Consider the following 57671-nt stretch of genomic DNA (forward strand, 5'->3'; position numbering starts at 1 on the left):
TTACTAATTTAGAAAATCAAATCAAAGCACAACAACAAAATGTAGCATTTTCTACTTACGATGAACAAGTGGCTGAAAATAATTTAGCTAAAGTAACTGACTTAAATCCAAAACATTACACACCTGAAACTTATGCTAAATTAACTGAAGAAGTGGCTAAACTTAAAGAAAAAATTAAACAAGGACAAGCTACACCGGCTGATTTTGTGGGAATAAATACTCAATTTACTGCAAATTATCAACAACTTCAAAAATCAGAGACCGGAATTGCTTATGACGCACTTCAAGAGCAATTAAAAGCAGCACAACAATTTGTCTTTGATAACGGTGATAAATTCCCGGATCAAGTCAAACAAGTTCAACAACAAATAGCACAACTTCAAGATGTTTTAAATAATAAAGACGCAGACATACAACAACTTCAAAACGCAACTAAACAAATTAAAACATCAACCGACAATGCAGTATCTCAAAAACAACAAGCATTAAATAACTTTAAACAATTAATTCAAAATCAAATCGCAAATAAAAATGATATTTATACACCCGAAAGTTATCAAGCATACTCAGATGCGATAAATAAAGCAAAGGTTAAATTAAATGCATCTGATACTTTAACTAATGAAGAGATTTTAGACTTACAAAATCAAATTCAACTTGCACAAAATCAATTAACTATCGCAAGCGATAAAGTAGAAGCTGCTAAAAGCAATGTTGAACCATTAGTAACACAGTTAGAATCACCAGAAATACAAAAACAATACCAAGAATTATTAAAAGCAGCTACAACTCCCGAAAAATTAGCTAAAGCAATTAATGATATTAATACCGCTATTAAGGATCAAAAAGTTGAGAAAGAAACTTTAAAAGATCAAGTTCAAAGAGATATTGATTCGATTAAAGATCCCGAGAAAAAAGCAGAATTACAAAAAGAATTTGATACGCTAAAAACATCAAATGCAACCAATGATAAATTCTCAGAATTCAGATCTCAAACATTAGCAGAATCACTTAAATCAATATTTAAATCACAACAATCAACAAATAATGCTGATGCTACTAAAGATAAACCTGAAAATCCAGAATCAAAACCTACAAATCCTACAAACCAACAACCTTCAAAATCAAAAAATACTGCAATTATTGTTATCTCAGTATTAATTGCTCTTGCGGTAATTGGTGGATTAATTGGTGCTTGATTTGCTGCTCGTTCAATCAAAAAGAAGAAAGCTAATAAATAAGTTACCAAATAAAAAGACATAGTAGATGCTATGTCTTTTTATTTAATTATTTAATTAAAGGTGTATATTTATTTCTCGATAAATTTATGTAAATATCGTGCCAGTCCAGATTCATTACATGGATATTCAGTTATTTCATCGGCTATTTCTTTTAATTCTGAAACTGAATTAGCCATTGCAACTAATTTACCAACTTTACCTTTTGCTGACGCGTCATTCATCGAATCACCAATATGCATTGCGTCAGTAGGATTAATACCTCAAAGTTGGCATAGTCTAACTTCTTCATCACCTTTAGAAATACCGATATTAGTTATCTCAATGATGTTATTGCTTCCACTTAATGAGACATTTAATTTTCCATCAAATTTTTCAGATCATTCATTAGCTAATTTTAAAATTTTCTTTTTTGATAAACTTCAAATTAAAGCTTTTAAAGGTTCAAAATTTGGATCATACTGTGAAAACTTTTTAGCAGTTTTCTTACCAAAACCCATAATTAAACGATAAAAACGATTTTTAGTATATGCATAATCTCTTGGATTTGAATTATAAACCACAAAACATTTATTACGCTTAATTTCAGTAAATAATTCATTTGCAATTTCTGCAGGTATTTTAGCAGAATGTGCTACTTCGCCGTTTATAACAGTTTGTGCACCATTTCAAGCAATATATGTATTAGACCCTAAAGATTGAACTATTTTTAAGGTTTTAGGATTTACACCACGACCGGTAGAAACAACTACAGGAATTGTTTTTTGAACCTTTTGAACTATATCTTTAGTGTATTCAGTTATTTCTTTTTGTCAAAATTTTTCGCCTGGACCATCAATCGTGGTGCCATCTAAGTCAATAAAAATTATTTTTGGTTTTTGCATTGATTTATTATACAAAATTTTTATGTTTTATGTTTTATAAAACATAAACACATACTTTTTTTCACAATTAAATACAAATTTGAATTAACTTAAAGATAATTTTTCTAAATCTTTAAAAGTGTTAAAATAGATTTATAAATTTTGAGTTTATTAGATTAATATTCAATTGCTTGATAACTGAATTTATTTGATTAACATTATGTTAGGATCTTATATATATATGTATATTTTCCACATTTGAACATTAAACAATGAGTCCTTTTATTTAACTCGTCAATCTAATTTTAACTCCATAAAAAAATAACTCCAAATAAAAAAATAAAAAAATTTAAAAAAGTTTTTAAAAAGTTAAAAAAATAACTTTAAGAATTTAAAAATAAAAAAAGAATAAAAAAATAAAAGTAGACTCGTAATTATGGGTTGTTATAATTATCTTGCTATCATTTATCATTGGATGGTAGCGCTAACTTTGAAAATTCATCCGAATATTACAAATTTTTAAAAACTCCAATCGTTTTATTATTTTTATTTTAGTAAGTAAGTGATTCGTACTTAAAGGTTTTACAATTCATAATTTCTTTCCATTGATTAAATCTAAGTAGCAAAATTACACCCGCATATTAAGTTATGTGGGTTTTTCTTTATTTAATAGCAATAAAAAGCCGCCTATAAATACACACAACCTCGTAATGAGTGATACATACATAAATAAGCAGCGGCCACTATAACTTTTTGAAAGGTTACAGGTCTAAACATAGTTGCACCCCTTTCTATATATTAATAACTCCGCAGCAAAATAAAAGAAGTAGAAAATAAAAAAGTTATTTAAAGACTGTTAGGGGGTGTTTAGGTGTTTAGATATATAAAAAATGCTCTCTATAAAAGAAAGCATCCACAGTGCCTCGCGAATTTACAAAATCGCTTAATCAAGTAAAGATGAGTTCGCACCAGTGATTTAGAGTAAATACTTAGATCTACTACAATATTATTATACCATAAATTAGGTGGGCTATCGTAGGTGTTTAAATGATGTGAATATATTAAAAGAAAGTAAAAGGGGGGTGGGTGTAGTGTTGGCTGTGAAATAGGGGGTGGTAGTTGGTGTATATAATATAGGGGGGAGTTGGTTGGTAGATGTGAGTGTAGATGTAATAAAATAAAAAAAGCTTTAAAAAGTTGTGAAATTTTCGTGTTAGGTAAGTATAGGGGGGATGATAAAAAAATAGGATTTTTCCTTTTCACCCCAACGCGCCCCCATTTGTGCAATTTTTTCAAATTTTGAAAATTAGACTTTTAAGGGGTTCAACTTTCTCCTTTTTTAAGGTCTTTTGAAACTCCATTTTTTGTGTTTTATAACAAAATGTGGTATGTTTCCACATTTCAAACCCCTAATTTAAGTGAAAAAATAGGGGGGTACAGGTGAAAAATTTAAGACATTAGGAACTCAAAAATAACTCGAGTCGATTCCAAAAAAACCCCCGTTTTTTCACTTGACCCCCCGTTTTTTTCACTTATAATTGACTTCATTTTTTATCATTTTTTCAAAAAGTTAATTTTTACTATTTTTTTATATATATTTATATACTTTTTATATTTATTAATATTAAATATATTCTTATATATAAAAATATAGAAAAATAAGGGATTTTAGGGGGATAATAGTAAAAAATGAAAAAGAATGAGTTTGCATCATTGAAAAATCTGGACCATCAAGATTTTAAACTTTTTATTTGGTTTATTTTTGGTTGCGAGTTAGAATTAGAGCGTATCTGCGTAAAAGGTCTCATCCTGTAAAAAGGAACTGATGACAAACAAAACAAATAAACACCAAAAAATAAAATTTATTGAAGCATTAAAACACGAACTTAAAACGATCAATCCCGACATTGATTTCAATGGTGTAATTGCTGAACTAACATTATCAGCCATTGAGAGTTTGTTTGATAAATTAGCTTCATTACTTTCATTACAACAGCAATGAGAACAAAAAATTAAACCCGAACGAGTTTCAAAATACAACCACGAAATTCAAACACTAACTGAAAGTATCAACCGAATAAAAAAACAACTAAGCATCGAGCAAAAAATACAAAACGAAAAACTTAAACAATTCAAAGAAAGTTCACCAAACATTGAGGATGCATTACTTTATTCGCATATCAAGCGATGAACCGATAGCGGCTTTCGCACTTTGTTAAGTTTGCAAAAGCGATTAGACAAATTGCAGGACGAACTTTGAAAGTTAAATCATTCAACCAACTTTTACAGCATCGCAAGTGATGGATCTTTAATTGATAAAAGTAATGAAACTAATAAAATTTTTGAAAATATACAAAACCACTTGCAAGGCAATTTTTATACAAGTATCGCTCGCGAGAAACTTAAAAAGCTTATAAGTCAAAGTCAAGGGGAAGACGACGATGAATTATTTTAAGCATTCTCTCTGAGAAAATGTTAATGAGTTTATTAAAAACATAGCAACCGAACAAATAGACGAGCCAACATCGTATGCGTTAAAGGTGTATCAAAATAAGATAGTCGCCTCTGAAATGGTGCGATTACAAGCCGCAAGGCATCTTTTGTTTTTATATCACCAATCAACCGACCCCGACTTTGGTTTTATCTATGATGCGAGTGCATATCAAAAGGTCGCAGACTTTGCGAAGCATATTATCATACCGGAAACAAAAAAGCCGTTTATCTTTACCGACTTTCGCGCATTTATCACGGGATTTGTTTTCGGATGACGATATAGAAACGACCCGAGTCGCAATATTACGACCGAAGTCTTTGACATCGAAGCGCGTAAGCAATGGAAAAGCAGTTTTTGAGCGATGATAGCATTAGCGACATCTTTAGGACTTTTAAAAGACGGAGCGGCCGAAGTATATTTTTGTGGGCCGCATAAAGAAAGCTCGAAAATACCTTACAAAATTGCGCTCGGTTACATTAAGACAAGCAAGAAAATTAAAAAACTTTTTGAGCGAGCTAATAGTGTAAGAATTATTAGCAAAAAGATGGGTGAAATTAAAGCGCTCCCTTTTGATAAAGCGGGATTGGAAGGGAAGAATCCATCCTTAGTTATCTTAACTGAGTATCATTTACATAAAGACGAAACGATGCAAGAAAGCGCGATGACATCTAAAAATTTAAGTAGGAAAAACCAATTAATAGTGTATGATACTACTAAGGGAGCAAATATTGAGTCGGTGTGTTTTCACCGCGAACGAGATTATAAGAATTTTTTAATTTCGCAAATTTTAAACCCTGAAAGCATTCATCCTAATTTTTCTGTGTTTTTGTTTTGTGCAGAATTAGATGAAGCAGATTGAGAAAATTGAAAAGATAGCAAATTATGGAAAAAGAGTAACCCGGGATTGGGTGTTACCGTTTCATTGCAAGACTTAGAAGCAGAAGCATCAAAAATTACCAACATAAGCGCCGAGGCTGAGTTTAAGATTAAGCGACTTGGGATTTGAGTTAATACAGGAATGGCCTACTTTTCATTCTCCGATATAATGGAGAGTCAAAAAGCAAACAAGGCCAAAGTGGAGGAATATCTACAACACCACAACCTGAAAGAATTAAATGCATTGATGGGAATCGACTTATCAAGCACGAGCGATACAACGGCTATATGTTTGAACTGAGAAATCCCGCAAGCAGATGGTGAAAGTATTTACCTTTTTAAAATTCACTCCTTTATACCATCGGATTCAATCGCTAAGAAAGAAATAAGCGATAAAGCACGATACCGGCAATGATTGCAGCAGGGACTACTCACAGCATCGCAAGGGAAAGTGATTGATTATTCGTTGGTAGTTGATAAAATAAGAGAATGAAAAAATTTATACAATATTAAGAAATTATTATACGACCGATGACGATTTTTTGCAGTTAAAGACAACATCTTAAAAAATGAAGTTTTTAGTGACGAACAAGTCCAGGACGTAAAGCAGGGAGTATATTTAAATCCCGCCTTTCAACAGTTTGAGATTAAGTTAAGAAATAAAAAAATTTATATATTAGATGACAACGAATTAGTGTTTTCACATATTTTAAATGTAGAGGTGCAACATTCTAAAAATAGTACCGAGACTTTTTTAATTAAAAAACTATCAACCAATTCGCGCATCGATGCATTTATTGCGATGCTTAATACCATAAGTTGAAGACATAATATAACAGATAAAACGACGGAAGCATTTTTTGATTTAATATCTTAAAAGGATGAAATAGTTAGCTAAGGAGTTATCTTTGGCGTCTATTTTTAAGAATTTAAAGAATTTATTTACACCAAAACGCATCAACGATATACCGGAAATAGGGTATCGTAATTTTTCTATATCTTTGAGCGACCCTATTGTTGCTAAAACTATCAAAACATTAACTCCGGCCGAGTTTCTAACCTTTGGACTAGCCGTGCGAGCAGTGCAAATGATAGCTAATGATATAGCAAAAGTAAATTTTAGACATTCAAAATATAACAAAGACAACGACAGCGAAAACATCAACAATTCGCAACTTTTGAAAATTTTAAACAAAAAACCAAACGACAAGCAAACACCCTGAGAATTTAAGAAGTCACTGATATGGAATTTATTAATTTATGGAAGTGCACCTCTTTTAAAAGTAAGCGACCAAACCGGAGCCTTGATTGAATTAATACCGGTGTACCCACCTTATCTAACTAAAAAACAAAAAGACAACGGTGAGACATTTTATCAATTCAAGCGAGATAATAACGACCCGATAAATTTCTTAGATGATGAGATTATATTTATCGAGTATGAAATCATCCCTGGTTTTGATACTGCTAACATTCGTACCTTATTCAAAAGCACCATTAGCAAAATACGCGAAAACGAGCTTTCAATGTTAAATGCGATAGCCAACGACCTTTCGACATCTTTATTTATTAAAATAAAAGAAAGCACCAACCCTGAGCAAAGACGATTAGCAAATACAGCGCTAAAGGAAATGTTAGAAAATCAAAAGAAGTCGGGAAGTTTTGGAATCGTTATCGATGAGAAATGAGACATCGGTCAAGCGACCGAAATTATAAATGCACGTATCGACTTTCAAACAAGAAACAGTCTCGGACGAGAATTTGCTGCAAGTTTGGGAATACCGCCGGCTAAATTAGGAATTGATGATCCGAACAAATATAACAGTAGCGCCGAATTAAACCGGGCGTATGTAGATAATTCACTTAAACCGCTACTGATTAACATATGCGAGAAATTAACCGACAAATTATTAAGCAATGATGACGAGTTTATAACGTTTCGTACCTTAGACCTTTTATCAATAGATTTAAAAGCAATCCAAGAATTTGCAACGAGTGCAATAAATAGCGGCTACGCGACGGCCAACGAGATACGCGCACTTATCGGACTAGACAAACACCCTGACGGTGACCACTTATTAGCAAACGGAGCATTGACACCGATAAATTCATTAATTAACAACAACAACCAAACACCACCAAAAACAAGCGATAACGAAAACCAAAGCGACGATAAAGACGAGCAAACAACGCAGCAGGAGGCTAATATTGAAACCGATAATTATAATAACCAAAAACAAACCAACAACAGCAAATAATGAAAATAAGCGAACCATCGAGCTGACAATTGAATTAGATAGTTGAAGTCCAATTTATGAAAATTATGGAACCAAGTACCGCGAACAAATCGCTCCGAATTGTTTTGATTTTGATACCGAGATAAGCAAACAAGAAATAAACAGTTATTTAGATCATAAAGTAAGTATCGAGCATTTATTAGCAAGCACTAAGAACAAGTCGATGCAAGTAAGAAAAGAAAATAACAAAATAATAGCAAACATCCCCGTCGATGAAGCTAACCCGCTTTTAAAGAAAGCCGCCGATTTAATAGCCGATGGAGTTATTGAAAGTAATTCGTTTATTTTTCAACCCTTAGAAGTAGAAGTTAATAAAATAAAAGACAATCCGGAACTGCAATTAGAGCTAACTTATACCAAGGCAAAACTAATGAGCATCGACCCGGTTTTTGAAGGGTTTTATCCACAAGATAAATGCAGAGTATACGATGCAAGCAACAACGAAAATATTAATATTTTAGAATATTTACAAGGAGTAAAAATGAAACAAGAAACAAGCCAAGAACAAAAACAACCAACACCAAACAACGATACAGAAATTCAAGCATTAAATGAAAAGATAGCAGAATTAGAAGCACAAGTGCTAAACCAACAAGCACAACGTGATGAAATGTACGAAAAACTACAAAAGAGATTTGAAGCAGTTAAAGAACAAAACGAACAACCAAAAGCACCCCAGCTATCTTTTAAAGAGTTAAGAGACAAAGCAAAAGCAGGAACAGCAACAGCGCAAGAATTAGCACAATTGAACAACGAGATGCTGGACTTATTAACCGAAGCAGATAAAAACGAAATAAGAGTAGCGCACCCAGCAACCTATGCGAAACTACAAAAAAGAGCCCTAGATGGAACCACTAACGAAAAAGGACTCGCAGTAATTGAAACACAAAGTATGCCGGGAATTTTAACCGATTGAAACGCATTGTTCCCAGAATATACTGAACTTGCATCAAAGTTTAACCTTACCGGGTTAGATCAGTTAGTAAAGAACGTCTATGTCCCAGATAACAGCGATATTAGTGCAATAAATGAAGGAGCAGATTCAACAGCATTAGGTGGGAAAACTTTTCAAGTAAAATTCAGTCCCGTAAGATATTCAACATACATTACACAAAATAACGCCCTAACACACGGAGCGGAGTTATGAAACGCACAAGTGCAGAATGCTAAAAATTCAATTATTCGCGCATTACGTAAAAAATTCTATGAATCACTCTTTACACATGCAACAGCAACCGTTCCAACTAATGGAACATACAGTGGTGGAGTAACCCAAGAGGCTAAATATACCACTAAAGCAACCGGAAAATTTAGCTGAAGCGACATCGATGCGTTAGTTAGAGAAATACAAGATAAAGGCGGAGATGATAAGGTAAAAGACTTTGTGATTGTAATGCATCCAACAACTTTAGCAGCATTAGAGGAACCTTTCATTAATTCAACCACCGCATCGTTTATTAATACTGTGTATGATACTATTAACAAAACATATCGTGGGTTACAAATTATCACAACCTCAATGTACCCAGATAACACCATCGCAACAAACAAGAAGGTCGCAGTATTGTTTGATAAAAACGCCGTAGCAAGTTATGGACTTTCATTTGTAGTAGAAAACGACCCTTATAAAGATATGAGTAAAGACCAAATCAACACTTACATTAGAACACGCGGAGAGATTAAATTAGTAGACCCGCATGTGCATTCACGTTTTGTAGTAGTTAAGTAATAAAAATTAAAGAGAGGGAGAGTTTTCACTTTTCTTTTCTTTGTTTTTATTTTAGGTAATAAACTATGTGACCAAATGAAGTTATTTATGATTGATTGCAGCAACTTAAACAAAATCTCGCAATTGCAGATGATAGCAGGGATGACTTATTATTAGACTATATAGAAATAGCACGCGAGAATATATGGAAACAATACTACGAACTAGAAACCGACGAAAACGGAATACCAGACGAACACCCATGATCCTGAGATTTAAAAACGAAGCTGGCCACCTTACATTTAGCAGCCTTATATGTTAGCAACCCCGACACCAACAACATCGCAAATAGTGTAATAGATTCGCGAATGATTTTTAAAATATTAGGAGATAGGATACCATATGGCAAGAATTAACCACATCAACCCGAGAAATTACCGAGAACCGTTTTTATTAGTGAAGAAAAAGATTATGGAAGAACGGGGAATGCAACGAGGCTATGCATTTTATTCTAAATTGTTTTATGCATCTATTATCAAAAATACAAATAGCAACCTTGATGCACAAACCGAGCGCGAAGCATTAGAATTTTTATCAATTAAGATATTAAATACTACCTTCCAAATTAATAACGGTGATTTTATCGTTAGAGATTCAAAAGTCTTTAGTATTACAGAAGTAGATAACGACCAATTCAATGTCCAAGAACAAAAACTCCGCGCAAGATATGAAGGTAGCATTAGTGACCGAAATTTCACAGATTTAAAAGCATATGTTGATACCGTTAATGATTACGAAATTAATAAACCACTGCAGGTTATGGTGAGTGTGAAGTCATTAGGAGAAGTGTTTAAAAAAGATTTTGGAACAATGGTGCAGGAATTGTTAGGGGGAATTAATGAACAAATCAACACCTTAAAACAAGAAGTACAGGAACTTAAAAATGAACGAACCAATTCTAGCGGTTAAGTATTCAAAAGCAGAAATTAAAGATGTGTTTGATGGTTTAAAAACTAAATACGGACAAAAGCTAGACACTTTTTTAAGTAGTCCGCAGACGATGAATTTTTTAAAAACTAAAGGCGAAATAATTAAACAAAAAACTCAGCAAACCGTCCCTGATTCAAGTTTTTCAAAACGGCCTAGAACCAAAGGACAACACCTTAAAGATGTTATTAAAATATGAACTTGGCAGCCTAAGAATTCAAAGATGAAGTTTATTGCTGTTGGAGTAAATAAAGACGAGACCACCAAAGCAGAGCGCACTGGGTATTATGTAGCAATCGCAGGACGGAGAAAAGGAAAGGGTGGAAACTATATCAACTTTAAATATAGCAAAAAACAAACCAAAAAAGAAGCGTTGCGCAAAGCATATAAAGAAACCTGAGGTAATGGTAGTAAACCAACAGCCGAATATATTAATAAGATATTACTACCAGAATTAAATAAGAACGGAGCATAATGAAAATAACAGAGAATGATGTGGCATACGAAATATACCAAAAAGCAAGCGAACAAATTAAAGATCTGCCGAAGTTTTGATTTCAAATAGTAGAAAACGACAAAGATGCACCAGATCAGGCGTTATTGTTTTATTTAGAAAATTCGTTATCGCTACCGGTATATTTTAATGATAATTATAAGTATATTAATTTTAGCATTCTATACGGAGCAAATCGAAACGAGCATCCTAAGCAACTTTCAAAAGTTAAGGAATTAATTAATTTTTTAGCACACACCTGAACATTTAATAGCTTTGATATCGTCCTTATGAAATTAAATGGAGTAACCTTTACACAAAGCCAACAAGAGAATCTCAGGTATTTATTACTTTCACAACCCATCTTTGATTTACTTTCACAAGAATACAAAATTAATTACGAAATAGCAATAACAAGCAAAGGAGCAAAATAATAATGGCAAATTTTAAAACAAATGCAGGGAATAAACTTTTTATCGCATTAAGCCCCGACACAGCAATAAGCGATGATGGAAGTATTAACGTTTCAGCTGCAAGATTTAGCGAAATTGAACACATTACTGCCTTAAAATTAAACTATTCACCAAAGAAAGAAGATAAAGTATATTATCACAATAACGGAGAATCGACATCAATTACTACTGGACTTTCTAAGTCCTTATCGGTTTCTATTGATTTTGATAATTCAAGCCAAGCACATCAATATTTATTAAGTCTTTTATTAGGAGACGTTCATAATGTTAATAATCAGGTGATTATGCTTGAAATTCATACTATAAGTGCAGAAACTAATAAATTCGTAACTGTTAGTGGTAAAGCTACTATTAACTTTAAAAATCACTTCCCATCAGGTAATGCAGATGAACTACAAAAATTAGAATTCGATATCTTACCACAAGACAATAAATGAACCACAACCAATACCCCAAAAACAAACAGCACACAAGCACACACAGGAGTATAAGATGATTTTAGACATCAACGATATTATAAAAGCAAAAGAGGATGATTGATTTATTTACGCAGAGAATAAAAAGGTCAAACTAAGAACTAACATTGAGGGAGTATTGCGTTTTCAAAAATTTATAGAGGAACATTCTAATTTTGAGAGTTTTTCAGCAGGTTTAAACACTGATGCAGATTTTGAGTTATTGATGTGTTTAATTGAAAGTGATGAACAAAGTTCACCGGCAAAATTTTTATATGATATTAGAGAGTTTTATGGACTACATGCCGGTCATTTAGTGCTTAATGAACTTTTTTCTTTTTGATATAAGCAAGCATTTGCAGGACTTAATATAGAGCAAGCAGAGCAACAAACTAAGCAAAAAAAGTAATTAACCCCTTGATTGATTATTTACATGATTTAGGGGACATTATTGCAGCATTTAAACGAGATTATGGAATTAACCCTGAGGAATTTTTAAAACTAAAAACAAAGATTTTTTTAAACTACTTTTCAAATTTGCACCCTGATAATTTAATTATCAAAAAGATACAATTACGAAACACACCGGATGCACAATTAAGTTTAGAGCAAGTGCGATATAAAAATGAAATAAAGTTATTAAAACAAAATAATAATGATGAAACCTTAGCAACGTTTGCAAAGTTAATGTCATAAGAAAGGAGACTCATTAAATGGCTACATCTGTTGTAAATATTAAGTTACTACTTGATAATAAACAAATGCAAAAAGAATTAGACAAAAGTGTTAAGCAATTTCAAACAGCGATGAGTGGTATAAAGTCGGTGATGAAGTCTGTAAATTTTTCATCCATCTTTTCTTATGCTAACTCAGCAATTGATGAGTATATGGCTAAAATGCGACTTGCGGCTAATTTAACCTCACAAGGCTTTAGCGAAGCAAGTCAACAGTCACTTTTTAACATTTCGGATGCTTTTGAAAAAATTGGTTACAATGCTGACACAGCTAATGATGCATTCACACAATTTATTACTTCTGGGAAAGCGACCAGTTTGCAAACGCTTGGAATTTATTTAGATTCAAATACAAAAAGCACCCTCGCGGCAGCTGATGCACAACAGCGACTGAATTATGTTTTAGAACAAGGTCAAAGTATGCTACAAGCACAACAAGATAAGATGCCCGAAAGCATTAAAACGATGATCGAGTTTCGTAAAGCAGGAGATGACGCTCGTAAGGCGATTGGAACGGCCTTTATGAATACTGTTAGTAATTTAATTAATGCATTAGGAGGAGTCGGTCCAGCACTAAAAGCAGCCATTGCAGCATTTACAGCCTACAAGATAGCAATGATTGCTGGTAATATGGGGATAGCGATTGCAAAAACATTAGCGATGGGTGGTTTGTTTGTTTGACCAGCTGTAGCCGTGTTATCGGGGTTAGCATTAGCACAGATTGCAGCGATAGGAGCAGCATCCGGGATTGCAATAAATTCAATAAGTGCAGGACCAACACCAAACATGCCGCAACCAGATGCCAATGTTACCAAAGTTTATGTAGATGTAAGTGAAGACAAATACGGAAAGGAAGTCAGACAACGTAGCGGAAATAATTCGGGGAGAGTGGCATAATGAAAATTAAGCAATTCGCCGGAGATTTAGTTTTAGAGATAAATGGAGACCGAGATTGAGCATTCGATGCCAACATTCGTTTTTCTTATCATGCTACCAACTTTTCTAAAATAATAATTAATAATGTTATTCACAAGACTTTATTAGATGAGGGAACTCATTTTTTAGATAATAATATTAATAACATTGATACGTTTTCAATTGCTACCTTATATTCAAATGGTAAAGAGATTTTTACGGGAATTGTAAATTCATCGGGTAGGTATTCGCTGTCACCATGAAGTATAAAAGACAAAAGCTTAGAAATAGTGGACCCGAGATTATGATTATCAAAACGGAGTCCAGCCGACATATCGTTTGAAAATGATTCACCATTTCGTGCATTACATAAATACATCAGAGCATTAGATGAAGCTAAGATAAAAGTCGGGAGCGTAAGTTTTAGCAACTTAGACCCCATTACCGCCTACGATACGACATCTAAAAGTCCGTACAGTGTTTTAAAAGATGTTATCGCATCGCGGACCAGAAGTTTCTTATACTTTTCACAAGACAACGGGAATTTATTAATCAATTACAAAAGCGATGCCGATTTTCAAAAGGGAGCAAGTGTCGTAGAAATTACACCCGAAACTTGAAAGAATTTAAAAATAACCGACCTACAAATGGACGAAAACATTGACAATTATTTTAATACTTATCGTTTAGAGAGCGAAAATGTAGTTAGCACACAGTATAACCAGGAGTATTTCTTGTTATCTAATAGCATTAGTAGTGTATGATTAGTTGAAAATTTTAGTAAATTACCAGAAAACTCAACGGAATTATTAAATTATTATTATTCAATTGATGAACCTTTAAACAAAAAACAACTTAACATCATATCAAAACAAGAGAAAACGTCTGGTAATGATTATCATTTATATTACCAAGACGGAAGAAATGAGTTAGTAATTAACCCTAAGTGAGAGCGAGAAAATTTAGGTCTTGTTGTTAGCTATGTTCCAGTAGGTAAGTATTCTGTAACATTAAGCAACCAAAGTGAAGTGAATAGAATTCACAACTTAAATAATTTTAATGGAGACGTATATAAATATGAACGTAGCAACGATTTATCAAGTTTCGATGACCTTTATACACATGCAGATAATTCGCTAAAATTGAACTCGTTTATTCGCTACGATATGAGTATTCAAACCAACCAACCATTCTTAGAGTTAGGGGATATTGTTTCACTAAATTTACCAAATGCACCTAAATTTAATGGTAGATACATATGTATCGGCTTCGATGGAAGCATTAAAGGAAAAAGTGGATTCATTGAAATTACTTATCAATTACGCAACGGACTAAATTCGGATACTTTGCTAAATTTTTATGATAACCAAGATTATAAGATTAACCCATTAAAGCGCAAAGATGGAACTTATTATAAATTTAAAGATTTTTATTCATCTTATTTACATAGTTGGAAAAGATATTCAGTACAACAAAGTCAACACCAAATTTCAAACAGTGTTTTTAAATTTTTACCAGCTTACTTACCTTATAACCATAGCGCGATTATAGACTATGAGTCGATTTTTAGCGATTTAATTTACGACAATGGAGATATTAGTTCGTTGGCTTTAGAAGGTTCAGAATAAAAAAGTACGTTAATTTCGCACCTTTTTAAAAAGTTTATAAGATTTATTATTAACAATGTAGAGAATAAAAGAATTAAAAATTAAGAAAATAAAAATATAAGTGATTGATTGTGTTATTACAAAATCTATAAAATTATCATAACCGAATTGTAGATTTTCAAATTCATAACCTATTTTATTCATAAACATTCCATCATTAAATTTTTGATTGTAGTATTTTTTCAACATTTCCAATGCATTCATTTTTAAAATGTTTCAAGTTCTTTTAAAACTTCAATATTTAAAGTTAAATTTATCATCGTTTTCTTTTCATTCTTTATTAAGTTCAATATTGTTTAAATGTGGAGAATAGTAAAGCGAAAAAATTAAAATTCCCAATGTTAATAAAATTAGAAAGCTAAAAAGACCGAACTCAATTTTTTCGTTACTTTGAATTTTAAAAAATTTATTATGTTTGTAGATTATTAAAATAACACAATAAAATAAAGTAATAGCTGATAGAGAAGTTCCTATGATTGATACTTTCTTAACTATTTCAATATACGTAAAGTTGTATGAAGCTTTTTGTAGTTGTTCAATTTCTAAGGACATCGGTCTATCAAACATCCCAAATAAGTATAACCACTGTGTTGGTGGGACGATTCCATCGTTCGCTTCTTTGATTTCATTTATAGCTTGTTGAAGTGTTTGTCTTTCTTCATTTCCAAAGCCGTCTCTAACTAAGCGAGTCTCATCTTTGTGGAGTAGTAAGAGGTTATTTTTTATAAATTCGTTAAGTTGATAGTTCCATTTGGCATCGTAATTGTTCACATTATATTTAATTAGTTGCGCTAGAAATAAAATAAATAAACCAGACAACAAAATTAAAACAAAAAGAAAGATAAAGCGATTTAAGTTCTTTTTTACTATAAGCATATTTCCAAATTATACACGATAGGAGACTATTATGAAATTAATCAAAAAACCAGATTTCGTTTGAGTCTGAGCTTTCTTTAAGTTTATCACAAACAATTTTGCATCCGATGTACCTTACAGAGATAGCACTAAGTCAGCAGTAGAGCAGGAAAAGTTTGATTTTATGCGAACAAACAACAACCCTGATGATGTTTCTAATGATTATAAAAATTTTAATTTTTCAATTCAAATAGATACAGGACAAAAATATCTTAGTGAAGTAAAGTTTGCAACAATTAACCGAGAAAAGTTTGATGTAGAGTTTTTTAAACAATTGAAAGTTTTAGAGATCGCTCTAAATTATAAAAATTTACGATTGTCTGATGAGATGTTTGAAAAAATTAAATTAATTCAAAAGATAACAAAAAGGGACAGGATAGTTAGTTTTTATGAAATTCCAATTGATTTAAGTAATAACCAAATTCGCAATGTTTCTTTTATTGAAGTTATTTATCGACCTTTTAGCGATTCGCCTGTTTTTAATTATTTTTTTTATGATGGAGTTAGTAAAAAATCTTTCCCTAAATTTCTAAAAGTTAAAGAAATGAGAAGTGGTGGAGTTTTAGCATTAAGTAAAGAAAAGGAAAACTTTTATTTTATAAAGTTTAGTGATTTATTAACTACCGAAAGTTTAGAAAGTGTTGCAGTAAGTTTTAGTATGTTAGTTGATATAAAAAAAAGTGAATTTTCGTGGCTTAGTGATTTTAAACATTTAGACTTCAATGAAAGTTATAACAATAATAATTTTATAAGTGTAGCAGCCATAGATTCGTTTGATAGGGTATTTTTTGGTGAATTTAATTCTGATGTTATTAGAAACGGAAAACAAAAATGAGAGAAGGCAACATTCATCAGATTAGATAATTGATGAGATTCGATATATTCAAATTCAATAGATTATTTTAAAATTAATGATGTTAGCGGCCTATATGTTAGTTCGATGACAAAGAGATTAAATGAAAAAAACGAGTTTTATGGAAATCTATTAATAGCAACAAGCGCGGAGAGTGTTAGTTTACAATTGCCGCAAGAAAAAACATCCGGCGATGTAGGTGCATCTGTTTTTATAGATCCTATCAGTGAACACGCCCGTGATTTAAAAGATTTATTGATTTCTTATATCACTTCTCAGAACCGAAATAACAACAATTTACGTCCCGCAAATAACAACGGTTTCGTAATTATGATTGACCCACATACATTAACATTTAGACGCAAAGAGAATAAGCGCTCATATTTAACACATAACGGAATTATTCCGCTGACGTTCGCTTTTGACGCTATTTTAAGTGTTTCTTCGGATTTAGATTTAGAAAATTTCATCAGGGATGCTTATTTAATTTCAAAAAGTTTTGTACGTATTAGATTGATTATGTATGATATAACATTATATAAAAATTATGATGATTTATTTAGCTTATATACCGCCGGTGGACTATACATTGATAATAAACTTGCTACACACAATTTAAGGAATAGAAAAGATATTAAACCAATGGTGGTAGACATTGAATTAACGTATGATGAAGCTTTAGCAGTATTCGCTGACCCGCTTGGTGTTCAGGTAGAGATAGCGCAACCAAATTATGATGGATTTTATTATTCTTTTGATAAATTACCAGATTATGTATATCAAAAAAAGGAGAAGCAAGGATACTTCCGTAATAGTAGTTGAGATTGGGGATTTTACTTTAATAATTCAGATGAGAGCGGCAGAGAAAACAATGAAATTCAGCGCGATATTAAAAAAATAATGGATAAGAATGTCTTTTTTCCACAATATATTCCTATCATAATTCGTAAAGATAAGAAAATAATAAAAGTATTTAAATGAAAAAACACCAAAGGGTATTATGATTTTAAAACTAAAAAATATGATGATGAAACTGGGCACTTCGGTTTTGATCCAACACTTCCATCTGATAAGCAATTAGGGTATTTCGGGGCTTTAATTAATGATATGGAAATTCGTTTTCAGTTTGATTTTTATTACAATGGCTTCAACGAGGTTAAACCAAATAGAGGGCAAGTTTTTAAAATAGCAATAAGAGAACATAAAGACAGTAAAAATGGATTAATTTTTGAAAAAGATAAAGTGGTTGATGATATTCAAAAAACTTCACAAGGACTAGTATTATCAAGTAATGAAATTTATTTACCAATTAAAAAGCAAGGTCAGTGACATCTTTATTGTTTTGATAATTCTACTAAGATAAGTGAAGCAAATAGAGTTGAACCAACACAAGCTCGTTATGTTTTTAATTATAGTGATTATCTTAATAATATTGAAGGTATTAAGCTTCTAAGAATTCAAACCGATGATGGACGTTATGGCAATTTTATAAGTGTAATAAATAATAAAATTTTTGGAATACATGTAGAAAGTACAAGTCCCGGTTTTATTTATAAAGTTAATTGTGGATTTCAACAAATAGATGAAGCAACCAGCGAATATGGGTGTTCGGTAGGTGTAGATAGTGTGAACTTATCTCAATTCATTCATTATCATCTTCCTGATGGGTTTAATTTCCGTGTTGATTTTTTAGCAGTGTTTAAAGAAAATTACATAAATAAACTACTATATTTTAATGATAATAGATACACCTTTTACAACTTTCAATGAGACAGTCGGCCACATAATTTTTCTAATAATCCTTATTTATTTAATTCAAACGAAAATTGAGAAACATTGGCTGAAGAGTTTAACCTTTCCCACTATTTTAGCAACGACTTACTGGCGGGTGGTAGAGTTAGAGATGTATATATTAAGGATAACAACTTGGTAGTAGTTTGTCAAATTCCTAAAAATTCATTAAACATTGCAAAACAAGACGAAAACGTTAAAGTCATAAAATTAATAAGCAATAACTCACATGAAGCTTTAGAAGTACCTGTTTCAATTTTAAAAACTTCACATGATGACTACTTTATTTCTTTACATTTTAAATTTAATTGATTAGATATTCAAGCCCCAAATGAAACAATGGCTAACGAGTTCACTAAACTTTGAAAAGACCAAAACAACCGAGATATATTTAAAATGGTAAATTATAAAATTACATATTACGGAGAAAGTGAAAAACCACAATTAAGAGAGGGAAGTTTAAAGACTTCTAATTATATTGTAGATGGGAACAAACTTAAAATAGTTTTCCCTTTGATACTAAGAAAGCGAAATTATTCGCAACGATTCACCGATTTATGTTTTGGAAATAAAGAAACGGATACTTGATATAAGACAGATTTTCAACCCTTTGTTTTAGAAGCAAACCAACCCGATCAATATCAGATTGCGACGCAAGTCTTAGAATATAACAGAATACCAATAAACAAGGAGTAACAAAATGTCACGAAGCAATATAAACAAATTAACCTTTAATGATAAAGTAGATTTTACAGATACACCAGTAAGATACGACGAAGCCAACAAAGTAATTACAGCCCAAGAATTCAACAGCATAAAAAACACCATAAACCAAACCGTGGATGCAGTTAATGCAAACAATACCGACATACAGCGACACGAAACGAGCATTAACGAGATATTAACACGCAACCGGGCAGTTGGTGAATCTTTTAATCAACAACTAAACGAATTAAAATCACAAACATCACAATTACAAGAATATAACACACAACTACAATATTCTAAATTAGAAAAGCAAGAATACTATACAGACAAAGATAAACAAGTCCAATATAATCTAACTTATGAACGAAGAATCAGCGAAGCACACACCAAAGCAGACACAAATCAACGTGATATTACAAATTTAAACAAATGAAAACAACAACTTAATTATGAAGCAAGTATTCCAACCGCACTTAATTCTTTAAAGGCAGAAGTTGTTTCAAACACCACACAACAAATTACTAATGCGATTCAACCGTTAGCAACTAAGAATCAAGTGCAACAAGTACTAAGTGAACACGCAAACATGAATCGACAAAACCAACAAACACATCAAAATTTACAAAATCAGATTAACGGTTTGAAACCTTTGTCGAATAAAATTAATGCTAATGTTGAAAAAATAAACCAAAACAAAAACAGCATCAACGATATCAACCGACAAATACAAAACCAAAACACTGACATACGAGGACTTTCTAATAAAGCATCGCAGTTAGATACAGCTGGAGATATTTCTTTACAGAATTTAGGACAACCACTTAATAGAATAAAAAGACCCGCACGTGTAGATAACCGAGAGATTCCAAACGAAAAAACTAGTAATGAAATAGCAATGCGTGGTTGAACGTTATATGATAAGGTTGCATATTTAGTAGATAACATCGGAATCAACCCCAACGACGTTGATTTTAAATATCACCAACAAAGCGATCCTTTTGCAGACACTGGAACTGGTGCCCTACGACGTTTGAAAAAGATGCAAAATGATATAACTACAAATACCAATAAAATCAATACCAACATACAAAATATAACAAACCTTACCGAAAGTATTACCACCTTACAACAAGCACAACAACGACAACAAATAGCACAAGCAACACAGACAAATACCAACAGTGATATCAAAGCACGTGTAGTATACCGCGAACTCTTTCAAAATACCGAAAACACAGCAAACCAAGATCCTTCTTATGGTAATGAACATATTAAAAAATACTCTGGCAGCTTTTCGGTTCCATTTACAGTTTTAAAGAAAAATGAAAGCTTATTAGGTTATCGTGTTTTGATTCGTCTCAATGATGAGCGATATGTAAATTCAGATGCAAATTTATTAGGTGGAGATGCTTATTCGCTCTGATTTGATGTTAAACTCTTAAATGACTGCTCTGGAACATATGGATGCACTGAGATAACAAAAGAATTAACACAAAGCTTTAATCTTTTTAATAATGCTGGAGTTTTACCGGGACGACTTACATTGAATCCTAATTACTCACAAACAACCGATGCATCATGGAATTTTTCGGTATATCTTTGAGACATACTTACATCATTTGTTGACCTAGGGCCTGATCTAATATATCGCAACAGCGAACCAAGCTATGATGATAGCGAACGACGAGGTGCACCACACACCCCACCAAGTTATTTATATAGCGAAAACGATACATGGGGGTTTCGTGTTAGTGTTTCAATATTTGCCGAAATTTTACAAAGTTAAAGAAAGGAGACAACCTTGATATTAGCATTGATTATATGAATTTTAAATATTATCGCAGCAAGTGACGAGCGATTAATTGAAGCATTACCACACATTAAAAATTTAGATCAAATTAAACTATTACAAGATGCTGGTATTTACTCATATTTTGATACCTTAGGAAAAGGAGCAAAGAGTGGTTTTTATTTAGCGGCCGGAATAGAACTTGCAATAGAGTTTATGATGCTACTGCATTTTTTACCGCAGTACCTAGCGGCCAAATTTGAACGCATACGCAACAAAAGCATCCACGATGCACAAATTCTTAAAGCAATAAAATATAAAATTGAAAACGATCTTATATTAACAAAAAAAGAACAAAAATGATGAACCAAACAACAAAAGAAAGGAGGTAAGTATGAAAAAAAGTAAATTAATATCATTAATAGCATCATCGGCCGCAGTTATTACAATAGTTCCAGCAATTAGTGCATCATGTAGCCAAAATGCTAAAAACAAAGCAAAGTATTTAAAAGAAAAATTAGGACACAAAGATAAAGCACAACCAAAAGAACAAACACAAAATAAGGAGGGGAAATAATAAATGTTTAAGTGATTACAACTAATTCCCAACTTTTGAAAAAAGATCTTACTTGCGCTTTGTATTATTTTGTTTTTATTAGCCTTTTCACTTTTAGTTGCTGGACTGGTAAATGATGGAGTTAATGAGTTTGCAAAAGTGTTTTACTTTTATAAAGAAGTCCCAGTACCGGACGATAGATGAAAAGAGTTTTTAAAATACGCACAAGAACAAAAATTAGCACCCGAACACATCGAAAAGCTACGCGAAATTTTCGGAGATACCTTTACAATAACCCAAGAACAGCAAAACGTGGTCGGGTATGGATTCTTTATATGCACGATGTTTTTAATTGCGTTATTTTCTTTTTCTATTGCGACATCTTTAATATTCATCAACATTCAAGCAACTAAACACGCCGGAATTATTTTATTTCGTGAGCGTTTAATTAACGAACATGAGTATAATACTTTCTTAGCAATCTTGGAAGCAGCGCAACAACGATTAGACAAAAAAGAACGCATCGGAATAAGTTTAGATGAAATTAATAAACAGATTGAAAAATTAGAACAAAACGAAAGTGAGTAACATGAAAATCAGCGAGTTTATTAAATTATTCAAAACCAATCCAAGAACTAAGCGAATGATACAAATTTTCGGAATTTTGTTAATTCTTATCATCGTTTCATTAATTATTTTATTTTTACCATTTAAAGATGGTTCAACCGTTGAAAATTTAATCGTTGAATTTAAAAAACAAAATTGAAATTCTAAAACAATTACCAACTTAATAATAATTATTATTACATGAATTTTTATTTTATGAAAGGTGACTCTACTTATCTTAGATACTATTCTTTATACACGTAAAAAAAGAAAGTTTGAGCAAGAACTCCAACAACGTAACGAACTAAACCCATTAATCCCAGCAGTAGACAGAAAGGAACCAATGCCACTTAACACTAAACAATTTAATAATTATGTCGAAATTACCGTAGCAGCGATAATAGACGCAACCGCACGAACCCCACAACGCCTAACAGGGGGAGCAATCTATGATGTGCGCGAGATTATATCGAACGAAAAAACAGCACGCAAACACAAAATAGCACAAGTGCGAGCGATATTATTAAAACACGGCGTAGATGTAGAAAATAAAGAGATTATCAAATCATTAAAACAAATATAAGCAAATTTCAGCGGGGTATAAATTCACCTGCTTTTTTATTACCATTTTTATAAACTTATTTTTTTATTTTTTTTATTTATATTTTTTTATTTTATGGAGTTATAATTGGTTCGTAAAAAATTAGTGGTAATTAATTTAAACCACTAAAAACGAAAGGATTTAAAATGAAAAAATTATCAGTTGCAATATATTCAAAAGATAACGATGAAAATTTAGTCGATGCTATCTTAGAATTAAAAAATCAAGGTTATAAAGTTCAATATATCACCGAGCAAGCAATTCGCATGTATTTAAAGCAAAAATACCCAGATATTGCCAAAAAATACAATTTATAGAAATTAAGGAATTAATGAAATGAAAACATTGGATGATTACTTACAATACTGTAAAAATCGTAATTTTAGCGAGATAACTATATATAACTACCAAACATTACTAAATAAAATCAATTATGAAAATATTAATATAAAAGACGTTGTGCGCATTATTTTAAGTGCTAAGAGTGCAAACACCCAAATTGCTTTTCGTGCGCGATTTATTAGTTTTCTTAAGTATTTAGGACGTTTAGATTTAGTTGAAACATTACGCGAGCTAAAACTAAAAAAACCTTATGATGCTTACTATCAAACACTAACAAAACAACAGGTTTTAGAATTTACCAAAATTGAAGAGTTTGATACTAAAACAACCGCAAAAATGAAAACAATTCTTCGCTTTATGTTTCAAACTGGTATTCGTTTGGGTGAACTTTCAAAACTGCAAATAAAAAACGGACGTATGTTTGTAATTGATGGTAAGGGTTCAAAGACACGCGAAATCTTTTATGATAATAATACCTTTACAAAATTACAAAGTTACGTAGGATGAAAAAATACACCATCGTCCGAAATTGGTAAATGGTGTAAAAAGGTGTTTCAAAATGATAATATTACCCCACATTCACTACGCCGTTCTTTTGCGACTTATTTAAATTCACAAGGCGTAGATATTGCAATAATATCAAAACAATTAGGACACGAAAATATTAACACTACTTATGCTTATATACATACCAGCCGCGAAAGTGCTGTATCGATTTATAATAATTTTATGACGATGGACTAAATGCCATAAATATTTCAATAATCATCCCGTCGCGTTGTATTTTGCGAGTGCTTAATTTTAGGTGTCGATAATAGTTTAACACATTTTTTCTAAAAGTTTGAAAACTACCAGCTTTATGTCCGTAATTACTACAGTAAGCTTTATATTCTTCATACATTTCCAACGTACTTTTGTCTTTAACGTTTTCACCCTTATAAATTTGCTCATCATCATAAAAAAGAGAATTCTCTAAATATAAGATCACATTGTTATTTTCTTTTTCGTAATTTTTCAAAATATCTTCGCAAACTTGAACCGGTTTGAAATCACCACGAGCTCTTAAACTTTTCAAACCTTCAATCGCTAAACGAAACAAAACGTTCATATTGGTTTTATTTCTCAATCTATAAATTAAAGACTTATCTACATTATTTAATTCATTAGTGAATTGTGCTAAAAAGGGGACGATGATAAATCTACGAAAAAACCCATTACTGTTTTCGCTGGTACTTGGTAATTTATTGGTAGCAAAAATAAATTTAGTTTTATTACGAAAGGTGAACATGTCCTTTCCTTTGAATTCGGCCATTAATTCGTCCCCTGAAATTAATTTTTTAAAAGTGGACGAGTTTTTGATATGCTCGGTTGATATATCGGCTCCGATATTTACCATCTTATCGATTAAAGTTGCAGTAGTAAAACGTTTATCGAGTTCCTCTATACCTAAGGCGCTAACGTTAGCATCTGAAAAGAAAAAAGCAATTAAATCTAAAAAAGTTGATTTTCCATTTGATGCGGTTGGCCCATAAAGTAGCAGCGACTTTTGGTATCTAGTATCAGCTGTTAAACAATAGCCTAAATATTCAAAAAGTAAGTCACGTAAGTCGTTGTTGTTTAGTGTTATTTGGTCAAAGAATTTAAGCACTTGCTCCGAGCGATAACTTAGTTTGATATTGTATTCGACGTTAATTTTAGAAATAACAAACAAAGATGGGGTGCTTTCGATGGTTTTATAGGTACTTAAATTAAAAAAACAATTCTGCAATGCGATAATATCGTTTTCCGGGGTTTTGTTTGGTATTCGTGGTGAAATGTAAAGTTGTTTCACTATTTCATTCATTCGCGCAATACTTAAATGTGGTGTAATTGTTGCAATCACTGTCATCAATTCGTTGTCGTCTACTCTCCGGTAACAATTGTGTTCAGTGGTGTAGATATACAACTGCTTTGCATAGCGTACCATTTTATATTTTGAAATAAGGTGAGAGACTAATTTAATAACCACCATATTAGATTTAAAATCGTCGGGATGTAAGGTTAGCTCCTGTGTTTCCTTTTGTAATTCGTCTAGTCCTGCGAGTGTGTTTTCAACTTCTTTATGTGATAAAGGGTCTACAAAAAGTAATGAATTAATGGAAGATAATAAATTAAAAATTCGTTGTTTGCTTCAGCCCAAATTTAATAATGTTTTAACACGTGCAAAAAGGTTATCGCGTCTGCTTCCTTGTTTTAAAAAGATTGGACTCTCTATTTCTTTGAAAGTGCTAAGTGAAATTGGTGTAAGTTCTGGTGGTAAGTAATCGACATCACTATAAAATCTGGTTCACTCTCTAAATTGTCCCTTTTGCTTAATAACTACATAAGAATTTTGCGATGTTTTAGTGTCTGCTCGTATTCCTATCGGTAGCACTACGTCGACGTAATTTTTGGGGTGGTTGTTATTTGGTAATTTAAAATAAAAGTGCATCCCCCGTGTGGTTTTCATTACATTACACTGTCATCCATAATGATCAATAATTTCTAACATTTTCGATGCTGCTGTTGGGTGGTCTTTTCCATCTATATCTATCACAATTCAATTATCGCTAAGTAATAATCCGAGGTTACTTTCATTCTTTACGTCATCTAATTGATAAACATTTTGCCCATCTTTAAATGCTTTGATGGGTGTTTTGTTATCGTTTAAGATGATAAATTCGCCGCGTTGTAAAAATGCGCGTAAGGCTTCCTTATTGATTAATTTCTCCATTGTTAAATCTCCGTTTTCTTTTTAAAATAACAATTTTTACAAACTTCCATCCCGTCTTTGGTTCTTACGGTTAATTCTTGCATCAAACTTTGTGAACATATCGTACACTCGTATTGTTCTCCTGGATAAAATTGCTTAAATGCTTCGCGCCTGTTTTGTTTATAAAATAATTCAATGCGATTCCATGCTAGTAATTCATAATATTCATAATCTAGCGGTAAAAAGTCGGTAGTCTTGGTTCGGATGTCTTGGTTGTATATCATTGTTCGCTCGCTACTGTTTGCTATCTTTTCGCGTCTAATGTTTCCGTCGCTGTCGGTTCATGTTTTAAATGCTGGTTGGCCGTTGGTGGTGTAAAACATGCGATAGACTTTGAGCTTTGGTTGTTTTTGGTCTCCTAAATACACATCTTCATACTTTCCCTTTTTTTCAAAGACGAATTGAAATCTAATAAGCTCTTTAATGTTTTTTAAAGTTTGCATTGGTGGAATCTCTTTTACTAAATACATCACTACGGCTTCATCGATTGCTGTAAGGTTGTTATTTTTAGATCCTCGTGCGTCTTGGTAGGTACTTTGGTTGAATTGTGTATTTCAATGCTTAAGCATTCCACCTTTTGCTTTTCAAGTATTTTGATCATTGATATCTTTAACGAGTATATAGTTATTTACATCCTTTTGAATAATTTGACTAAATTCTTGTTTTTCTATTTGCATCATTGTTTGTACTTGTCAGTATTGTGTTATCTTATCAATTTCACTGAGTTGCTCTCGGTTGGTAATTTCTACAAAGACCCCATCGGTGTTCACTTGAATTACCTTACATATCTTACTGAGGAGCATTGCATAGATAAAAATAATAATTTGACCGGTGATGCATATGCTCATGCGTTGTTTTGCATCTCATAAATCATTATAACGATACTCCATCGCACCAAAAGGGGTCACTAATAATTCTTTTAGGTAATTAACTTTTATCTCATCATTTACTTTCTTTGCTTGTGTTCTTTGAACTAGAATATCAGCTATCATACTGGCCATCTGCGGTGCTCGTCGGCTACCGTAGTTGTATTTACTTATTAAATTAGGGTAGTTACTAAAAATATCTAAGGTGATAATTTTACTCTTTTCATTTTTGTAGCATTCTAAGGCTGCATGCAAACCACCTAGCCCGAAAATGTAATTAAGACCGTCAATGGTGATTGATATTTCAAAATCGTCCATTACTTGGGGCGAAAATTCAGTGTGGTAGGTAGTATTCTCAAACTTCTCTAAAATTCACAGATAACTTGGACAGACTTCGTTAAATAATTTTTTTATATTCTCGGGTGCTTGATATGTATAAGTCGCATAATACGGTAGCAACTTCGGGTTTGCTTTAAAAATTTTGGCAGTTAGTTGTGCTGTGGTCTTTTTTAATTCAAAGACTGAAAGATTGTAGGCATTTATTAAGTTACATTTAATTAAAAAATTATTAACATACTTCAAAAATAAAAATGCTGTTGCTTTGACGTCATATTGATTGTACTCTTTTATTTCTTTGGTCTCCGTCGGACTTAATTGTGTAGTCTTATCAAAGGAAACGGTTGATTCTAATATTTTAAGACCTAAAAAGGCCTCGTATTTTTTAAGTGGTAATTTACCGGTTCCTGGTAGGTAAGAAATATCAAAGGTTACAAACGGTAAAGACTGCGTTGATATATTTTCAAAGTCTCAGGGGTTTTTGCGTTTGTTGATGATTCATTGTGATAAACGGTAGGGGTTACGGTATGAAAGTAAAAGTCGCAAAATTCAGTCATCATAGCGATTGTTATTAAATCCCCCAACTAAAGCATTTTTTAGTTTTGTTTTTACAAACTGCGAAAGAATAAAAAAATCATTTTCAATTGTGAACATCTGCTTTTGCTTAATATCATAAAAACTAACACATCAATATTTTGCAAAAACTTCAATGTCGTAGATAAAAATCGAGTTTTCTATTTCATTCTTTAATTTCTCTAATTGATTCATCTTTTCTATTCCCTATATTTTTCAATTTCATTAATTAATTCATTGAATTTTTGTAGCTTTATAATATTAGGGTGGTGTTCTTGGGTGTATGTTTCAAAAACTTCCTCAAGTTGGTTATATTTTTCAAATAACGACTTGTCATTTTTCTTTACTACTTCGTTAATTCACTCCTGCATTTGGCTTTTTATATATTTATATTTTTCACAAACAATATAAGCTATTTGGGTAGTATCAAAAGTGTTTCATTGTTGCTCCGTTACTTGTCTTGGGTTAATAATTTCAATGTCGCTAATAACTTTATAAAGTATTGATAATTGCTCGACTAAAATTCCGTTTCCGACTTGTCTGCATAAAATTCGCTCGCTTAAATATTTTGATGCGGGATGTGCTTTAAGTTTTTCATAGTGGTAATCATAAAGACCAAAAGAGTTAAAACGTTCACGCACGGTTTGAAAGCGATAAGGTAGAAACCCCTCCATATTCATCTCCTCTTGTTGTCCTTGATTTACTTTAATTAAAGGTGCATTAATAACTTGCGGCGGTGTGTCTTTTTTAGCATTTAGCGCTGGAATAATATAAAAAGGGTTTTCATCAAAATTTAAAAAAGTTTTGCAATGTTTCACCATTTTATGACTTATCTTTATGTGCTTTGATAACATAAATTTTTTAATTTCATCAATATGTTCACAAAATTCGCTCACACAATCTAAAAGCCGTCTTTTTCTATTTTTAAAAGCTGCTTTAGGGTCTGGGTAGTATTGCTTAACATATTCAATGAAATCATTGTGGGTGTTTTCAAAAGGCAGCGATAAATCGTTTCGTATTGATAACATAAATACTCGTGGTCGTCTTTGCACTGCTCCTTGTTGTAGTCCGTCCATCAATATTTCATAAGATATATACCCTTCTGCATTGATTATCTGTTTAATTTTTTCAAAGTCGCCTCGGTTGTGTTTATTTAGTAAGGCTTTAACATTCTCCATCAATAGATAACGGGGTTTATGCTTAACTGCTTGTAATAATTTTAAAAATTGTCAAACTATCGCCGATGCTCCGTTTTCTTTTTGTAGTCCTGCCGATGTGTTGGTTTTAGCATTTAAAATCGAAATGTCGGTACATGGAAATGAATAAGTTCATAAATCAGCTTTTAGTTCGTCTAATTGCTTCGGGTGAATGTCGTTAATGTTTGGTAGGGTTTTATTTGCTTTTAGTGCTTCATAGAGATACATCTTAAATTCATAGGGTTTATTTTTTAATAATTTGGCTGGTTGCTTTAAATTAAAAGATAGGTTCATTTTTAAAAGTTCTGCATCTAAAAACTGCTCGCTATGTTCATTGTTTGCTTTTAAGTTTTCGTGCATAATACCGTAAGTAATATTTTCATATACTCCTCACTCACAGTTTCCTATACTTTGAAAATCTATATGTGGGTTATCTTGGTTATCAATGCTATATTTTTCTAGTGCGAAACGTTGAAATCCTATCCCTGCGAAAAATTCAAACATTTTTACCATTATTCAGCTCCGTGATTTTTTAGAAATTCGTGGATTGCCCGTCTAATAATTGCCGATGTTGATTCGTTGGTGTCTTGTGCTAATTTTTGTAGTTTTTCAACTAATGGGATTGGAAATTCTATTCTAACGCGATTGCGTATTCTTATCTTACGTGGTATATTCATTTTATTCCTTTCGTTTTGCGATAATTCGCTTAAATAATTCTTTTTTGGTTTGTGGGTTTCATAATTTTTTAAAGGTGTGTAAGTTTGCATCACATTCACTTCCTAAAATACAGCAAACCTCAAAACGTTCTCAAAAATCTACGGCATACATCGCTGTTATTGGTAAAATGTATCAATCAACGTCTGAGTCGTGGTTTATTTGATAATATGTTTCTTTATAAGTATCTAATGCGAGAAAATTAGAAGGTAAGAGATTATCTTTTTCATCTAAATATACCGAGTACATCGTTTCGTTTTTAAAATATCGGTCGAAATCTGCTTTTTTATGCTGCTTATTTCATAAGTTAGAATATCAAAAACAACTCGGACCTCCTTTTGAGATTACTATTTTCCCATCTGCGTCTCTTGTAATATTACGTGCATCGATGTAGGCTGCTTTTTGGTCTTTGTGTAGTCCGTATGCGTGTAAGTTGTTTGTTTTGTAGTCTTTAAAGGTATTAACATATGATGCAAACATTACACCCCCTAAAATAATAAAATCGATGCTTTGTTCTTTAAGTTTGTTATAAAACTTACGCGCAATTGAAAAAGGTGGATTGGTAATAACGATATTGCTTTCTTGGTAATATTGATTAACTTCTTCACCTAACATATCACCGTCACCTTGTAATTTGCTAATTTCTACACCATCAAAGACGTCATCATCGTTTCCATCTCCAGTATATACTGCGAGCTCTCCTTTAGAATTTGGGTTATATGCTGTTGCGATTAATTTTTTAAGTTTCAATACTTTAAAATTCTTTTTAAAATAAATTCAGAAAGCACTCGGCCATTCTTGCTTATTGTTAAAATATTCGCTACATAAAAACAAAGAATCGGCCGGTAGATATACAGTTTTATTTTCTAAAAATGATATTCAGTGCTGCATTTCTGTTTTAATAATTTCGGTAGTAGTATAAAATTCATCATTTCGTTTTACTTTTGCTGCACTTAGTGTTTCATTGCTTCAGCTACTTTCGTGTTGCTTTTTAAATTCATCTAATAACTGCACGAAATTCATTAAATAAAGACGTCTAAACTTTCATCTACTTCTCCTAATTCGTGTAAGTCTTTTTGATTAGCTGCTAGTGTAAAAGTTTTATTTAAATAATTGTGTCCATATTGATTAACTGCTTGGGATTTGGTAATTTCTACATTCACCTTTGCCCCTTTCATCTTAATTAATGCGCTCATAAACTCTAACTCATTTTTATAACTAAGTCCGAGTCCGATTATCATTTTATTCAGTTGTGCTTGGTCTCACTTTCTTTTGCGTTCTGCTTTATAGTTTTCATCGATATAGTAGCGGCGATTGGTGGTTTTTAGTCCTTCGGGTGTATTTACTTCTACGTCTATTTGCACATAATTAATTCCCTTATCATCGCGTAAAATCGCTGCATTTACGATACTTCCTAGATAGTTTCCTACACCTAATGCACTTGGGATTTCGGTTGCTTGTGCTTCTATGTTAAAATTGATGGCCATTATTTGTCTCCTTTGTTAACTGTAATTAATTTATGAATGCGACTTGGTCTTATGCCGCTATCTCCATAATATGCTCCGGATGATATCTTTCTTCCGTATTGTTGTGTTTGTGTTAATATTTGTGCTTCATTGTTAAATTCATAAACTTCAAAAACACCGGTCTCGCTTCCATCTAAATTAGTGGTAAAAATTGCGAGATATTGTTTATTATTGCGTTTATCGCTGTAAATTTGGTATCTTGTGGTTAATTCCATTTTTTCCTTTCTAATTATTCAATGCGATTCAATTCTCAAACATTGATAGAGTATAATCTTGCGATTTTTGTAGTCGATTTCATATTTGTCCCTCGATTGATTGAAAGTCGATAAAATAATAATAATTTACCTTATGAACTTGTCCGATGCGATGAATTCGTTTGTGTGATTGCTTGAATAATTCACCAGATGTTGGGAGGCTGTAATATATTTGATTGAACACCTTATGCTGCAACCCATCTATTCCCCGCGCTCCGGATTGATAATGTATTAACACAATAAAACGTCCATCGCTGTATTGTAATGCTTGTGGTAATTGATTTGCATTTCCATTAATTTCAAAAATCTTAATACCCGGGTGTTTGTCTTTGATTAAGTTGATAATGTCGTTTGCTTCTGCTTTGTAATTGTAAAAAATACTAAAATTATATGTGCTCTCGTTGATTAAAACTTCCAGCTGTTGTAATTTCGCATCAGAAACATTTACAAAACTTCCATCATCTGCTTTAAAACACCCCGATGCTAATTGTCGTGCTGCGTGTAATAGTTTTATACTGCTATCAGCCGTGATGCTATGCTCTCCGGTTATCAGTGCGTGTTCTTTGAATAATGTTTTATAATGTTGTGTGGTTGTAACTTGTTTTATGTGTTGGCGTTGGTCTGGTAATTCTATTGCTTGATCACTACTTAGAAAAAACGAGCGGTGATATAAAAGGGCTAAAAGTTCGTTCACTTTGTTTTGATCGTATCCTGTGATAATTTTAAAACGTCTCCCCGGTATGATGTAATACTTGCAAAACTTGCTAACGAATGCATCGTAGCTATATTTTTCCGGTAATAATTCTAAGAGTTTCATCTGCATAAATAAATTCACATAACCATTTGAAATCGGGTCTCCACTTAACATTAGCACCTTAGCATACTTCCGGTTTCATTGTCATATACATTTAGAAAGTTGCGACTTGGGGTTTTTAAGGACTTGTGATTCATCAATAATTAAATTTATGTCGTATCAAAGTTCCCATCCTTTGCCGTTGATTAAGTTTCTAAAAATTCCATAACTGCATATAATAACTTGTTCGGCTTTCTGCATTTTTGATTGTATGTCGATGTTAAAACTTTTTTTATTTAAAGACTTTAAAGTAATAACGCTAAATCCTAAATTTTGGGCTTCATTACTTCAGTCGTCTATTTTCGCACTGTCGCAGATTATATAAGTGGTTCGCTGCTTTTGGGTTTTTAGCCAATTCAGTGCCGTGAAAGTTTTTCCTAACCCCATATCTAATGCTAATAAAAATCGATCGTGGTTATTTGCTACCTTGATTGCTTCCTTTTGATATTGATAAAGTTGCTTCATCTCTTTTCCTTTGTTTTATTTCTTTATTCTTTCAGTATTGTTTTCAGTATTCAATTTGTTTGTTTGAGTAATGTTTTAAAATTTGTCATTGATTGGTGATTATTTTATTGAGTATAAAATCGATATTATGCAAATCAGCAAAAAGGTAAATTAAATTACTTGCATAATGCGATGCTTGTAGCACTTGTAGTGCTTTGGGTTTGCTTTTATGAAAGTCGCTTTTTAACTCTAATGCATAACTGTGAAAATGGTTGAAAATTAATAAATCAGCGATACCAGACCTTTGAAATTCTCCACCTGCTATTTTGATATAACTAATGCGATGCTTGTTAAGAATTCGCTTCACTTTGTTTTGTAGTTGTTTCTCTAACATAAATCAATCTCACAGTAGTCTTTTGAAGTACGAAAGTAATTAAAGTCTCCGTAGATGGTGTTGTCTATTGCTTCAATTCGTTCTCGGTCGTTTTGAGATGTATGTATTAAGATGACTTTCGGTTGTTTAAAATTTACCCCAAGAATGTGTTTTAATGCTTTCAGTGTTTGAATGATATTAAAGTGACCTAATTCGCTATTTTGAATCTGTGTCTTTAAATCGTTTTGGGTTGGGGTTTTGATGTGGTTTGATTCTATCATTACAAAATCTAAGTCGCGATTGAAAGCGTTGTCTAAACTTGATAATTTTAAACTCCCAGCATCGGTGATATAAATCCCTTTTTTATTTAACTGCTTAAAATTTAAATAGTATCCATTGTTGGCCTTAGAATTGTGTAAAACTTCAAAGGCTCTAAACTCTACAAAATCATTATGATAGGTTTGTTTATAATTTAATTCAACAAAGCGATGTTGGTTGATGTGATACACGTTTTCGTGTTTTTTCTTAAATTCTTGCAGTGATAACGGGTTTATGATAACGGGCGCTTTTTGATTAACTTTTAAAAAGTTCGGTAGATACTTAATATGGTCAATGTGTTCGTGTGATATCAATAAATAATCAGCATTCAAAATTTTAAAATAGTGCTCGTTTCGTGTATTTAAAAATATATTTACACCAATGTCGATTAATACATTTATACCCGTATCACTTAATAAATAGCAATTGCCAGCACTACTACTTCCGAAACTAATGAGTCGCATCCGAATTACTTACCGTAGTGATTAACACTTGAAAGCCTTGTGCTAGTTCTTGCAATCTTTGCTTACTGTAATTATCTAAGTGCTCAGCATCATCGATTAAGATAAACCCCATAATATTACTTTGAGTTTGTAAAAATTTCGCTAATTCTACACCTACCAACACCCGTTCAGCCTTATTTAAACTCTTAAACTCTACTCCCTTATATCTAATTAATAACTCATCGGTTTTTTGTGTTGGTATAAAACTAAAATCAAAGTAAAAGTGTTGTGTTTTAATTAATTCATTGAGTTGTTCTACTACTAATGCCTCGAAAATGTCTAACATTCAAAGACTTGTGTTTCATATTGCAATGTCTTTTAAAAATTGTGTAATCTCAGAAGTGTACTGCTGCATTAATTCATTAATATTTGGGTCTTTATCGTTAAGCAGGTCTTTTAAGGTATTTATTTTAATTCGTGTTCGTTGTTCGTGTTCGCTCTCTCTTTTTAAGTTGGCTCTAAAGATCTTACGTATTTCAGCGGTGTCGATATTATTAACCTTAGATGGTTCACTTACTTTTAATAAGTTATAAAAAACACTAAGTAATGCATCAAGTTCATCGCTATTGATAATATTGATATCTTGTTTGGTAAGCATTCTATCTCTAAAAATCAATCAGATCTTTTTTAGGTTTTCAGCATTTCTAAGATATTTACGTATAAAATAATTTTTCAGCACAGTTGGCCCTGCATTTAAGAAAGTAACGGGAACAAACATTGCTTCAAAGTCTGCATCCCCAACATTCATTAGTGTCTGCATTTGTTCTTTAATTTCTTGTGGTTTTCTACCTATTTTATTAATACAAAATTCAGTGAGTGATTCGTGTGTTGTTATTTCATAATTTGTTTTATCGATTTGTAACATTAAAGATGCGCGCATATTTTTAAAATATTGAGGACTACTTAAATTTCCGGTAAGGTTCTTTTTATTATTTAACAAAAACGGAATAATATCTAACGATGTCGTCTTTCCACTTGCGTTGGCTCCGGTATTGTAGGTTTGTAAGTTAGTACCGTTATCGCTAAAATTAAAAACGGATAGACCTTTAAAATTTCGTGCACTTACTGTTTTGATGCGTATTTTTTTCATTTTTCTCCTTTTTATTATCATTGTCTTTTGATATTATAAAAATATGACTATCAATTGAAAACACCCTTATCATTCCACAAAGTGAAAGAAATTAAGAGATCAGCATTTAAACAAATTCCCCTACTGCATTCAGTGCTTTAATACCTTAAACTTACACGTCGACCATATCATCGAGCATCGTAATAATGAGGCTTTTTTCTTAGACGCTTGCAATCTGCAAACACTTTGTGCGCGTTGTCATGGTGCTAAGTCGAAACAATTTCAAAAGTTAAAATCGTGCGAAATTAAAGATGTGCGAGTGTATTTGGTCTTTAATACTGCGAATGGGTTAAACTTGGATGATGTCTATTGACTAAATAAACAAATTCATCAATATATAAATCAAGGTGACTCTTTTGTGTTTTATATCGCTAATGAAAATCTTAATTATCAAAGAGCAAACAACTTAATCGAGTTTTTATTCCGTTTTTTTATCGCTTTAAACTTTGTGTCTTTTAATATCGTTTTAAATATTGAGACAAAATTTGATATCGTTGAAAATATTAAGAAACGAATGCAATTAACGTAAATGTAGCAAATGCTGTCAGCGTGCTTGCTTTAAATACCTTATCACCCTTCATTTTGAAGGTTTTTTTATTTTTAATCGCTGCAACACTCCCTTATTGCTATCAATTGCTTTAATATGAATGTTGATAAACTTTTCAAATTCACTTTTTTTAGTGTGTTTGTGAAATTTTAAAAAATCATCAATCGCATTTATTGTTAATGTCCTTGTTTTAGTGCTTTGTTTTATAAGATTATGTGTGTTTTTATCAAATTCAAAATCATAAAAATCAAGGCGCATCTCTTTATAATTTAAGACTGCAAACACGAAAACGGGTCGGAGGCATCTATCTATAACAAAATTAAAGTCCATCCCGTCTTTATTAAGTGTTGCGATGTCTATTTTTATATATTTAAAAATTCTTATATTTTCACCTCTTTAATGTTTTTGTAGTTTTTGATCAATAACTTAAAATAATTTTTTAGACCAATCTCGGTAATGTATTTATGTAAATATGCGATGATATTGATTCGTGTTGCTTGTTTGGTTTTAAAATTAATGTGATAAATAAAATCAGGGTGTTTGGTGATAAGTTTTTTATTTTCTTTATTTAGTAAATCTAATCGTGTGTCTAAAATTCATTCTCAGCCCGGTTTGATGTTGTTTCAAAGGTTTTGTTGTTGTAGTTGTTCAATAATTCAACCATTAAAGGCATGATGTTTATATTCTCCGATGTGAATTATTTTTAAAAGGTCGACTTTAGAAAGTTTGCGTAGTTTGATTAATTGATAAAGTTGAATCGGTGAAGGTTTGACTGTTTTATTATTTAAATTTCAAAAAGTTAACACCGGGTGATTTTGATAGAAATCTTTTAACATCTTAAATAAATCAACTCTTTCAATAAGTGTGCATTGCTACTAAATTTATCACAATAATAAAATCAAAAAGTGCCTCACAAATAAACTTTTTAAAACTTTGTTCGTTAATGTTGGCTAAAAATGAGTTTTCGTTAATGGTAAAAATTAATTTATCGTAGAAATCAATAAATCTTCACTTTTTGTTATGTGTTATTCCTTTATTTACTTCTGCAACCATATCATCTAAAAATGGCAAACATATGTTGATCATTTCTTGTTGGTGTGGTTTAATTTCGCGGATGTATGCTTTTAAGAAATTAAGAAAGTGACTAAAACTTATTAAATTTTTAAGGTATGTATTAGTAAGAAAAGTTAAATATAATGTATCTAAGTTATCAACGAAATCATCACATCAGATGTTGTCTAATTGATACATTTCATCATTAATTTCTAAATTTAAACGACTTTTTAACTTTGATGTATTAATTGCTAATAATTGTTTTAATACTCCATCGCATAAAAATGTTTTTGAAAAATTGCGCTCAAATTCACTGCTTTCGGTTTTGCTACACATCAAAAAGAGGGACTGGTATAAATCGGAGAGTTCGTTTTCTTTGAATATTTTCTTAATTGTTTTTTTGTTGGTTCTGAATAAGTTTTTTAATTCTTTTCAGGTTACTAATGTATTCATAATAAAAAATCCTTCTATTAGTTAAATCTAAGTAATTAGACTTGTTTAATAAAAGGATTAATTGTGTTTAACTTAATGTCTGATGGTAATATATATATATATATATATATATAGGCGGAAGATTCTATGATTTATATGGGTAATCATAAGTTGCTAACTTTAAAAGGAGATTTATGAAATATTCACAATCTTTTTGCGCTATTAACACCTTTAATTCAATTGATATTTTAGATAAATTAATTAAAAATGGCACCAAACATATTCATATAGACTTTATGGATGGCTATTTTGTTGATAATTTTGGTGCAACTTATCAACAAGTAGAATTTTTAATCAAAAGATATCCAAATGTTCATTTTGATGCACATTTAATGCTTGAAAAGCCATTAAATTTTATTAATAAATTAGTAAATTTAGGTTTTCATACAATATTTTTACCGTCCGAAAGTGTTAATATTAAAATATTTAAACAACTCTTAAATGATTATCCAACAACAACTTTTGGAATTATGATCGAAGCAAAGGATCACCCAAAAGATTTTGTTGAAATTATTAATCTTTCAACAAAAATTCTTGTAATGACAATCAATATTATCGGCGGAACAGGTCAAGAACTTAATTTAACTTTATTAAATAAAGTTAAGGAAATTAAGGAGATTAAACATAATATCATAGTTTTTAGTGATGGTGGTTTAAGAAAACACAATGCAAAGGATTTTTATATAAATAAAGTAGATATTGCTGTTGGTGGTTCCATTATATTTTCTTTTGAAAAAATTAAAGAATTCAGTACTTGATGAAAGGAAAATTTTTAATGAGCTTCTTAACAATCATTATTTTTGTGTTGGGAGGTATCTTATTTTGCATTTTAATTGGTGTGATAATTTGACGAATTTGACTAAAATACAATAAAAAAGATGATTTAAATATACAAAACTACGTTGGTTATACTTCAAAAACTACTATAGAAAAATTAAAAATACTAAATGCCTTAAGTAATGCAAAGGTTTTAAGTAATATCTTAGTTAAAAACCCTTTCGCTAAAAAGAAATACACTTTATTTTCTGCCATTGTAGTTTCTGAACATAAAATATATATTTTAAGCGATATTTTAAAAAATAGCAAATTCAAATTAATCATCAATAATAATGGCGCCTTCATAGAAAACAAAAAATTGATCAAACAAGACAAATGAGAAATATTTTGATTAAAAGAAATGAGTGGTTGATTAGATCGCCGCTTTAAAAATCAATATGAAATAATTATCTTTTCCGATGAAAATTTAAATTTTAAAAACGTGAAAAACCAAACAACTTATCGAATTATGAATTTGAATGAAATTAACGATGAAATCATCAATAACAAAAACAAAGAAATTAACACTGAAAAAGTAACAGAAATTTTCTTAAAAAATAATTTATTTAATGAAATTAAGAAGTAATTACTATGTTTTATCTCTATGGACTTTTTATGTTATTTGGCATTTTACTGGTACAACTTTTTATTCATTATGTTTATTCATATAATTTAAAAATAAAATATTCAAAAATCAGTATTATTTTCCAAAAACCATTAATTCCTTTAATTCAGAATTCACTACAAAATAGATATAAAAGTAGTTTTTCAATTAGTCTTAAACATAATTATTTTAAAGATTTTTTTAATGTATATAAACATAAAATCTATCTAAATGATGATTTTTTAAACTCTAATATATATTCATTAGTAAATTTAATTTTTATCAATGAATCGTCAAAATGAATCACCATTAAAGATCAAAATTACCAATTGGTAAACAAAATTTTAGCTATATCTTTTTTAACTTTGAGCTGAATTTTATTACTTATAAGCCTATGAGTCAGTGCATTAGTATTTATGTGTTTATTTCTAATCATCATTTTGGTAGATTTTTTATGAAATTACAGAAAATTTCAAAATATTTATTTAAACAGCAAAAATTATCTCATTTCGCATTATCATAATCAAAATTTAACTCTAATATTAAGTTATTTAAAATACAAAAAGTTTTTCATACTTCAAAAATATCTAACCTTTTATACCCAAATTATCACTGAATGCATTAAAACATTTAAAAAATGAGGTCAAAATGAATAAAAGTCGCAATGAATTAATTGAACATTTAATATATAAATATGAATTTCAACAAGAATACTTAAACTCCTTAAATGACGAACAACTTTTATCTTTGTACAACCAAAAAGAAAATGAATCATTAATTTTAGCTAAAAATCCTAATAAATTCTTTTACATTAAATCATTACCAATTCCTAAAGATGTTAAACCTAAAACATCCGCAAAAGCAGGTAAATGAATTTTTATCGCATTTATTGTAATGATTTTGCTTTTGTTTACATTATTTATGATAGTTGCTTTTATTAATAATAGGTAAAAATGAAATTATTTGATCCAAAAATGATTATATATCTAAGCAAAGAAATCAATTGAAAACAAGCAATTCATTTAGGTGTAAAAATGCTAGTAGATAATCAAAAAGCGTCTTTTCAATTAGAAAACGAAATTTTAAAATCTACTGAAAAATTTGGTGCTTATTATGTTTTAGAAAAAGGAATTGCACTTTTACATGCTCCGGCAGGATCATATTGTTATAAGCCTGCTACTTCTACCTTAATTTTAGACAAAGAAATTATTTTTAACAATCAAGCAGATAAAGTTGCAAAAATTATCATTACTTTATCTGCACCGGATAATGATTCGCATTTTGATTTAATCGCTGAATTTGCTAAATATTTTGGAGATACTAATTTTAAAGAAAAAGTATTATCTATTTCTTCATTACAAGAATTTTTAGATTTAATTAAACAATGGAGTAATAATGAAATTTAAATGTGTATGTGGTTCTGGTTTAGGTTCCTCACTTCTATTAGAAATGAACGTCAAATCAGTACTAGACTCATTAGCTATAGACTACGAATCAGTAGAACATACTAATATCTCATCATTCGATAAAAATGACGCAGATTATGTAATTGTCGGTGCAGATGTTGCGCCGGTTTTAGATTTTCCACAAGATAAAATGGTAGTTTTAACTAACATTTTATCTAAAGATGAATTAACAGAGAAACTCAAACAACTTTTAAAATTAAATTAGGAGTAAAAATGGCTTTTCTATTTTGAATGCTTAACTTTTTAAAAGCATTTGTTGGAACTCCGGCTTTATTGGTTGGTATTTTTACTATGATTGGTGCTTTAGTACAACGCAAAAAAGCATCTCAAGTAGTAATTAGTACTTTTAAAGTAATTGTCGGATTTATAATTTTAGGTGGCGGAGCAGGAGTTTTAGTTGGTTCGTTAAATCAATTTCAACCCGTGTTTCAATCCGTATATTCGTTAAATGGAATTATTCCAAATAACGATGCATTTGCAGGAGCGTTAGCTACTGCACTACCGTCCATAGCAACTTTAGGATCAATTATTATGATTGTTGCTATGTTATTAAATCTTACATTAGCGCTAACATCTCGCTTTAAATACGTATATTTATCAGGACATGTATTATATTATTCATCATTGATGCTAGCCGCAATTATGTATGTCATTGGATTTGATTTTGCTAACAAACCAGGTGATTTTGTATTAGCATTATTCACTTCCTCTGCTCTTTTGGCAATTTATATGGTAATCTCACCACACACACAGCAAAGATATATGCGCTTAATTATCGGCAGCGATGAAATTGCTTTAGGTCATACTGGCGGATTTGGTTATGCGCTTTCTGGTTTAATTGGTGAAGGAATTAACAAACTTAAGAAAGGCAAGGTTTTATCCACCGAACAAATCAAGTTTCCACAATCGCTCTTCTTTTTTAGAAACACCTTAGTTTCTATATCAATTACGGTATTTGTGTTTTATTTAGCAGCATTTCTACCGGGTGGAATTTTATATGAAATCGGTAAGATAACAAAAGACAACTCGCCCGCTGCATATGCTGTATTATCCAAAGGAAATTGAGTAATTACGATGTTCGTGCAAGCGTTTACATTTACTGCTGGAGTGGAAATTATTTTGGCTGGAGTAAGATTATTTGTCGGTGAATTAGTTCCAATGTATAAAGGATTTAGTGATAAATTAATTAAAAATTCTAAAGCAGCAGTGGATTGTCCGGTAGTATTTCCATATGCTCCAAATGCTGTAATAATTGGTTTTATTTCTTCCTTTTTTTCCGGTATAATAGGTATGTTCATCACAATTGGACTTGGTAAAGCGTCATTAATCCCTGCGGTTGTACTACCTGGCTTAGTTCCACACTTCTTCTTAGGTGCAACATCTGGAGTCTTTGGAAATGTTAAAGGTGGAATTTGAGGTGCAATTATTGGACCATTTATCGGTGGTTTAATTATTACCTTTATTCCGGTGTTCTTTGTACTTGGTAATTGAGCACCAACTAACTCCAATGCATTAGGTGCTTTAATTGAAAAAACCAATGATTTAAATACTTCAGTTACTTCACTGAACTGAGGAGACACCGATTATCTCATTGGGTACATTCCAGGATTACTTGGATTAATACCAAAAGCAGGTAAATATGTTGCCTTTGGTGTAATTATTGCTGGTTATCTCGCTTTAGTCACAGATGGACTGATCAAACAATTTGTTTTTGACAAAAGAAAGAAGGATAAACTCCAAAATGCATAAAAAAAACTTTACTCATAAAGATTTTATCGCTAATATGCGCGCAATCGCTATCGATGGAATTAACAACGCCCACCAAGGCCACATCGGAATGGCATTGGGTGCTTCTGAAATTTTCTATACAATGGTAGGTGAAGTTTTAAAATTTTCACCTCAACATCCAAGGTGAATTAATCGTGATCGCTTTGTTTTATCGGCTGGACACGGTTCAATGGGACTTTATTCGCTTTATCATTTAATGGGACTTTTAACTTTAGATGATATTAAACAACACAAATTATATAATTCTAAAACACCATCACATCCTGAAATTGAAAAGCTAGAATACGTGGATGCTTCAACCGGACCACTAGGTCAAGGGTTAGCAATGGCAGTTGGAATGGCTCTAAGCAACAAACATTTAAGTGAGCGTTTTAATCAAAAAAATCATAAAATTTTAAATCACAATATTTTTGTACTTTGTGGCGACGGGGACTTGCAAGAAGGTGTTGGTTTAGAAGCAATTGCCTTTGCCGGAACCAATAAATTAGACTCTTTAATCATTGTGCATGATTATAACAATATGCAAATTGATACTTCGGCAGCTGAAGTTAATAATATTAACCTTGAGAAATTTTTCCAAGCAGCACACTTTAAAACAATTATTTTAAATAATAATCGCCCTGAAAGTATTCGGCGTGCAATTGAACAAGCAAAAGAAAGTTTACGCCCTACTTACATTCAGGTTCCTACTACTATCGCTTATGGAACTAAAGTTGCCAACACTCCAAAAGGACACAATGGAATTTTAGACCCTAAAGCAACAGTAGAATATAAAGAAAGTTTAGGACTAACACATACTAAACCTTTTGAATATGATCCTGATGCTTATGAATTTGGTGCACAATTAATAAAAGCCAAAAATACTTTATATAGCAAATGAGAAAAAAGATTCGCAAAATATAAAGAAGAATTTCCACAATTAGCAGCCGAATTGCAAACTATCATTAATAAAGAAAAAAACTTTGATTTTAAAGGATTTAAATTCAAAAAAACTAATACTGCTACCAGAGATTATGTTGATGAAATTATGGTGTATTTAGATACACACCATAAAAACTTTTTAGGTGGTTCGGCGGATTTAAGAGCTGCTACAAAAGTTGGATTTAACTCAGAGCGCAATATTAAATACGGAATTAGAGAATTTGCGATGTTTGCAATCAATAATGGAATTAACCTACACTCAGGAATGCCTGCTTTTGGTGCAACTTTCTTAGTTTTTGCCGACTATGGTAAAGCTGCTTTAAGATTAGGTTCAATTATGGAATTGCCTAATATTGCTGTATTTAGTCATGATTCATACCAGGTAGGTGGTGATGGTCCAACACACCAACCGGTAGAACAAGTCGGTACTTTACGTAGTATTCCAAACTATTTAGTTTTCAGACCAGCTGATGAAAACGAGATGTTAAACTCATTTAAATATGCATTAGCATTAAAATCAACACCATCAGCAATTATTACCACTAGACAACCAATTAAATCATTCAACTTGCAAAAAGATGAGTTTAAAGCTGCATATTTTATTCACAGTTGTCAAAAAGCACAACTTAACTTGTTAGCTAGTGGTTCAGAAGTAGAATTAATTTATAATGTAAGTCAAAAACTAATGGAACAAGGAATTCATGCTAATGTTATTTCTGTTCCATCATTGCAACTATTACTTAACAATGAAGATTTAATTAAAGAATTAGGTTTGAATAAGTTACCTAACTTTGCAGCGGAAGCAACAAATGATCCTTTATGATTTAAATTAGCACAATTTAATAAGTTTGATGCGCATTTAGCTAAGGAGTTTGGACACTCTGCTCCGGGGGACTTTGTTTATGAATTAAATGGTTTCACCGTTGAAAACGTCTTAGCAAAAGTAAAAAGTTTTTTACTAAAATCTAAATAAGATTTTAATCCTTATACATTGTATAAGGAGTTTTATTAAAAATCGTTTACTACTATGAATAAGTAATAAACGATTTTTATTATTCCTTGATGATTTCAATTTTGATGCTATCGTAATTTGCTTGAGTTGTCGTTTCATTTCCTAACCATAGATCAGATACCGTAGCTAAAGCAGCTGCTGAGGCGCGTTTTAATGATACCACTGCATCATTTGTTTTGATATATTCTGCAGCAAAAATTGCAGTCATTGTATCGCCTGCACCAGCGGTCGAAACTGGTGTAATTTTCTTTAAATTACTTGCATAGAGAATTTGATTGTCTTTGGTAAATAAGTATGAACCTTCACCCCCTAATGATACAATCACATTTTGTGCACCATATGCTTTCAACTCATCAACACAAAGCTTGATTTCGACAAAATTATTTAAGGTTTGATTTGGAAATAATTTTGCTAACTCATCAATGTTAGGTTTAATTAAATAGGGCTGATATTTTAACAAATCAAAGAAGTTTTTGCTTTCTACGTCTAAAACAATTTTAACTTGCTTTTTATAACAAAATTGTAGAATTTCTAACAAATGTTCTTCTTTTGCAGTGCCCATTAACATAAAAACATCATTAGATTGCATTTTCTCTAAGATTTTTAAAACCTTTGATATATGTTCTTGATCTAAATCGGCTCTTGGCCCATTTAATTCAAATGAAGTTTTATCAGACATAAATTTTATATTCACACGTGTTTTATTATTAACAGGAATATTCAGGATATATAATTTTTCTGCATCAAAAACATTCTTTAAATCTAAAAAAGTTTTTGAATCAAATAAAGTGATTGCAACATTATCAATTCGATGTCTTGATAAAATAATTGAAGCATTAATTCCTTTTCCGCCTGCAAAAGCATGCATTTGTTGATAACGATTTACTTTTGAAACTTGAAATTCATTTCCTTTAATCAACAAATCTAATGATGGCGATAAGGTTAGAGTATAAATCACTATTTAGCTACCTTTGCTTTTTTAAACTTGAATTTATTACTTAAATTTGGATATTTTTTATTAACAAAGTTAACCAATCAAATAGTACCAGCAGATGCAAAACTTCCTACTAATAAAGCAATGATAAAGAATAATACCCCTAAACCAATTGATAAACCTAAATTATCTTCAATCAATGATGTTTTAGCTAAAAATACTACGAAGATTCCACCGTGTGGAGCAATGATATTTACACCTAATAGTGCAGAAACCAATCCTGCCACTGCGCCACCAACTATGTTAGCTGGAACCATCACTTTTGGATTTTTGGAAGTATATGGAATCGCACCTTCAGAAATAAATGAAAGTCCAAATAAGATATTTGACCATTTTCCAGCTTCGCGGTCTTCTTTACTTCAAAGCTTTTTAGAAATAAACATTGATAATGCAATTCCAAGTGGTGGTACCATCCCTGCAATCATAACTGCCGCCATTGAAACGGTGCTAGTTCCGGTCGCAATAGATAAAGTTCCAAAAATATAAGCTGATTTATTAATTGGACCACCCAAATCAGTAGCCATCATTATCCCTAAAATCAACCCAAGTAATCATGCTAAATATGGTTTTGATTCAAAGAGCTGTAAAAATAGCACTAATCCTAAATTAATATAAATTAAAACTATATTAACACCTCAAAATAAAATCGCAATCGCCAAAGTACCAAATAGTGGTAAAAATAAGATATTTTTAATTCCTTGCATTGTTGCGGATAATTTTCCGAAAATGTATTGAGAAAACACAATTACCATTGCTGCTGCAAAGAATGCACCAAAAATTCCGCCGACAAAACCGGAACCAGTTCCTAAAAATGTACCAGCATCATTAACACCAGATGCTACAATACTAGGTTTTAAGAATGCATAAGTCTCAGATAATTGTCCGCTTGCAATTGCCCCGATAATAAATCCAGGTAGCAGACCTTGGCGACCAACTAAAGCATAAGTTATATAAGCCGCTAACACTGGTACCGCTAGTCCTAAACCAATTTTACCAATTTTAAAGATAATGTTAGAAATAGCTGAATTAAATCCAAAACTCTTTAAGAAATTTTGCGAATTTAAATCAATTCCTTGTGAAGCACCAATAATCATATCAATGACAAATGCTACCGCAAGCATAATTCCACCAAAGATAATAAATGGTAGCATATGCGAAATTCCGCTCATTAAAGAACGCCACATTTTTTTACCAAAACCATCAAATGTCATTGCTGCTTCGTTATTATCATTACTTTTGGTAACTCCATTAAGTTTTTTACCTTGTTTATTAAGTACTTTAGTAATTTGTTGCTGTGGTTGATGGATGGCTTTCTGTGTTGAGATTTCTAAGACATTATCACAATTTGCAAATCTGGTCTTCTCAATTTCGCGATCTACAGCTAAAATCACTCCCTTAGCTTGCTTGATTTCAAAATCTGTAAGTTTATTATCCACACCTTCAGCGCCTTGTGTCTCTACTTTTATAGAAACATTCATCTTTTTGGCTTGCTCATAGAGTTTCTCTTTAGCCATAAAAGTGTGCGCTATTCCTGTTGGGCAAGCTGTTACAGCAACAATGTCAAAATTTTTAGCATGAACATTTTCAACATCTTTAGATAAATTTACTTCATATTTATCAATTAATCTGAGAAATTCATCTGCACTTGATACTTTTGTAAGCTCTGCTTTAAAATCTGAATTAATTAATAAACTTGATAATTTAGACATTATTGATAGGTGTGCATTTTGCCTTTCATCTGTAGATAAAGCAATTGCAAAAATATAATTTACCGGTTGTTTATCAAGTGAATCTCAATTTAAATCTTTAACTTTTGCAAACATTAAAGTGTTTTTTAAAACAACCGATGAACCAATGTGAGGCATCGCAATTTGTTCACCGATACCGGTTGAACCTTGATTTTCGCGATCTATAAAAAGTTGATAAGTTGCTTTTACATCTGATACATATTTTTTGTCATAAAGTTGCTGACTTAAAAACTCAATTGCTTGTTGTTTAGAAGCAAATTCATTATCAATAAAAATAGTATCTTTGTTAAATAAACTATTTATTTTCATTTAGTCCTTTCTATTAAATTAAATATTTTAAAATTATATATGAACTAAGACAGAAAATAACACTATATATAAAATTTAAAAATTTGTTACTTGAAAATAATACTAATTGAATAAATATTTATCAAATACAAGTATAATATATTTGCATTTGATAAAGGTAGGTATGATGAATAATTTGAAATATGTTAATGGTAAATCAATGTTAATCAATATTAAAAATCACTTAGACCAATACTTTACAAAACATGCAATAGCTTCTGAATTATTCGAAAAAACCAAAAAAATTATTAAAAAATATGAAGAAAATAATTTAGAAAAATATCTCTGGATCGAACCAAGCACCGGCGAAGGGTGTTTTTTAGATTTGTTACCAATTAACAAAAGAATCGGCATTGATATTGATCCAAAACGAGACGATGTTATTAAATCAGATTATTTAAAATATAAATTACCACAACAACCATTTATTGTTATCGGAAATCCACCTTTTGGTCATCGCGGGGTTTTGGCGCTTGAATTTTTAAATTATTCTGCCAATGCAGACTATGTGTGTTTTATCTTACCAATGTTTTTTGAAAGCAAAGGTAAGGGAAGTATTAGATATCGTGTAAAAGGTTTAAATTTAATTCACAGTGAGGTTTTGCCTAAAAATTCATTTTATACGCTCGAAAATAAAGATATAGATGTTAAATGTGTGTTTCAAATTTGATCAAAAAATCACATTAATAAAACTTTATCTACCTTTAATTGATATTCCTTAGGTTCAAAAAATCCATTTAAAAAATATTTGGATGTTTATACAGTTTCAACAGCAAAAAGCAGAGAGTGTGGCAAAAGATGAATTTTTAAAGAGAAAGCAGATTTTTATTTGGCATCAACTTTTTTTAAAGAAAATAAAGTAGTTTATGATTTTAATGATGTGAAATATAAAAGTGGAATCGCAATTAAAATCAATACAAAAAAACCAGAAGAAATCAAAAAAATTAAAAACCTTTTAATTAATGCTGATTGAACTAAATATAGTTCGCTCGCTACTAATTCTTGTAGACATATCGGAAAAAGTCATATTTATGATCTTTTGTTAGATAATGATTTTAAGATGGAGATTTAATGGAATTTGAAAAGATTTTACTGGACATTATAGAAGAAAAATATAAATTTTTAGGATTAGATAAAAAGAATACAAACAATATATTTTGAAAGATAATTGAGTTTGAAGGAAATGCAATTGGAAACATCGGAGAAAAATTTGTTAAAGAAATCTTAAAAAGGTTAAAGATAGAATTTGTAGAGAATACCGATAACAAGAGCATTCACAATGAGTATGATATCCATATACAAAAACCTAAAGAAATTTTACTAGAAATAAAGTCCGCAAGACTAGGAAAGAAAAATTTAACATTTCAATTTAATGGTATCAATCCAGATTATAACTATGACTATTTAATATGCATCGGTATTTCTGAAACACAAGCATTTTATAAAATAATTAGCAAAAGGGATTTCATATACATTCATCAAAAAGAAAATCGTGGTCATTGAATAAAAATTGATGGTAAAAACAAAAAATTAGTCGAAATGAATCCAGATAATAAAGTAAATTACAAACTGACATTACATAAGAGTTCAATGAATGATATTTCAAACTTCGCTGAGGAATTAACAAAATATATTTTTAAATAAAATTACTATAAAACAACAGCAAAAATTAACTTAAAATATAATTACATATTTCTTTAGTGATTTATCTGTGGCTTATGCTACAACATTTGTGTATCAAAGCTTGTATTTAAGTATGCGTATATATTTGGATAGGCTATCTGTTTATTAAGCATAAGATAAGTGCACAAAGCTGGATAGAGTCCGCTTAAGTAATTAAGGAGATTTTTTAAAATAGATAACACTCGCGCGCTATCTATTTCACTTAGAAATTTTCAAAAGACTTTTTGTCGTAAATAGCTTAATCTTTTCAAAAACTTCTCTTTTATATAATAAAAATAAGATTTCAAAAATTGCATAAATTAAAAATGCTGGTAGAAATGCTGGTCCAATTTTTTCATATTCTGAGTTTTTAATATATTCATTAATATATGCATATAAGACAACATTACTAAAGATTCCAAATGTTATAAAGTTTCTAAAAGTTCCTTCGCTCTTGAATAAAACTAATGATACAATTGCTTTTTTATACATTGGTAGTAAAAGATTTCAATAAATATAAAAATTGTTATACCCAAGCGATTTTCATAATTGTACTTTCGATTTATCTATACGGTTAATAACTTCTGAAAACTGCTTTGTTAAAGACCTAAAAGTAATAATAATAACTGCAATAATAATTGCTGTATCTTTATTTAGCAATGAGTTAAATAAAATAAAAAAGACGATAACCGGAATTGCTTTTAGTAAGACAACAATCACCTTGAAAACGAAAGTAAAATGCAATTTATATAATTTTTCACTCATAAATAATGCATATATAAGTGATAAAAAGTACGAAACATAAACTACAATATAAGTTTGTTGAAAAATTTTTCAATAAGAAAGATACAAATTCGGGTTTTCTTGCACCCCGCTAAAATCTCAATTAAATAAATTTTGTAATCAAATTCTTAATGATATGGTATTTGCACTAGTTTTAGAAATGTCTGCAAAACTAATAATAACGATAATTAAAAAGATAATAAAAATTGTTAATTTAATGAGCTTTTTAAAATTATATTTTCAACTTTTTGGAGTATTGATATCAGGTTTATTAATGTCGCTAGCAACAAATAAGTATTTATTAAAAAAGATTAATAATAGTTCAAAAAAGATAATAACAACTACAATGTAAAAAATACTAATTCCGTAGTATTCAATATTATTCGGATAAGTATTAAAAAGTTGTCCAATTCCATAAATTCCAATTGAACCTAAAATTGAACTTCATCTGATGTTAGTCTCAAGTGTAAGCAGTGAATTCATTATGAATTTGTTTTTATTATTTAAAACAATATTTTTATAAAAACTTTTAAAACGCGGCATTCCTTGATGAATATCCATTCAATATTTTTGAGTTGAAGTAGACTCAAAAATATCACAAAAATAGCGATGCAAATAAACTCATGAAGTAAATCAAAAAATCATAAAAGCTATCATTTGGCCTTCGTAGGCAGAACCAAATATCATGATAAAAATCAAAACAGGCAAAGAGCGCAATAGAATAATTAAAAGCCGAATACATCAGGTTCATCAATTACGTTTTCATAGATTTAATGAACTAAAATAAGCAGTAATAAAAGCTAAAATTAAACCTATAAAACTACCACTGAATACTGATTTAATTGTTATTCACATTAAATTCAAGTTTATATATCATAAATTCAATACATTATCATTATTAATAACAACAATACTTTTAAAAGAAAATAATTCTTTTAAATGTGTAAAAAATAAATTTGTTCCTGTTTTAGTTATATAAAAATTGAAAGTATGTAAAAAATATATAAAAATCAAAAATAAAGCTAAAGTTACAAACCATTTTAAGATAGTTTTTTTAGTTAATTTTTGATGAAATTTTTGTCTAGTCAAAATACAACCTTAATTCATCTAAATCGTATTCATTAGGATGATATATTTTTTGTATTTTTCCGTCCTTGAGAGCAATAATTTTATCCATATACTTAACAGCATCGTTTAAGTTATGTAATGCTACTACAATATATTTATCGCTTTTAATTTTTTGTAAATATTCAAAAACTAATTGTGCATTAGTAATATCTAAATTTGATGTTAATTCATCACACAGCAGAATTTCGGGATCGTTAATTAAATTCAAAATTATTGCAAAACGTTGTTTTTGTCCAGCAGAAAGCTGCTCAACTGGTTTAAAAATATAATCTTGCATTCCAAAATATTCACACATTTGATATAAATTATCTTTTTGTTGTTTAGTTAAAATTTTTAAAAATTTGTAAAAAGGGTTTTTATATTTTTTAAAAGTTAATTTAAAGTTAGTATAAAAATCAATAGATGTAATCAAATTGTCATCGGGTGCTATATAATTAATTTTTTTCTTATATTTTTTAATTTCTGCTTTACTAAAATATTCATTTAAAGTATTTTTATATAGTTTTACGACGTTTTTAAGAGAGCTTTGTTTAAATAATTTTTTAAATTTGGTAAAATAACCTTTAAAATCATTTTTTTTATTAGTTTTTTTGATTTTAACAACTTTTTTGTCGTTATACCAAAATTCACCATCTTTAATTAAACTAAAATCAAAAAATGCTTTAAGAATGGTGCTTTTACCAGTTCCACTTTTTCCGATTAAGCCTATTATAGAATTTTTTTTCACATGTATACTTACATTATCTAAAATAACTTGGTCACTATATTGTAACACTATATCATTAAATTTAATCATTATCTATCTAATACTTCTTTAGCAATATTTCAAAATTCAGATTCAACATCTTTAATTTCAAAATAACCAAAAAATCCATTTGTTATAGCACCAATATCTTTATGTTCTTTAGATAATTTCATCATAACTTTAGAAATCACAGAAATTACATTTGGATCAACTTCTTTACCAAAAACTCCTACAAAATACGGTAATGCTTCAGTAACTGTTAATACTTCTAAATTTTGATTTGGTCTTAAGTCCTTATTTATAAAATAAGTATCTCGTCCATCCGCTTTATATGGAGTTCAAGCTCATGAGGGTATATTATCAAAAAAGATATGTTTGTTTAAGTATTGAGCTTGATGAACTCCTTTAATTGAACCTGTAGTTATATTGTTGTGATGTTTGCTATTTACATCAATTTGATATGTCTTTAAATCTCTAAATTTTTCTTTAAAATGTTTCTTTAATAAACTGTTTTGTAAAATATATTTTGCACCGGAGTTTGAATCACCAGTAACTATTCCATAACTTAAAAATGTATCCCAGTCTCTTTGATTTCAAGCCTTTTTAATTGCAGCACGTTGTGCTTCGGTACCAATCAAAATAATTGAACCACGATTGTACGGAACTAAATTATCTCTATTATAAACATCCTGATAAATAGAACCATTTCAGTGATAATCATTATTTCATTCACTTCTAGGTTCACCATAAAAAACTTCATTAACATTACGAGCTATTTTTGTTAAATCATCATTTCAGCTTCCATCGCTATATTTACCATTTATTGGATTTTTAAAATCAAATTTAATATCGCCACGAAATTGACGTGCTAAAGTCTGTAATTTAATTTGAAAACCAGCATTAATAATATCGTTTTTTTTATCTCATAAAAAACCAGTAGGCAAAAATGCCATATCAGCTTCTTTTTTAACTAAATTATCATATGAAGCATTAAAATTTTCGGCCCCATAAAACTGAATTTTTACCGTTAGTTTATTATTAGAGTTTTTTAATAAATCGTTGATTTGTTTTTCAGCTTCTTTTCGAACTTGTTCTTGTGTTTTGCCGTTTAAAGCATAACTTTGTGGAGTTGAAAATGTTAATTTTAAAGTATGTTCTGTTGTAATTAAATTTTTTGGAATTTCTATTTGTTCTGTCCCGAAATTTGAATTAGTTAAAAATTTATCACCTATACCTCGATAAAATTCTTTAGTTAATTGTTGCACCAACTCTTTAATTTGAGAATTTTGTCGATAGATTTCATTTAAAATCACATCTTGTTTAGTTGCTTCTTTTTCGACTTTTGCTTTATTTAAAATACTTTGATATTTGTTTAATTCTGCGGGTGATAAAGCAGCTTCTAATGCATTAATTTGATTTGAATATAACGCTTTTTGTTGCGATTCAGTAGTTTGATTTGTTCCACATGAAGCAGCAACTAATAAAGTTGGTGTAAATGAAATAATTGCAATTTTCAATAGTTTTTTCATTTTCATATTCTCTCCTAATATCAATGTTTAAGACATCAAAAAACTCTAAAAGAGATATTGAATTCATTAATCCTATTAATTATAAAACAAAAACAAAAATATCACCTAAATTAGTAATTTAAAAGTATTAAAAACATGAAACTACACAAATTAGCGCCTTAAAACATTAAATTTGGTTTTAACAACTCGCAACACTACCTCTCTAAGTGATTTTTTAAAAACTTTTCATAAATAAATTTAGGCACCGAAGAAATATAAGAAGCATAAGTTAAAATAAATTCTGATAATGTTAATTTTTCAATTAGTTTATGACTTTGATTTGATAAAACTAACAATTTTATAGATTTTATATTTTTCAAGCGGATTTCTTCAAAGAAATTATTGATTTAATTTTCATTTTTAATTCCTACAAATTTCAATTTATACATTATTTTTTAAAATCTAATTTAATCATTCCGATTCATAATTTCTAGTTTTTTTAATTTTATATTTTAAAATGCAAATTTAATATTTTGATTTACTTCAGAAATTAATAAACTCTCACTTAAATAAACATTTTCATTTAAAAATCAGCCTGATAATCTTTATAAAATTCCAGTTTTTTTAATTTTGATTAAAACTTATCATCACAAAAAAAGATAATGTGGTAGTAGAAACACTTAATTTAAATAAAAATGATTTAAGATTTTCATAATCAACAAAGAAATAAAATATTAAAAAATTAAAATTCTAGTATTTCAGTGAGGTTAACATATTAGCTTCTTTGCTTTATTATAAATTTAGTAACCAAAACAATAAAAAATTTTATTTTATAAAATATTTTGATACAATTAATTTTATGAAAAAAGGAAAACAACAAGTTATTATGACTAATATTAACAGTTGAATGTATATTATCAACCGTTATTTTTAGTCATAATCTGTTGTATTAATATAACAGATGAGACGATAAAAAGAGTTCAAATCTGTTATAGATACTACTATAGAGGAGCTTTTAGCAATAGTAATTAACCTAGTGGGCATGCAGAAGTTAATGAAAGGGTATAAAAGCCGAAACTAAGATAATGGCAGTTATTTTGGTTGGTAGAAAAACATAAAAGATTTCTACTCTTTGGATTTTCCATTGGTGCTATAGATTTACAGTTCATTAAAGTTAATATTTCACTTTAAATTAAAAAAGTCTTGTAAATCTACAGTTTATAAGACTTTTTTCATAACTTTTAGGAGTAACAATGAATGCAAAGCAATTTAAAAATCACAGCGATGTTCCTGAGGAATATACTTGAGATTTAGAAGACATTTTAAAAGGCGATTCGATTGAAAATTTAATCGATAAATATCATAAGGTAAGAAAAGAAAGAATTTTAAATAAAGATAAAAAATATGAAAATATTGAAGCATACTTAAATGACGTAAAATTATCAGAGCAAGAAACAATTTTATCATTTAAGATAGATAACTACATTTCCAACCACTTAAATACTGATTTAGTTAATGCAAAATTTAAAAAATTAGAAGCTGAATTTCAATTCTTAAATCATAAATTAAACACTACGTTCGGTTCAGAAACTAACAGATTTTATGCAAATATAGAAAAAATGAAACTATGAATGAATGATCGAAGATTAGCTTCATATCGAAGACAAATCCAAGATGAAATTGACGAATATGAACATAAATTAGACGATAAGGTTGAAGAATATATCATCAATAGTTCGTTCGGATTTCCTAGTCCGCATAATACATTTAGTATTTTAAGCAACAGTGAGTTGGATTACGGGATAGTAACAAGTAAGACAGGCAAAAAGATTAAACTCAATCCGGCAATCTATTCTAAATTATTAAAGTCAAACGACGAACAAGTTCGTAAGCAAGCATATCACAATTATTGAAACGCTTTTATTAAACACAAAGACACATTTGCAGAATTGTTATTTCAACACTTTAAAAGCATCACTACTGAAGCAAAATTACGTAAATATACCTCTGCTGTAGCGATGTTAACTTCAAAAGACAAGGTAACAGATGAAATTTTGAAGAAGCTCTTTAGCAAGGTTTCTGAAAGTAAACAAATATTAAAAAAATACAAAAAATGAAGTGATAAATTTTATCAAATCAAATTTAAATCTAGGCGTCAACTATGAGACTATTCACGTGATTTAGTAAGTGTAAAAACTTCTTACACAGTCTCAGAAATGAATGAATTAGCCAAAACAGCACTAAAACCATTTGGTCAAGAATATCACCAACAAGTTTGTAAAGCCATCGATGAAAAATGAGTGGATTATATGAGCACCGACACCAAGCGTGGTGGTGCATATAGCATCGGTGGAACCTATGGTATAGATAAAAAATACATTTTAATGAATTTTGAAGGAACGCTAGCTAGCGTTGAAACTTTAGTGCACGAACTAGGTCATTCAATGCATTCGTATTTTTCTGATACTAGACAAGATTTACAAAATTCAATGTATCCAATTTTTTTAGCTGAAATTGCATCAATTTATAATGAATTTATGTTAGCTGATTATATGTTAAAAACTAGTACTGATAAAAAATTAAAATTTGAAATTTTAAACTCTATGATTCAAGGATTTATAGGAACCGTTTTAAAACAAACAAGTTGAGCTAACTATGAATACGATTTATATAATGCAATTGCAAACGGCAGTGTCTCAGGAAGTTTTGATTCAATTAGCAAACTTTATTACACTAATAGTCAAAAATATACCTTAGTTCCACAAAAATATTCTGTTCAAACAAGTATTCAATCCATTTATGTTCCACATTACTATTATGGATTTTATGTTTATAAATATGCAATTGGTCAATTAGTTGCTACCTATTTCTTTAGAAAATATAAAACCCAAGGCAAGACCGCGTTAGATGACTATATCAACAACTTTTTAAGTGCCGGAGGGAATGATTATCCACTTAATATACTTAAAAAAGTCGGTGTAGATTTAACTACTGATAAATTCTACGATAATGGTTTAACTTTCCTAAAAGAATTAGTTGATGAATGATTACAATTAGGAAAGGAAATTTTTAAAGTAAAATAAATGAACTTTTTACAAAGTTCATTTTTACAATAATAATATAAACAAGGAAAACAATGAATAAGTGATTTAAAAAATTTATGATACATACTAAATACCAATTACAAAGCACACGATTTTGAATAATTAACATTATATACGCATTAATTTTTAGCATTATTGTGGTTGTTTGATATTTTACAAAAGGTAATAAACAACTTTTAGATTCTTTTACTGCCGCTAGTATCATAATTTTTTGTTTAGTACTATTTATCTTGATTTTTAAATGAGGTTTTTTAGAAAGAACAATCCAAAAATTCAATGAAAATCAAAGTATTTCTAAAAAATACTCCGAAGAACGTAAATTAGCTAAAATGGACGCAATAGAACGTAAAATATATTTAGAACAAAAACAAAACAAACATAAGCAAAAACATAAACCAAAATCAAACTATGTTTTTTATTTAAATCTCTTTATTTATTTAATTGTTCTTATTATAATCATTATTTTAAACTATGTTTAAGAATATAAATTTTATATTTATTAATTTAACCAAACAACACTACAAAAACCAAAAAACGCATAAAAACTCAATTTTTTATGCTTTTTATTTGCTTTTTAGTTTTTAAGATATAAAATTATTGTTATAAAAATTATATAAAGAGGAGGATATATGACAAAGTATGATGTTGTAGTTTTAGGTGCCGGGCCAGGTGGATATACCCTTGCAGGAATTCTATCTAGCAACGGACTTAAAGTTGCAGTTGTAGAAAAAGAAGATTTAGGCGGAACATGCGTGAACAAAGGATGTATTTCCACAAAAACACTAATTAAGTCTGCTAAAGTTTTAGATACCGTAAAAAATGCTGAAAAATACGGAGTCCAAGCACATTTACAAGGGTTTGATTTTGCTACTATGCAAGGCAGAAGAACTTCAAATAAAGAACTTCTAAACGGTGCAATTGAAAACTTCTTAAAAGGTGCTAATGTTGATATTTTAAGAGGTGAAGGAAAATTAGTAGACGCACATTCATTAATGGTAAATGATACTAAAGTTTCATTTGATAAATTAGTAGTTGCTACTGGTTCAAAAAACCGTACTTTAACTGTTAAAGGCGCACAAGAAGGATACCAATCAGGATTTTTAATTGACTCAGAACAAGCTTTAAAACTAACCGAAGTTCCTAAGCGTCTTGTGATCATCGGCTCAGGTGCGATTTCATTAGAATTTGCTTACTTTTATAGCACATTAGGAAGTAAGGTTACCATTTTATCAAACACTAAATTCTTAAGCAATTTTGATTCAATGGCTGCCGCTGCAGTTGCCGGTAGTTTAAAAGCTAATGGAGTAGAAATCATCGAAGAAGCTAACATATCAGAAGTTAGAAAATCGGAAGTAGTATTTAAAACAGGAGAACAAACACATATTCTTGCGGCTGATAAAGTTTTAGTTGCTATTGGTAGAGTTGCAAACTTATCAGGATTGGATGCATTAGGATTAAAATTGAATGCAAAAGGTTTTGTAGATGTTTGCGAACATATGAAAACTAACATAAGCAATGTGTATGCTTTAGGTGATGTAACTGGATTAATGATGTTATCAACTGTCGCTTACAAAACAGCAGATGTAATCGCTAAGGATATTTTAAAATTCAAAGATAATGAAACCTTAATGCTAAATCACGTTCCATGAGCTATTTATCTAAACCCAGAATTAGCTGGTGTTGGTAAAACTGCAGCACAATTAACAGCTGAATGT

Annotated in this window: 56 protein-coding genes and 1 riboswitch (1 of these 57 running past the window's edge); of the genes, 35 read left to right on the forward strand and 21 right to left on the reverse strand. The window is 30.4% G+C overall.

The window, feature by feature from the left end; genetic code table 4:
- The coding region (locus BCF59_RS03665) for a GumC domain-containing protein (RefSeq protein ID WP_166666790.1) at positions 1-1241 on the forward strand (1241 nt) is incomplete at its 5' end.
- Positions 1242-1309: 68 nt separating this feature from the next.
- Here BCF59_RS03665 and BCF59_RS02370 read toward each other — a convergent pair.
- The gene (locus BCF59_RS02370) at positions 1310-2122 is read right to left on the reverse strand and encodes a Cof-type HAD-IIB family hydrolase (protein WP_134110887.1); all 813 of its coding nucleotides are present in this window, start codon (positions 2120-2122) and stop codon (positions 1310-1312) included.
- Between the two features lie 1804 nt (positions 2123-3926).
- On the opposite strand from BCF59_RS02370, the gene BCF59_RS02375 reads away from it, so the two are divergent.
- The 13 genes from BCF59_RS02375 to BCF59_RS02435 all read left to right on the forward strand — a co-directional run bounded on the left by BCF59_RS02375 (position 3927) and on the right by BCF59_RS02435 (position 15161).
- Entirely contained in the window at positions 3927-4556 is a 630-nt protein-coding gene (locus tag BCF59_RS02375; RefSeq protein WP_134110889.1) for a hypothetical protein, read from the forward strand.
- The gene (locus BCF59_RS02380; protein WP_134110891.1) at positions 4543-6348 is read left to right on the forward strand and encodes a terminase TerL endonuclease subunit; all 1806 of its coding nucleotides are present in this window, start codon (positions 4543-4545) and stop codon (positions 6346-6348) included. Before BCF59_RS02375 ends, BCF59_RS02380 begins: the two co-directional genes overlap by 14 nt.
- A 31-nt stretch (positions 6349-6379) precedes the next feature.
- On the forward strand, positions 6380-7729 hold the full coding sequence (locus BCF59_RS02385) for a phage portal protein (RefSeq protein ID WP_234851422.1): 1350 nt from the start codon (positions 6380-6382) through the stop codon (positions 7727-7729).
- Positions 7680-9497: a phage major capsid protein gene (locus BCF59_RS02390; RefSeq protein ID WP_134110893.1), complete on the forward strand. Its 1818-nt coding sequence runs from the start codon at positions 7680-7682 to the stop codon at positions 9495-9497. Before BCF59_RS02385 ends, BCF59_RS02390 begins: the two co-directional genes overlap by 50 nt.
- 65 nt (positions 9498-9562) lie before the next feature.
- Positions 9563-9892, forward strand: a complete 330-nt coding sequence (locus tag BCF59_RS02395) for a phage head-tail connector protein (protein WP_134110895.1) — start codon at positions 9563-9565, stop codon at positions 9890-9892.
- Positions 9879-10445 carry a hypothetical protein gene (locus BCF59_RS02400; RefSeq protein ID WP_134110897.1) on the forward strand — a complete coding sequence of 189 codons (567 nt, stop codon included), beginning with the start codon at positions 9879-9881 and terminating at the stop codon, positions 10443-10445. The genes BCF59_RS02395 and BCF59_RS02400 overlap by 14 nt, the downstream gene beginning before the upstream one ends.
- Positions 10420-10938: a hypothetical protein gene (locus BCF59_RS02405; protein ID WP_134110899.1), complete on the forward strand. Its 519-nt coding sequence runs from the start codon at positions 10420-10422 to the stop codon at positions 10936-10938. Before BCF59_RS02400 ends, BCF59_RS02405 begins: the two co-directional genes overlap by 26 nt.
- Entirely contained in the window at positions 10938-11390 is a 453-nt protein-coding gene (locus BCF59_RS02410) for a hypothetical protein (protein ID WP_134110901.1), read from the forward strand. The genes BCF59_RS02405 and BCF59_RS02410 overlap by 1 nt, the downstream gene beginning before the upstream one ends.
- 2 nt (positions 11391-11392) lie before the next feature.
- A complete protein-coding gene (locus tag BCF59_RS02415; RefSeq protein WP_208317605.1) occupies positions 11393-11920 on the forward strand; it encodes a phage tail tube protein in 528 nt (175 codons plus the stop codon).
- A 1-nt stretch (position 11921) separates the two neighbouring features.
- The gene (locus BCF59_RS02420) at positions 11922-12293 is read left to right on the forward strand and encodes a hypothetical protein (protein ID WP_134110903.1); all 372 of its coding nucleotides are present in this window, start codon (positions 11922-11924) and stop codon (positions 12291-12293) included.
- Positions 12294-12301: 8 nt separating this feature from the next.
- Entirely contained in the window at positions 12302-12580 is a 279-nt protein-coding gene (locus tag BCF59_RS02425) for a Gp15 family bacteriophage protein (protein ID WP_166666791.1), read from the forward strand.
- A gap of 17 nt (positions 12581-12597) precedes the next feature.
- The gene (locus tag BCF59_RS02430; RefSeq protein WP_134110907.1) at positions 12598-13515 is read left to right on the forward strand and encodes a hypothetical protein; all 918 of its coding nucleotides are present in this window, start codon (positions 12598-12600) and stop codon (positions 13513-13515) included.
- Entirely contained in the window at positions 13515-15161 is a 1647-nt protein-coding gene (locus BCF59_RS02435) for a hypothetical protein (RefSeq protein WP_134110909.1), read from the forward strand. The genes BCF59_RS02430 and BCF59_RS02435 overlap by 1 nt, the downstream gene beginning before the upstream one ends.
- 9 nt (positions 15162-15170) lie before the next feature.
- Here BCF59_RS02435 and BCF59_RS02440 read toward each other — a convergent pair whose 3' ends face one another.
- Positions 15171-16076 carry a hypothetical protein gene (locus BCF59_RS02440; RefSeq protein WP_134110911.1) on the reverse strand — a complete coding sequence of 302 codons (906 nt, stop codon included), beginning with the start codon at positions 16074-16076 and terminating at the stop codon, positions 15171-15173.
- A 31-nt stretch (positions 16077-16107) separates the two neighbouring features.
- On the opposite strand from BCF59_RS02440, the gene BCF59_RS02445 reads away from it, so the two are divergent.
- From BCF59_RS02445 to BCF59_RS02475, 8 genes are all read left to right on the forward strand, one after another.
- Positions 16108-19455: a hypothetical protein gene (locus tag BCF59_RS02445; protein ID WP_134110913.1), complete on the forward strand. Its 3348-nt coding sequence runs from the start codon at positions 16108-16110 to the stop codon at positions 19453-19455.
- 4 nt (positions 19456-19459) lie between these two features.
- Positions 19460-21253 (forward strand): hypothetical protein, encoded by a 1794-nt coding sequence (locus BCF59_RS02450; RefSeq protein WP_134110914.1) that lies wholly within the window; start codon positions 19460-19462, stop codon positions 21251-21253.
- A gap of 15 nt (positions 21254-21268) precedes the next feature.
- Complete coding sequence (locus BCF59_RS02455; RefSeq protein ID WP_134110916.1) at positions 21269-21664, forward strand: hypothetical protein; 396 nt, start codon at positions 21269-21271, stop codon at positions 21662-21664.
- On the forward strand, positions 21651-21833 hold the full coding sequence (locus tag BCF59_RS02460) for a hypothetical protein (RefSeq protein ID WP_134110918.1): 183 nt from the start codon (positions 21651-21653) through the stop codon (positions 21831-21833). Before BCF59_RS02455 ends, BCF59_RS02460 begins: the two co-directional genes overlap by 14 nt.
- 3 nt (positions 21834-21836) lie before the next feature.
- The gene (locus BCF59_RS02465; protein WP_134110920.1) at positions 21837-22400 is read left to right on the forward strand and encodes a hypothetical protein; all 564 of its coding nucleotides are present in this window, start codon (positions 21837-21839) and stop codon (positions 22398-22400) included.
- A gap of 1 nt (position 22401) precedes the next feature.
- Positions 22402-23001, forward strand: coding sequence for a hypothetical protein (locus tag BCF59_RS02470; protein ID WP_134110922.1), 600 nt, complete (start codon positions 22402-22404; stop codon positions 22999-23001).
- Positions 23002-23165: 164 nt separating this feature from the next.
- Entirely contained in the window at positions 23166-23336 is a 171-nt protein-coding gene (locus BCF59_RS03670; protein ID WP_166666792.1) for a hypothetical protein, read from the forward strand.
- Positions 23337-23355: 19 nt separating this feature from the next.
- Positions 23356-24105 (forward strand): tyrosine-type recombinase/integrase, encoded by a 750-nt coding sequence (locus BCF59_RS02475; RefSeq protein WP_134110923.1) that lies wholly within the window; start codon positions 23356-23358, stop codon positions 24103-24105.
- On the opposite strand, the gene BCF59_RS02480 is transcribed toward BCF59_RS02475, so the two are convergent.
- From BCF59_RS02480 to BCF59_RS02530, 11 genes are read right to left on the reverse strand one after another with little or no spacing between them, the layout of a single operon-like run.
- Positions 24089-26113: a phage/plasmid primase, P4 family gene (locus tag BCF59_RS02480; protein ID WP_134110925.1), complete on the reverse strand. Its 2025-nt coding sequence runs from the start codon at positions 26111-26113 to the stop codon at positions 24089-24091. The two genes, BCF59_RS02475 and BCF59_RS02480, sit on opposite strands and share 17 nt — an antisense overlap.
- Positions 26114-26115: 2 nt before the next feature.
- Complete coding sequence (locus BCF59_RS02485) at positions 26116-28122, reverse strand: hypothetical protein (RefSeq protein ID WP_134110927.1); 2007 nt, start codon at positions 28120-28122, stop codon at positions 26116-26118.
- Between the two features lie 5 nt (positions 28123-28127).
- Complete coding sequence (locus BCF59_RS02490) at positions 28128-29627, reverse strand: DNA cytosine methyltransferase (RefSeq protein ID WP_166666793.1); 1500 nt, start codon at positions 29625-29627, stop codon at positions 28128-28130.
- Between the two features lie 8 nt (positions 29628-29635).
- The gene (locus BCF59_RS03675; protein WP_166666794.1) at positions 29636-29800 is read right to left on the reverse strand and encodes a ribbon-helix-helix domain-containing protein; all 165 of its coding nucleotides are present in this window, start codon (positions 29798-29800) and stop codon (positions 29636-29638) included.
- Between the two features lies 1 nt (position 29801).
- On the reverse strand, positions 29802-30860 hold the full coding sequence (locus BCF59_RS02500; protein WP_134110932.1) for an adenine-specific methyltransferase EcoRI family protein: 1059 nt from the start codon (positions 30858-30860) through the stop codon (positions 29802-29804).
- Entirely contained in the window at positions 30860-31324 is a 465-nt protein-coding gene (locus tag BCF59_RS02505; RefSeq protein WP_134110934.1) for a hypothetical protein, read from the reverse strand. Before BCF59_RS02505 ends, BCF59_RS02500 begins: the two co-directional genes overlap by 1 nt.
- Positions 31324-31578: a hypothetical protein gene (locus BCF59_RS02510; protein WP_134110936.1), complete on the reverse strand. Its 255-nt coding sequence runs from the start codon at positions 31576-31578 to the stop codon at positions 31324-31326. The genes BCF59_RS02505 and BCF59_RS02510 overlap by 1 nt, the downstream gene beginning before the upstream one ends.
- 10 nt (positions 31579-31588) lie before the next feature.
- A complete protein-coding gene (locus tag BCF59_RS02515) occupies positions 31589-32935 on the reverse strand; it encodes an SNF2-related protein (protein WP_134110938.1) in 1347 nt (448 codons plus the stop codon).
- Entirely contained in the window at positions 32886-33308 is a 423-nt protein-coding gene (locus tag BCF59_RS02520; protein ID WP_208317610.1) for a hypothetical protein, read from the reverse strand. The genes BCF59_RS02515 and BCF59_RS02520 overlap by 50 nt, the downstream gene beginning before the upstream one ends.
- A complete protein-coding gene (locus BCF59_RS02525; protein ID WP_134110939.1) occupies positions 33302-34069 on the reverse strand; it encodes an MBL fold metallo-hydrolase in 768 nt (255 codons plus the stop codon). Before BCF59_RS02525 ends, BCF59_RS02520 begins: the two co-directional genes overlap by 7 nt.
- Positions 34056-35198 carry a hypothetical protein gene (locus tag BCF59_RS02530; RefSeq protein WP_134110941.1) on the reverse strand — a complete coding sequence of 381 codons (1143 nt, stop codon included), beginning with the start codon at positions 35196-35198 and terminating at the stop codon, positions 34056-34058. Before BCF59_RS02530 ends, BCF59_RS02525 begins: the two co-directional genes overlap by 14 nt.
- 43 nt (positions 35199-35241) lie before the next feature.
- Between BCF59_RS02530 and BCF59_RS02535 the strand changes: the two genes are divergently transcribed.
- Positions 35242-35766, forward strand: a complete 525-nt coding sequence (locus BCF59_RS02535; protein WP_166666795.1) for an HNH endonuclease — start codon at positions 35242-35244, stop codon at positions 35764-35766.
- Here the strand turns inward: BCF59_RS02535 and BCF59_RS02540 are convergent.
- From BCF59_RS02540 to BCF59_RS02550, 3 genes are read right to left on the reverse strand one after another with little or no spacing between them, the layout of a single operon-like run.
- Positions 35758-36114 carry a hypothetical protein gene (locus tag BCF59_RS02540; protein WP_134110945.1) on the reverse strand — a complete coding sequence of 119 codons (357 nt, stop codon included), beginning with the start codon at positions 36112-36114 and terminating at the stop codon, positions 35758-35760. The genes BCF59_RS02535 and BCF59_RS02540 overlap by 9 nt on opposite strands.
- Before the next feature lie 50 nt (positions 36115-36164).
- Positions 36165-36620 (reverse strand): hypothetical protein, encoded by a 456-nt coding sequence (locus tag BCF59_RS02545; protein WP_134110947.1) that lies wholly within the window; start codon positions 36618-36620, stop codon positions 36165-36167.
- Between the two features lies 1 nt (position 36621).
- Entirely contained in the window at positions 36622-37290 is a 669-nt protein-coding gene (locus BCF59_RS02550) for a hypothetical protein (protein ID WP_134110948.1), read from the reverse strand.
- Between the two features lie 173 nt (positions 37291-37463).
- Here BCF59_RS02550 and BCF59_RS02555 point away from each other — a divergent pair, with 173 nt between their 5' ends.
- From BCF59_RS02555 to BCF59_RS02585, 7 genes are all read left to right on the forward strand, one after another.
- A complete protein-coding gene (locus BCF59_RS02555) occupies positions 37464-38105 on the forward strand; it encodes a beta/alpha barrel domain-containing protein (RefSeq protein ID WP_134110950.1) in 642 nt (213 codons plus the stop codon).
- Entirely contained in the window at positions 38105-38731 is a 627-nt protein-coding gene (locus BCF59_RS02560) for a hypothetical protein (RefSeq protein WP_166666796.1), read from the forward strand. Before BCF59_RS02555 ends, BCF59_RS02560 begins: the two co-directional genes overlap by 1 nt.
- 666 nt (positions 38732-39397) lie before the next feature.
- Positions 39398-39700 carry a hypothetical protein gene (locus BCF59_RS02565; RefSeq protein WP_134110953.1) on the forward strand — a complete coding sequence of 101 codons (303 nt, stop codon included), beginning with the start codon at positions 39398-39400 and terminating at the stop codon, positions 39698-39700.
- Positions 39701-39702: 2 nt separating this feature from the next.
- Positions 39703-40155 carry a PTS sugar transporter subunit IIA gene (locus BCF59_RS02570; protein WP_134110955.1) on the forward strand — a complete coding sequence of 151 codons (453 nt, stop codon included), beginning with the start codon at positions 39703-39705 and terminating at the stop codon, positions 40153-40155.
- Positions 40145-40420 (forward strand): PTS sugar transporter subunit IIB, encoded by a 276-nt coding sequence (locus BCF59_RS02575; protein WP_134110957.1) that lies wholly within the window; start codon positions 40145-40147, stop codon positions 40418-40420. Before BCF59_RS02570 ends, BCF59_RS02575 begins: the two co-directional genes overlap by 11 nt.
- 8 nt (positions 40421-40428) lie before the next feature.
- Positions 40429-41964, forward strand: a complete 1536-nt coding sequence (locus BCF59_RS02580) for a PTS ascorbate transporter subunit IIC (protein WP_134110959.1) — start codon at positions 40429-40431, stop codon at positions 41962-41964.
- Complete coding sequence (locus BCF59_RS02585; RefSeq protein WP_134110961.1) at positions 41957-43897, forward strand: transketolase-like TK C-terminal-containing protein; 1941 nt, start codon at positions 41957-41959, stop codon at positions 43895-43897. The genes BCF59_RS02580 and BCF59_RS02585 overlap by 8 nt, the downstream gene beginning before the upstream one ends.
- A 79-nt stretch (positions 43898-43976) precedes the next feature.
- On the opposite strand, the gene BCF59_RS02590 is transcribed toward BCF59_RS02585, so the two are convergent.
- Both BCF59_RS02590 and BCF59_RS02595 read right to left on the reverse strand, forming a co-directional pair.
- A complete protein-coding gene (locus BCF59_RS02590) occupies positions 43977-44894 on the reverse strand; it encodes a 1-phosphofructokinase (RefSeq protein WP_134110963.1) in 918 nt (305 codons plus the stop codon).
- Positions 44894-46987 carry a PTS fructose transporter subunit IIABC gene (locus BCF59_RS02595; RefSeq protein ID WP_134110965.1) on the reverse strand — a complete coding sequence of 698 codons (2094 nt, stop codon included), beginning with the start codon at positions 46985-46987 and terminating at the stop codon, positions 44894-44896. The genes BCF59_RS02590 and BCF59_RS02595 overlap by 1 nt, the downstream gene beginning before the upstream one ends.
- A 166-nt stretch (positions 46988-47153) precedes the next feature.
- On the opposite strand from BCF59_RS02595, the gene BCF59_RS02600 reads away from it, so the two are divergent.
- Entirely contained in the window at positions 47154-48098 is a 945-nt protein-coding gene (locus BCF59_RS02600; protein ID WP_208317611.1) for a hypothetical protein, read from the forward strand.
- A complete protein-coding gene (locus tag BCF59_RS02605; RefSeq protein WP_134110967.1) occupies positions 48098-48670 on the forward strand; it encodes a restriction endonuclease in 573 nt (190 codons plus the stop codon). The genes BCF59_RS02600 and BCF59_RS02605 overlap by 1 nt, the downstream gene beginning before the upstream one ends.
- 228 nt (positions 48671-48898) lie before the next feature.
- Here the strand turns inward: BCF59_RS02605 and BCF59_RS02610 are convergent, their stop codons facing one another.
- The 3 genes from BCF59_RS02610 to cypl form a co-directional block, all read right to left on the reverse strand.
- Positions 48899-50326, reverse strand: coding sequence for an ABC transporter permease subunit (locus tag BCF59_RS02610; RefSeq protein ID WP_166666797.1), 1428 nt, complete (start codon positions 50324-50326; stop codon positions 48899-48901).
- Between the two features lie 226 nt (positions 50327-50552).
- Positions 50553-51395, reverse strand: a complete 843-nt coding sequence (locus BCF59_RS02615; RefSeq protein ID WP_134110971.1) for an ATP-binding cassette domain-containing protein — start codon at positions 51393-51395, stop codon at positions 50553-50555.
- Positions 51395-52879, reverse strand: a complete 1485-nt coding sequence (gene cypl, locus BCF59_RS02620) for an ABC transporter thiamine pyrophosphate-binding lipoprotein p37/Cypl (protein ID WP_134110973.1) — start codon at positions 52877-52879, stop codon at positions 51395-51397. Before cypl ends, BCF59_RS02615 begins: the two co-directional genes overlap by 1 nt.
- Before the next feature lie 969 nt (positions 52880-53848).
- A riboswitch (Lysine riboswitch) is annotated at positions 53849-54013 on the forward strand.
- A gap of 92 nt (positions 54014-54105) precedes the next feature.
- Between cypl and pepF the strand changes: the two genes are divergently transcribed.
- The 3 genes from pepF to BCF59_RS02635 form a co-directional block, all read left to right on the forward strand.
- The gene (pepF, locus tag BCF59_RS02625) at positions 54106-55935 is read left to right on the forward strand and encodes an oligoendopeptidase F (protein ID WP_134110975.1); all 1830 of its coding nucleotides are present in this window, start codon (positions 54106-54108) and stop codon (positions 55933-55935) included.
- Positions 55936-55988: 53 nt separating this feature from the next.
- Entirely contained in the window at positions 55989-56435 is a 447-nt protein-coding gene (locus BCF59_RS02630; protein WP_134110977.1) for a DUF3899 domain-containing protein, read from the forward strand.
- A 150-nt stretch (positions 56436-56585) separates the two neighbouring features.
- Positions 56586-57671: the 5' portion of a dihydrolipoyl dehydrogenase gene (locus BCF59_RS02635; RefSeq protein ID WP_134110979.1), read on the forward strand. Its footprint extends 285 nt past the window's final position; 1086 of the gene's 1371 nt are visible here — the first part of the coding sequence; its start codon is at positions 56586-56588; its stop codon lies beyond the right edge, outside the window.

The sequence above is a fragment of the Mycoplasmopsis mustelae genome (genome assembly GCF_004365095.1).
GTDB classification, from domain to species: domain Bacteria; phylum Bacillota_I; class Bacilli_A; order Mycoplasmatales; family Metamycoplasmataceae; genus Mycoplasmopsis; species Mycoplasmopsis mustelae.